Raw genomic sequence first — 56584 nt, 5'->3', positions numbered from 1 at the left:
GAACTCCAGGCATACCTCCGCCACTTCAGACAAGGTGGACAGCGACTTCGCGCCACTGTCCGCCGACGGTCCAAGGAGAGGCAAGTGCCGTCGACGGACGGCGCCGAGCGGAGGTTTCAGAGGGCCTTGTGCATGATGTGCAGGCCCACATAGCCCTCGGTCGGATGGTCGAACCCCTCGGGAAGCGTGCCGATCACCTCGAAGCCGATGGACTCGTACAGCTTGACCGCCCGCGTATTCGTCTCGACGACCGCGTTGAACTGCATCGCCCGGTAACCCGACGTCCTGGCCCACTCGACTGAGTACTCGCACAGGGCCCGCCCCACTCCCTTGCCCGAGTGGACGGGGTCGACCATGTACGTGGCGCTGGCCACGTGCGAACCGTTGCCCATGTGGTTCCGGTTCATCTTCGCCGTACCGAGGACCTCTCCCGCGTCGTCGACGGCGACGACCACCCGGCTCGGCGCGGCGACGAACCACCAGCCCTGTGCGTCCTCCTTCCCGAGGTCCAGCGGATAGGTGAGGGTCTCGCCCGCGGCGATGATCCCGTGGAAGAACGGCCAGATGGCGGGCCAGTCCTCGGTGATTGCTTCCCTGATCAACATCCGGTCATGATGCCGAACGCGAGTACCTGTCCGCCAATGGCTATCCGGCGGTCCACCGGCGCCATCCCAGCCTGGCCAGCAGCCGTTTTCCGCCAGGCTCCCGCACACCGGAGGACAAGTCCGAGGAGAGGGACGACGGGAGCGGCGCCGTCTCCGCGACGGGCTGAGCGCGTGGTGGTGCCGGGCGAGGGGTGGAGAACGGAACTGCGGCCGCCCTCCGCGCCTCCGGGTCGTCGCCCGGGTGTGGGGCCGGCCGGTCGTCACGGGCGCGGTCCAGACTGAGCGTCAGGCTGATCCGCCGCCACAGGAGCTCGTCCGGATCGTCCGCCAGCATCAGCTCCCCCATGGTCTCCTTGGCCGCCAGGGAACCCGGCCGCCCGAAGACGGGCTCGGGCCTGACCCGTACGAGATAGGCACGCTCGTAAGGGTCGTCGACCACCTCCGCCAGATGCGCGGCGTCCAGCGTGGACGCCTCGATCGCCGCCCTCGCCCAGGGGTCTTCCGTCCGTTTCAGCAGCCGCTCGATGCGCTGGGTCCGCCAGTTCCGTGCCCTCCGGTCGCCGCCCGCCTCCAGCATCGTGCGCAGCCCGGGCGGCGTGCGGCCGGCGAGCAGCTCGGGCTCGCGCACCGCGAACGAGGCCAGCTCGTCCGCGAGATAGAGCCAGACCACCGCGCGGTACCGGTTGAGATAGAACGTGACCGGCGAGAAGCACCCCGCCCGTGCCAGCCTGGTGAACCGCGCCGGAGCGATGCCGAGCAGAGCGGCGCCCTCCGCCGTGCCGACGGTGCGCACCCGCTCGGCCAACCCGTCGGGAAATCCCGGGTCTTCGCGCAGCCGTGCGATCTCCCGCTCACGCACCCGCGGCCTCCCGCCGCCGGGCCCGGCGGTGACCGCGATCAGCCCGAGGTGCACGGCGAGCTCGAACTCGCTGCGCCTGAGCCCCAGTTCCTGCACCGCCCGCCCGGCGGCCACCGTGGCCGCCGCAGCCGTCCCGGCCGCCGATGTGTCCGACAAGGCGTGCGCGACCTCGTCCCGGCTTCCCTCGCCACCCCGGTTTTCGTGCGCGACCTCGGCCCGCGCGCGGATCACTTCCTTGACCGTCATGACCGTCCTCCCCGTGAACGTCGAATTACTCTCCGTGATCACGGTAGCCGAGCGAGGTCACCTCCGCTCCGGCCTGTGGATAACTCTCCTCGGTCGAAGAAAGGTGCAGTTCAGACCGGCCTCAGAGGAATTTCAGAAGGGCTTCTCGTCCTCGGGGCCGCTCTGGCGGACCGATACGCCGAGGTGCTCGCCGACCCGGTTGACGAGCAAGGTCATCTCGTACGCCACCTGCCCGACGTCGGCCTCGGCGGCGGTCAGCACGCACAGGCAGCTGCCGTCGCCCGCCGCGGTCACGAAGAGCAATGCCTCGTCGAACTCGACCATGGTCTGGCGGGCCCGCCCGGCCCGGAAGTGCCGGCCCGAACCGCGTGCCAGGCTGTGCAGGCCGGAGGAGACCGCGGCCAGGTGTTCGGCGTCCTCGCGGGCCAGTCCGGTGCTGGCCCCGGTGACCAGACCGTCGTTGGACAGCACCAAGGCGTGCCGTATGTACTGCACCCTGCTGGTGAGATCGTCAAGGAGCCAGTCAAGTCCCCGGTCAAGCGCCATCTGCTCGTCCTCCCCGTGCCTTCGTTCCCCGTTCCCCGCTACGCGCGTAAGCCTCGCGTACCGCCTCCGTACGGGCAAGCGCCACCCGCCTCCCGGGGCGCCGCTTCGCGCCATGCGGCGAACGAGCCGAGGATGAGCGCATGGCACACCACATGACCGATGAAGAATGGCGGGCCTTCGTCTCCGAGGGCACCCGCACCGCGAAGGTGTCGACCGTGCGGGCCGACGGCAGTCCGCACATCGCACCCGTCTGGTTCCTGCTCGACGGCGACTCACTGGTCTTCAACACCGGCAAGAAGAGTGTGAAAGGCCGCAATCTGGAGCGCGACGGGCGGGTCTCCGTGTGCGTCGACGACGATCGGCCGCCGTACGCGTTCGCCGTGGTGCAGGGACACGCGGATCTGAGCGAGGACCCTGAGGAGCTGCTGCGGTGGGCGACGCGCATCGCCGGACGCTACGTCGGGCCGGAGGCCGCAGAGGAGTTCGGCCGGCGCAACGGGGTGGCCGGTGAGCTGGTGGTGCGGGTGCGGATCGACAAGGTGATCGCCTTGGCGGACATGGCCGACTGAACGGCCGTTCGCCGCCGTCGGCGGTCAGCTCACGGAGTCGAGGAGCCGGGCGGTGTGGACCCGCCCGGCGTACTCGACCGTACGGATCAGGACGTCCTTCCCGGAGTCCCGGACGCGTGCGTCGCAGAGCACGACGGGCGTGCCCCGGTCCAGGTCGAGGGCGTGCGAGACGTCGTGCTCGGCGTAGACGCGCGCTCCGGGGAAGCGGTTGACGGCGACGACGAACGGTATGCGGCGGCGCTCGAAGTAGTCGACGGCCGCGAAGCAGTTATCGAGGCGCCGGGTGTCGGCGAGGACGACCGCCGCCAGCGCGCCTTCGGACAGTTCGTCCCACAGGAACCAGAAGCGGTCCTGGCCCGGTGTGCCGAACAGGTACAGCGACAGACCGGCGTGGATCGTAATACGGCCGAAATCCATCGCTACGGTCGAGGCGCTCTTCCGCGCCACCCCTTCCGTATCGTCCACATCGCGCCCGGCCGCGCTCAGCGGTTCCTCGGTCCGCAGCGGCCGGATGTCGCTGACCGCGCCGACCAAGGTCGTCTTCCCGGCTCCGAAGCCACCGGCCACCAGGATCTTCAGCGCCATGGCGGAATCGTCGTGACCGTAGTCGCTGCGGGTGCTCCGGCTGCTGTGCGTGTTCTCGACGTATTCGTATTCGGAGGGCATCGACCACTTCTCCCGCGATTGAGCCGCACACGCCTGGCGAAGCTCTGTTCGACCGTTCGGACACCGCTGTCCGGACAGCATGGCAACCGGCTGGACGACCGGAGGCGGTTGATCGTTCTTGATCGATGCGGACCCCGCCCGCCCACTCCTGCCGTATCTCGTCCTTCTTCGGCATGGCCTCTACACTGGTTTCTTTCGGCCGCGGCGACGGATGCGGTGACAGGTCCGAGCGGGCGGCCCATGGACGGGAGAACAAGCGTGTCGACAGGTGCCGGCGGCGGTTTCCAGGATCCGCCCGCCGAGGTGCTGGCCGAGGCCGCGGCCGCCTTCGGGCTTCTGGCGACTCCCGCGAGGCTGCACATCGTCTGGGCGCTGGCTCAGGGCGAGAGCGATGTGACGGGCCTCGCCGAGCGGGTTGGCGGCACGCTCCCTTCCGTGAGCCAGCATCTGACCAAGCTCAAGCTGGCCGGTCTCGTCCGTTCGCGCCGTGAGGGCCGCCGGCAGGTCTATCTGGTCGACGACCCCGACGTGGTGACGGTCGTCCGGCTCATGGTCGGCCAGCTCGCCGAACGCGCCGGCCACCTGGCCCAGGACGAGCCCGTCCGCCTGCGTGAGCTCGGTGCCTGAGGGCAGCCCAGCCGCGGGATCCGGCCGGACCACCCCCGGCACACCGGCCACCGTGACACCGTTCCCGGCCGCCGACCCGTCCGCGTCGGAGCCCGTACCTCTCAGCACCGGCACGGAACCCGCTACCGCGGGTCCGCCGCCCCTCGGAGGACCGGGCCGGCCACGGGTGAAGACGTCCCTCCAGATACTGCGCTCGCTGGACAGCGGTCCGCGCGGCCTGGTGGAGACGCGGGCCGAGGAGCGGCTGACCAGATTCGGCGAGAACGTCCTGCCGGCCTCGCGGCCGGTCCCCTGGCCCCGGCGTTTCGTCCGCAGCCTCCGGGATCCCTTCACCTCCGTACTGCTCTGTCTGGGACTGGTCTCGGCCGTCGTCTCCGCGTGGGGCACGGCCTGTGTGATCCTCGCGCTGGTCGTGGTCAGCTGCCTGCTGCGCTCGGCCGAGGAGCACCGCGCCGACCGTTCGACGGCCGCGCTCAGGGAACTCGTGGCGACCACGGCGACCGTGGTGCGCCGGAGCTCGGCGGACGCCGCGCCCCTGGAGCGGGAAGTTCCGGTGGCCGATCTCGTGCCCGGTGATGTGATCCGGCTGGGGCCGGGCGATCTCGTACCGGCCGATGTGCAGGTGCTGCGCGCCGGCGGGCTCACGGTGCACCAGTCGGCCCTGACCGGCGAGTCGGCGCCGGTGGCGAAGCACCCTCTCGACGTACCGGATCCCGCGCTCGCCGGGGCCGGGCCCTTCGCGCAGCCACAGCTGTGCTTCCAGGGCAGCAGTGTCACCTCCGGCAGCGGTACGGCGGTGATCGTGGCCACCGGAGCGGCGACCAGATTCGCCGCCGCGTACGACGGCCGGGCCCGGCAGCGAGGCGCCAGCGCCTTCGACCGGTCGGTGCAAGGCATCTCCTGGACGCTGATCCGGTTCATGCTGCTGACCCCGCCGCTGGTGCTGATGGCCAACGCCGCGCTGCGGGGGCGGGGGCTGGAGACACTGCCGTTCGCCGTGGCCGTGGCGGTGGGGCTCACACCGGAGATGCTGCCCGTCATCGTCACGACGGCCCTGGCCCGGGGCGCGGCCCGGCTCGCCCGTACCAACGGAGTCATCGTCAAACGGCTGCCCGCCCTGCACGACCTGGGCGCCGTCGATGTGCTGTGCCTGGACACAGGCACGCTGACCGAGGACCGGCCTGTCGTCGCGGCGGCGGTCGACGGCTCGGACCGGCCCGATCCCGAGGTGCTGCGGTGGGCCGCGCTCAGCGCGTTGCGGACGCTCCAGCTGGCGGAGCTGCCCGCACCGGACGCCCTTGACGAGGCGGTGCTGGACGCGGCGGAGGAGGCGGAGCACCTGGAGGCTTCGGCGTACGAAGGGGTGGCCGCGCTGCCCTTCGATCCGGTGCGGCGGGTCGCGACCGCGGTGGTCCGGCGGCCTGGCCGGCTCAACGTCCACACGCTGGTGACCAAGGGGGCTGTGGAGGCGGTGCTGGAGCGGTGCGCGCTGGACGGGGACGAGCGGGAGCGGCTGCTCGCCCTCGCGGCCCGGAAGGCGGAGTCGGGGCTGCGCCTGCTGGCCGTGGCCCGCGCCGACCGGCCCGCCCGGCATGGCGCGTACACGCCGGCGGACGAGCGCGGTCTGACCTTCGTGGGCCTGGTCGCCCTGCGGGACGTCCCCGCGCCGAGCGCCGCCGAGGCCCTCGGCGTACTGGCCCGGCGCGGAGTGACCGTCAAGGTACTGACCGGCGACCACCCGGGCACGGCGGCCCGCGCATGCGAGGAGCTGGGGCTGCGCACGGACGCGACGGGCGGGCACGGGGACGTGGTGACGGCCGAGCTGGTGGACACGCTGTCGGACGCGGAGCTGGCGCGGGTCGCGGACCGGGCGACCGTGTTCGCGCGGTGCACCCCTGAGCACAAGGCGCGGATCGTCTCGGCGCTGCGCGCCGGCGGGCACACCATCGGGTTCCTCGGCGACGGCGTCAACGATCTGCCCGCTCTGCACGCGGCCGACGTCGGCATCTGCCCGCGCAACGCCGTCGATGTGGCGCGCGAGGCGGCCGACGTCGTGCTGGCGGAGAAGGACCTCACCGCGATCGACCGCGCGGTGCTGGCCGGGCGGCACAGCAGCGGGAACATCGCCACCTATCTGTGCATCACCCTCTCCTCCAACCTCGGCAACGTCATCGCCATGCTGACGGCCGGACTGATGCTGCCCTTCCTCCCGATGCTCCCGGCGCAGGTGCTGGTACAGAACCTCTGCTTCGACGCGGCACAGCTCGCCTTCGCGTTCGACCGCCCGGGCGCGTCCGTCCTCCGTCGGCCCACGATCCTGCGCTCCCGCGACTTCCTGCGCTTCATCACCGGCTTCGGACTGCTCAACACCGCCGCCGACCTCGCCACCTTCGGCGTGCTGGCCCTCGCTCTCCACAATGCGGCCGGTTCCGACGGCGAGGCGGCGTTCCATGCCGGGTGGTTCACCGAGAACCTGCTGACCCAGGCCTTGGTGATGGTCCTGCTCCGGACCGGTCGCAGCACCGCCGAGCGGCGGGCCGGAGGTCCGCTGCGGGCGGCGGCGGCCGGGCTCGCGGTGGTCGGCGTGCTGCTTCCCCTGACCCCGCTGGGTCTCTGGCTGGGGATGAGCGCTCTGCCGCCTCTCTACTACCTGCTGCTCGGCTCGGTGCTGAGCCTGTACGCGGTCGGTCTCACGGCCGCGCGGAGGCGCTACGAACGGCGTCGGGCAGCCGACGCCGAACCGGAGCCGGGCCTACGCCAGGCCGTCGCCGAGCGCTGAGGGGTGGCCGTCCGGCCTCAGAGCGAAAGTTGTACAGTTGCGCAATGCGGCAAGTGTTGTCGTACGCGGCAACTGCTGTCGCGTGGACGGAGAGAAGGGCGGGACCAGAATGTTGCGCAACGGCCTGGAGCCCTGGCACCTGTTGATCCTGGCCATCGTGGTGATCGTGCTCTTCGGTTCGAAGAAGCTGCCGGACACCGCCCGCGCCTTGGGGAGGTCGATGCGCATCCTCAAGAGCGAGGCGAAGGCCATGAAGGACGAGGAAGCCTGCTGAGTCCACCTCGGGACCCGGCGCCCCGGACCGGGCGCTCGGCCGCCGTTCATTTCATGGTTTGCGCAATCCGGGAACCTTGATGGCCGCGCGGGGCGTTCGTACCAGTAGCGGCACATGTAGTGACAGCGACACAGCACGGATCAGGATCTAGGGACCGACCGATCAGACGTGCGGACCGACGGAACACTGGAGGAAATACATGGGTGTGAGCCTGGCGAAGGGCGGCAACGTCTCCCTGTCGAAGGAGGCCCCCGGCCTGACGGCCGTGACGGTCGGCCTCGGCTGGGACGTACGGACCACGACCGGAGCCGATCACGACCTGGATGCCAGTGCGCTGCTGTGCTCCGAGACGGGCAAGGTACTCTCCGACGCCCACTTCGTCTTCTACAACAACCTCAACAGCCCCGACGGTTCCGTCCGCCACACCGGTGACAACCTGACGGGTGAGGGCGAGGGCGACGACGAGTCGGTCGAGGTCGACCTGGCCTCGGTCCCCGCCGAGATCGCGAAAATCGTGTTCCCGGTCTCCATCCATGACGCCCAGAGCCGTGGCCAGAGCTTCGGCCAGGTACGCAACGCGTTCATCCGCGTGGTGAACCGCGCGAACGGCGTGGAGCTGGCTCGGTACGACCTGAGCGAGGACGCTTCCACCGAGACGGCGATGGTCTTCGGTGAGCTGTACCGGCACGGCGTGGAGTGGAAGTTCCGGGCCGTCGGCCAGGGTTACGCCTCGGGGCTCGCCGGCATCGCCTCCGACTACGGCGTCAACGTCTGAGCAGTACGTACGTTTCCGGGTGCCCGGACAGAGACATGTCCGGGCACCCGGCGGTGTCGCCCGAGGCTGTGTGACGACTGCGCTCGGCCCGCCGCTCCGAGGCGTTCCGCGCCGGTGCCGACTGCGCGATCATCTCCGTATGACCGATGACCACACGCACGTCCTGGACTTCTTCACCCCGCGCGCGGTTGGCTGGGACAGCCGGTTTCCCGACGACGGCCCGGCGTACGCCGCCGCGGCCGGTCTGCTCGGCCTGCGGCCGGGGGACGCCGTGCTCGACGCGGGCTGCGGTACGGGGCGTGCGCTTCCGGCCCTCCGCGCGGTGGTCGGTCCGCGCGGCACCGTGCTGGGCGTCGACCTCACGCCCGCGATGCTGGAGGAAGCGGTACGGGCGGGGCGGACGGAGAGCGGGACGCTGATCCGGGCCGACGTCGCCCGGCTGCCGCTGCGGGACGGGGCTCTGGACGCGGTGTTCGGGGCCGGGCTGATCTCGCATCTGGCCCGCCCCGAGGCCGATACGGCGGAGCTCGCCCGGGTGGTGCGGCCGGGCGGAGTGCTGGCGCTGTTCCACCCGATCGGCCGGGCCGCCCTGGCCGCGCGCCACGGGCGCACGCTCACCGACGACGACCTGCGGGCGGAGCCCGGGCTGCGGGCCCTGCTGGCCGGTTCCGGCTGGCGGCTGGACTCGTACACCGACGAGGACGACCGCTTCCTCGCCCTCGCCGTACGTCAGCCCTGACGCACCACGAACCTGGTCCCGGGGTCGGCGCTCGTCCCGGTTCCGTCCGGTACACACACGCACTCGTGGCGCGGTGATGTCCTCAGCATCCGCCGGACGGTCGGGGCGGCGGACGCTCGGACCTCGGACCTCGGGCCACCCTGGAGTCACTCGGCGGATGCCTCCGACGGCCGCCGGTGGCCAGGAACCGGGCAGCCACGTACGCCCGGGGCGGGGAACGTGCCGAGGGCGGCGACCTCGTACCCGTTCGGATAGCCCTTGATCTCCGGGTTCTGGCGGGCGTAGTGCGGCGTGCGCCGGGGCGGCAGGAGGCGGACGGCGCGGGCGCGCAGGCGCAGAGCGCCCCGGGTCAGCCCACGGGCCACGGGCCCCGGGCGCTCGTAACGGAACGCCCGAAGCAGGGAATCGTCCAGGAGCGCGAGGCTGGCGCCCCGGACCAGCGGGGCGAGCGGCGCCGGGTACCAGGAGCCCATGAGCGCCAGGGTCGCGTCGGAGACCCGGCGGGCTCCTTCGTCCCAGCCGAAGTGCTCCCGCTCGTAGGCGTCGAGGGTGCGCTCGAAGTCTTCATAGCTCTGCGGGAGGTCCTTGATCCCCATGCGGGAGCCCAGGGTGCGGTAGTAGGCGGCGAAGGCCCTCAGCTCGTGGTCGGAGAGCCGGCGCCAGCCGTACTCGTCCAGCCAGCGCTTCGGTGTGACGACAAAGGTGCACAGGACGTACCGCATGTCGTCGTTGCTGATGTCGTAGCTGCGGTGCATCTGGTTGATCCGGCGGACGGCCGTGCGGCCCTCCTCCGTGTCGAATCCGTGCTCCACCACGGTATCGAGGAGCAGCGCGGTGTCGTCGTACCGCTTCTGTGAACGCTCGGTCAACTCCGCTGTCTCGTCAAGGAGTCGGCCGATGCTGGGCACGGCATAGGTGCGGTAGAGGGCGAGTTCGAGGGCACGCGTGATGTCCCAGGGGAACTCGTAGGTGACGGTGAGGCGGTAGATCTCCAGGAAGTCCCGCTCCGGGTCGAGTCGCTGAATCTCCTTCAGCCGGTCGTACCGCTGAACCATGCTCTTCCCCTCGCTCGTCCGGAGCCCCGATTCTATGGCGGCCTGTCCCCTGCGCCCCGGTCCTTCCCGGCCACAGCGACCCGGCCGAGAGACCGACGGATCCTGCTCCGTGCTGCCTGCCGGGGCCTCGACGGCGGGGTTACCGAGTAGTTAAGGTGCGCCGACAGATGATGTGCGGCGGGCCCGGACGGCGGGCGGCCGAGCGTTGACTGGACCAAGAGCCAAGGACCGGGCACCAGAGACCAGGGATCAGGGATCAGGGACGAGGAGGACACTGTGGCCGGTGCGGACGCCGACGACGACGCGCTGCTGGTGCTGACCGCGGTGCTGCTGACCCCTGCCCGGTTCCCGAGCGTCCTGGGCGACGACTACGTGGCCGCCTGCGGAGCGCTCGCCCTTGAACCGTACGAGGAGGGTTACGGTCTCGTCCTCGGGCAGGACGGCGGTGGCGCCCGCTGGACCGTGGTCGTCGAGGACGTCTCCCTGGTCGCCGTCGCCATCGCCGCCTGGGACTGCGGTATGGAGTACGACCTCTCCCCCGACGAGCGCTCCGTGGTGTGCGCGCTCCCCGGCTGGCCGCTGGCCTTGGCGGTCGCCGCACCCGGAGTGCCCGCACCGCACGACCCTCGTACGGACGGTGTGGGCCCCGCGCCGCTGACTCCTCCGGACACGGAATCCTGGGGCCCCGCGCAGCGGCGGCTGGGCGCCGACGAGATCGCGGAGCGGTGGGCGGTGTGGCGGGAGCAGATCGACGATGCGGAGTTCGTCCGGGTGGACGGAGAGTCGAGCGAAAGCGGGGAGTCCGGTGGAGCCGGCGAGGCCGGTGCGGACGGTGAAGCCGGTGCGGACCATGCACCCGCACCCGGTGGGCCCGGTGCGGCCGAGGCGCCCGCCGCGCCTGGAGACGGTGACTCGGCCACCGATGGGGACGCTGAGCCCGGTGCCGCTGCGTCCGGTCAGCATCCCGGCGTGCGACGAGCCCTGTCGGAAGCTCTCGCCTACACGAATACTCCGCCGCCACCGGGCCGGATCCGCTCCGTCTTCGCCTCGGCCGACGCCCGCATCCTGCGCGTCGACGGGCCCGGGTGGTCGATGGTGGCCAGGACCGACGACATAGCGCTGATCCTGCTGGACGAGGAGCCGAGCGAGGTACTGCCCGTCGGCCGCGGACCCGCACTGCCCGGCCTCCTGGAGGCCCTGGACGCACTGGCTCCGCATCCGGCGTGAGCGCAATCCGGTCGCAGGCCCCGACTGTGGTGGTGCCAGAAATCAGTTAGCGGCGAATCCAGACGTCAACTCCTGCTGATTCCGGGGATCAGCACCTCGGGAATTGAGGGGATCGGCGGCCCACCGCCGTCTCACGCGCCGGGCTCAGCGACCGATTTCCTTGCGGTTGATCCTGCGCAGTCTGCGTCGCTGGGACGGGTCCAGCAGCAGGTAGCCCGCGACGGGGACGCCGATCACCACCAGCAGCGCCCACCAGAATCCGATCAGGGGCCACAGGATGGCCGCGGCCACCACCCCCGCGACAGCGACCTTCGCACCGTTCGACATGGTTCACGCCTCCTTCGCGGCCGGCGCCGCTCCCGTTGTGTCAACGCGTCTGTCCGTTCTTACGTTCCCCTACTGTCTCCCGCGACCGCCCGTCCTGTTCCCCGTTCCCGTCCCGCGTCCTGTCGCTCGCCACACCCTCGCGAGCGCCCGCCTACCCCGCGCCCGGTCTGCCGTCAGCGCAGCGGCTCACCGACCTCGTGCATATGGGCCAGCGCCTGCCGGTAGGACTCGATCAGTCCGGTTTCCGTGTACGGCATGCCGATGCTCCTGCAGTGCTCCTTGACCAGGGGCTGGGCCAGCCGCAGGTGCGGCCGGGGCATGCTCGGGAACAGGTGGTGCTCGATCTGGTAGTTCAGGCCGCCGAGGAACCAGTCGGTGAGGATCGCGCCGCGCACATTGCGTGAGGTCAGGACCTGGCGCTGAAGATGGCCCCAGCGCTCCCCGTCCGGGTCGGGCATCTCCATGCCCTTGTGGTTCGGGGCGAAGGCCAGCCCCAGGTGGAGACCGAACAGCGCGTGCAACAGCAGAGCGAAGACGAGCGCCTTGCCCGGGGACAGGACGGTCAGCAGCAGCGTCGCGTACAGCGCGAGGTGCGCGGTCATCAGCAGCGCCGACACCACACGCTCCCGCGCCGGCTGGCGGCCCAGGAACTGGAACCCGTAAACCTTCAGGGCTATGCCTTCGAGCAGCAGCATCGGGAAGAACAGCCGGGCCTGGTTGCGAGTCAGCCAGCGGGCGAATCCCGCACGCTGCGCCGCCTGCTTCTGGGTCCAGACCAGGGCGCCGACGCCGACATCGGGATCCTTGTCGACGTGGTTGGGGTTGGCGTGGTGACGGACGTGCTTGTCGTTCCACCAGGCCTCGTTCATGCCGAGGAGCAGGTTGGCATGGACCAGGCCGATCAATCTGCTCGTCCTGCGGCCACCGGTTATCTGGGCGTGGCCCGCGTCATGGGCGACGAAAGCCGTGCGGGTCCACAGGACCGCCAGAGGAAGGGCGAGGAACAGGCTCCACCAGGTGTCGCCCAGCAGAACGAAAGCAGTGATCACTCCGCCCAAGGCCACCAGGTTGGCCGCGATGCCGCATGCGTACCGCCCGGTACGTCGTTCGAGAAGGCCCTGCCCCTTCACAACGCGGAGCAAAGGGGCGAAATCACTGCCGGCAGCAGGCGGGCCGGTCCGGTCCGAACTGCTGTCACCGGCGGGGTCCGCGACGGTGGCTGTTGCCTGGGACATGAGGTCTCCGGTATCTCGGACATGGGTGCTGACCTGGCTAAACGTACGGATCGGAGGCTTGTGGCAGCCATGGCGCCACCACCCGGTTCTCCCTGGGGCAGACCCCCGTAATCCGTGGTGGTGCCAGCTGCACCCTCACCACGCGCTCGACACAGCGGAGACAGGAGAGTGACCCAGGTCACAGCGGAGAGTGGCACGTCGCCCCTTCGAGCGGAGTACCCTCCGACCCCGACCCACTAGTCAAATTTGAGGAATCTGACATTCCTGTGCACCGGCACCCTGCGGCAACGCCCTCCGAGATTTCCGAGCTGTCCCGCTGCTCCGCGGTCTTCATCCCCGCGGATCCGTCCCGTACCGGACTGATCGCCTTCTGGAACCCGGACGGGAGCACCCCTCCCGACGCGCCCGGGGTCCTGTCGGAACTCACCGTGGCCGAGGCCGGCGCCCGGCGCCGTACCGTTCCTGCCCTGCGCCTTCCGCTACGGGAGGCCCTGCCGGTGCTGACCCGGGCGCGGGCCGACGCGCAGGCCTCCCCCGCGACCGCCTTCTGGGGCGCGGCCGCGCTGCTCGGGCTGCAGCTCGTCGCCCGCGGGCTCCTGCTGCCCGGGCTGAGCCCTACCGACCAGGACGCCTGGCGGGTCGGGCCGTTGGCCGCCGGAGACCTGGAGCGGATCCGGGATCTGGCCGCGTCGATGCCGCCCGCCGCCCACGCGACCCCACTGGAGACCGGCCAGGCGGCGGACGGGCCGCAGCTACTGCCCGAGCCGGAACGGCTGTTGCGGGCGTTCCTGGACGCGGTGGCGGACGGGCTGCCCCGGACGCCCGCAGCCGGATTCGCGGCGGCGGGCCCCGCGTTCGCCGCCCCGGAACCGCAGCACCTGCCCCAAGGACGGGCCTGGGCCGCCGACGTGGCGGCCGGTCACGATGCCGGGGTGCGGCTCTCGTTGCGTATCGAGGTCACCGGAACCACAGCCACCGTCACCACCGCGCACACCGACATCCACTCCCGCGCCGACGCAGACTCCCATACCGATAACCCCTCCTATGACGACGCGGCGCCTTCTTTCCGTGCCGTGCTGCAGATCCACAGCGTCAGCGACCCCTCCCTGGTCGCCGACGCGGCAGAGGTGTGGGCGGGCGGCACGCGGAGTGCGGCGGCGTTCGGGCCACGGGCCCGGATGGACGCCCTCCTCGCCCTGCGCCGGGCCGCCCGCGCCTGGCCCCCACTGGCCCCGCTGCTCTCCGCCGCCGTACCGGACGCCGTGGAGCCCGCCGACGAGGAGATCGCCGAGCTGCTGGGCCCCGCCTCGCGCGCCTTGGCCGCCACAGGCGTGCAGGTGCACTGGCCCAAGGAGCTGGCGCGGAAGCTGACCGCACGAGCCGTCATCGGCCCGGCCGGCCAGGACGGCGATACCGAGGAAGGAAAGGAGTACGGAGGAGAGGAAGCCGGACGGCGGGGACGGGCCGTCGCGGACACTCCTTCGTTCCTGTCCGCCGACGCCCTGCTCGCGTTCGACTGGCGGTTCACACTCGGCGACCGGCAGCTGAGCCGCGAGGAACTGGACCGGCTGGCCGAGTCCAGTCGACCGATCGTGCGGCTGCGTGACCAGTGGGTCCTCATCGACCCCGAGGAGGCCCACCGAGCCCGGCAGGCCCAGGACCGCAAGGTCATCCCGATCGATGCGCTGAGCGCGGCGCTGACCGGCTCCACGGAGGTGGACGGGCGCCGCGTGGAGGTGGCGGCGACAGGCTGGCTGGACCGGTTGCGCGAGCGGCTGGCCGATCCGGAGTCCGCTGCCGAGCAGTCGGTCGGACAGCCCGAGGCGCTCACCGCGACGCTGCGCGACTACCAGCTGCGCGGTCTGAACTGGCTGAACACCATGACCTCGCTCGGCCTCGGCGCCTGCCTCGCCGACGACATGGGCCTGGGCAAGACGATCACGCTCATCGCTCTGCATCTGCATCGCCAGAGCGACCGCGACGCGGCCGGACCGACGTTGGTGATCTGTCCGACGTCCCTGATGGGCAACTGGCAGCGCGAGATCGAGAAGTTCGCCCCGGGCACGCCTGTACGCCGCTTCCACGGGGCGTCACGGTCCCTGGAGGGGCTGGTGGACGGCGAGTTCGTGCTGACGACGTACGGCACGATGCGTCTGGACGCGGCCCGCCTGGCGGCCGCTTCCTGGGGCATGGTCGTCACGGACGAGGCGCAGCACGTGAAGAACCCGCACGCGGCAACGGCCAAACAGCTGCGCACCATCGGCGCCCGGGCCCGCGTCGCCCTCACCGGAACGCCCGTGGAGAACAACCTCTCCGAGCTGTGGGCGATCCTGGACTGGACGACGCCCGGGCTGCTGGGCCGGCTCTCCACCTTCCGTAACCGGTACGCCGCCGCTGTCGAGGGCGGGGCGGACCCGGCGGCAGCCGAGCGGTTCGCGGCCCTGGTGCGCCCGTTCCTGCTGCGCCGCCGCAAGAGCGATCCGGGGATCGCGCCGGAGCTGCCGCCGAAGACGGAGACCGACCGGGCGGTGTCGCTGACGGCCGAACAGACCGGGCTGTACGAGGCGGTGGTCCGCGAGACCCTGGCCGAGATCTCCGGTGCGGACGGATTCGAACGGCGAGGGCTCGTGATGAAGCTGCTGACGGCGCTGAAGCAGATCTGTAACCACCCGGCGCAGTACCTGAAGGAGGACCGGCCGCGGATCGCGGACCGGTCGGGGAAGGTCGAGCTGCTGGACGAACTCCTGGACACGATTCTGGCGGAACAGGGTTCCGTACTGGTGTTCACGCAGTACGTACAGATGGCGCGGTTGCTGGAGGAGCATCTGTCCGAGCGCGGGGTCCCTACGCAGTTCCTGCACGGCGGTACGCCGGTGGCGCGGCGCGAGGAGATGGTGAGCCGCTTCCAGGCGGGCGAGGCTCCGGTGTTCCTGCTCTCCCTGAAGGCGGCGGGGACGGGGCTCAACCTCACCCGGGCCGGTCATGTCGTGCACTTCGACCGCTGGTGGAACCCGGCGGTGGAGGCGCAGGCGACGGACCGTGCCTACCGGATCGGGCAGACGCAGCCGGTCCAGGTGCACCGGCTGATCGCCGAGGGCACGATCGAGGACCGGATCGCGGAGATGCTCGCGCGCAAACAGGGTCTCGCGGACGCTGTGCTCGGCTCCGGGGAGGCGGCACTGACCGAACTGACCGATGCGGAACTGGCCGACCTGGTCGAGCTGCGAGGGGGCGCGCGATGAGCGACGACGACGAGTACGGGACGGACGCGGCGGACGTCGGCGGTGGAGCGGAGCGTACGTTCGCGCCGCTGCCTCCGCCGCCGGGCAGGGGTTTCGCCACCTCCTGGTGGGGCCGGGCCTGGCTCAAGGCACTGGAGGACACCGCGCTGGACGGTCAACAGCTCAAGAAGGGGCGCCGGCTGGCCCGGGAGGGCGGTGTGGGCGCGGTCTCCGTACGTCCCGGCCGGATCACGGCCGTCGTACGGGACCGGGACGGCACGGGTCACCGGAGCGATGTGCTGCTCCAGGAGCTGAGCGGTGAGGAGTGGGACCGCTTCCTGGACATGGCGGTGGAGCGGGCCGGGCACATCGCGGCGCTGCTCGACCGGGAGATGGAGCCGCATCTGGTGGAGGACGCGGCGGGTGCCGGAGTGGAGCTGCTGCCCGGCATCGGTGACCTGGAGCCGGAGTGCACGTGCGGCACCTGGGACCACTGCGCCCATTCCGGGGCCCTGTGCTACCAGGTGGCGCGGCTGCTGGACGAGGATCCGTTCGTCCTGCTGCTGATGCGCGGGCGTGGTGAGCGGCGGCTGCTGGACGAGCTGCAGGTCCGCAGCGCCGCCCTTGCGGTGCGCGGTACGGAGGCAGGCGCGCCGGAGGAGGTGGACCGGGAGGCGTACGGGGTTCCGGCCGACGAGGCGTTCGCCGCGGGCTCCATACTGCCGCCGCTTCCCGGCCCGCCGCCGGTGCCCGAGGAACCGGGGCTGCCGCCGTCGCTGGACACGGAGGCGGGCCCGCCGTCCGGACTCGACCCGGCGGCGCTGGAGCTGCTGGCCGCCGACAGTGCCGTACGGGCCCGTCGGATGCTGCTGGAGGCACTGGCTGCTGGGCATGAACGGCAGCCGGTCGCGGCGGAGCTGACGCCGGAGCAGGACGCGGTGCGGATGGCCGCCGACACGCGCCCCGAGCCGTGGATCGCCCAGCGGCTGGCCGAGGGGTCCGGTCGGCCGCGCGCCGAGCTGGAGGCGGCCGTGAGCGCGTGGCGGTACGGAGGGGCGGCCTCGCTGGCGGTGCTGGACGAGGAGTGGGACCCGGACCCCGACGCCCTCGCCCGGGCTCGCGCGCGGCTGGCCGCGGCCTGGGAGGAGGCCGAGCGGCCGCGGTTGCGGGCGGTGGGCGCCCGCTGGACGGTGGCGGGCGCCGATGTCCAGCTCCGTTACGACCGCGACGGCCGGTGGTGGCCGTACCGCAAGGAGCGCGGCCGCTGGGTGCCGGCGGGTCCGGCGGACGACGACCCGGCGAGTGCGCTGGCGGGGGCCGTGGGCCAGGGCTGAGGTCCACCGACGGGTGTGAGGAACCGGAGCCCTCTTCCGTACGTCATCAGCGGGAGACGGCTTCGGCCTCCTCTTTTCCTCACCTGTCGCCCTGATAGGCGAACTCGGCCCCTGTAGGAGTGCGATGCACCGCAGAAGGCTCCTTCAAGGGGCCGCCGCCACCGCGGCGGTGGCGCTGGTGCCGGCATCGGCACGGGCCGTCACACCTTCGGCGGCCGTCGCGGACCACCCGACGGCTCTCTGGGCATCGGCCCACGCCGCGAACTACACCGTCCCCGCGCACCCTTCCGAGCGCCGGGTGGACCGCGTCATCATCCACGTCGCCCAGCAGTTGTTCACCCCGACGATCGGCATCTTCCGCGACCCGGCGAAACAGGTCTCCGCCCACTACGTGGTGCGCTCCGGTGACGGCCATGTCGCGCAGTGCGTCAGGGAGAAGGACATCGCCTGGCACGCGGGCAACTGGGACGTCAACACGCGCAGCATCGGCATCGAACACGAGGGATGGGTGGACCGGCCGGAGTTCTTCACCGACGTGATGTACCGGCGCTCGGCCCTCCTCACCGCGGCGATCTGCGCACGACACGGCATACCGAAGGACCGGGCGCACATCACCGGCCACCATGAGGTGCCCGGCAGCGACCACACCGACCCCGGCGTCCTGTGGGACTGGGACCGCTACCTCCGTCTGGTCAACCTCGCCTGAGCTTCCGTCGACCGGCCACCGCAGCCGGGTTGTCGCCGAGAGCGGTGACGAGGGTGAGGCGGGACGGAGGGCGAGTTGACGGACTCTGGGTGGCGCTGGCCGCTGATACGGACCCCGCGCGGCGGCCCCGCTCCACGACCCGCACACCGGCCGGGCGCTAGGCGCGGTGGACATCACGGGCGGCGACCGCTCGGCGCACCCGCACAGTCCGGGCTTCGTGCAGGCGGTGGCGCGGGCCGCCGGGTCGCACCTCGCGCTGTCGGCACCGGCCGCCGGGCGGGTGCGCCTGAGCGCGCTGGGTCCGGGATGAGGCGCTACCAGTAGCTGTGGACCGCAGGATCCGGCTCAGCAGGCGGCACAGATGCATCCTCGTGGCCCTGGCCCGCCGCCCGGAAGAACCGCGCGGGGACGAGCTGCTGATCGAGCTGGCCGAGAACGAGTCGGTGCCTCAGGTGACCCTGCGAGCCGAACTCTCCCGGCTCAGGCGGCTGTGCAGTGCAAGATGTCGGCGAGTGAGCGGAGGGCCGACCACGCCTCCCTGACGGCTACCTTGCGGTGTTCGTGCTGCGTCGCTTCGTTCCCGGAGCCGACGAGCGGTGGCTCCCGAGAGCGTCGCCCTGATCTGGGCAGCGAAGGTCAGCACGACCATCGAATGACGAAGTGCTTCCGGCGACATACTTCAAGGAAAGCTCGCCGTGCCTGCGCCTACGTGTAGGTCTTCCCTCCGGCTGGAGCAGGCACAGCGTCCAAGACAGGAAGCAACCATTCGCTCGCTCCGGGACCCCTTCGCAGGTGGACACGTGACGGCGCGTCGGCAGTGAACTCAGCACCGTTCCGGAGTGAACTGGGTCGAGTCGGAGGCCGACGGTCTCCAGCACGCCCTGCGCGCCTGTCAAGGTTGGGCTCACTTCTCGCCAGCTTCTCCCCTGCCTTCGAAGACACGGCGCGCCGCAGCACCTTCGTCGACGCTCAGGCCGCCGTCAGTCAGGGGAAACGCGGTTCTGCATCGTTCGCACAGCTTCGCCGTACCTGCCGGAGTACCACACACCTTGCAGAACCTCTGCTTGCCATTGTTTTCGGATATCGCGGTCATGATCTTCCTCCGATGAGTGGCTTCACCGTGTACCCCTGAATGATGGCCTGACTCGGAGCAGGGGAAGCGAGTCACGGCCGGACGCCACCGGGCGAATCGGGCTCACAGCCCCCCGTGTCCGAGTGTTGCGGCTAGTCGGACTTCGAGTTCGGTGATCCGGGTGTGGGTGGGAGCCAGGGCCGTATACCGCCAGCTCCGGCCGTCCAGGGGGCGGTCGGCGTAGAGAAGGACGCCCTCGGAGTCTCCGGGCTGGAAGTCCAGCCCGGCTTCGGACAGGTGTCCGACCGTCTCGTCGAAGGTCATGGGCGCGACGGTGGTGGCCGTGCCGGTGGACCAGGCGGAGCGGCCTGCGCCGGTCAGGCGGCTGACCATGGCGTGCGCGGTGGTGGTGGCGGTGCGTCGTACGTTGCACTCCAGTGCGTACAGCGTGCCGTCCTGTGTGCACACCAGATCGAGGCTGAACGGCCCCCGGTAGCCTTCGGCGGCCAGATGCCCGCCCAGCGCCAGGGTCCAGTCGGTCAGCTCCTCGTACGACCTCACGGGCAGGTCCTTCAGGGGCGAGCTGTATCCGGCGAAGGAGCCGCCGCTCATGCGCATTTCACCGTCGTATGCCACCTCCACGCCGGTAGCCGTGGCATGCCCCTGGGCGCTGATGGCGCGGGTGTGTTCCACGTACTCCTCCACCACCCAACGGCTTTCAGCGGGCGGGGGTGACGGTGGCGGTTGGTCGCCGCGGCTGACGAAGTGCAGGCCATGGCCGCCGGCGGAACGGTCCGTCTTGAGGACCACCCGTCGGTGGGAGGCCAGCAGCGCGGTGGTCACCTGGCCGAGTTCCGCGCTGGTACAGGCCCGGCCGTGCGGCAGGCGCAGCCCGAGGGACTGTGCGGTCGTACGGAACCCCGACTTCGTGTTCATGGCGGCGACTGCCCGCAAGGTGCCGGAGTTGGGGACGTCTGTTTCGTACGGGACGACGGGGATGCGCAGGTCTGCGGCCAGCGCGGCGGAGGCTTCGTCCAGCGCGGTCGGGAGCAGCCGAGCGGTCGGGCGCTCGGCGACGAGAGCGCGTAGAGGCTCCAGCAGGTGGTGTTCGGCCAGCGCCTGGGCCATCGGCAGGTGTGGTGTGTCGGGCACGGTGATGACGGTCACCGAGTTCTCCGGCACGCCGAGCCGGTGGAAGACGTAGCGTCGGAAGGGCGCGCTGAGAGGGACCGGGGTGATCAGCACGTCGCCGGGGCGGGTGAGCCACAGCTTGCGAGGCGCTTGCTCCGCCCACTGGCGCAGGACCGCTGCCTCGGTGAGGTCGACTGCCAGCGGGGACACGAAGTTGGCGAGGATGACGAGGGTGCCCGGGCCTTCGTGTTCGCTGATCATGGTGTATCGCCTTCCGCGTCGTCGTCACGGCGTGCGGCGCCGGTCGGCCCCCGGCAGTGTGCCGGGGGCCGACCGGGGCCGAGGTCAGACCGCCGGGGTGAAGCGGTCCCAGGCTCGGTGGTGGGCCAGCATCTCGGTCAGTCCCTCCAGGACGGTGGCCGGACCGTCGCCGGTCACCACGCCGGGAGCGTCGGGGGCGATGCCCGCGGTCTGCAAGGCGTCCAGGCCATCGGCCCAGGCCCCGATGGCCTTGCCGTGCCGGAACGCTTCGGTGATCAGCAGCAGGACCCGGGGGTCGATCCCCGCGGTCACGGCCACGCCGTCGTCAACCTTGGCGTCGCGGGCACCCAGCGCGTCGGGGCCGGGGGCCGGTGCGCCGGCGAGGAGGATGGCATCGAACTCGACGGACCGGGCCGTGGTGAAGGTGCGCTGTACGGTGACGGGCTCTCCGTCCTGGTCGAGCTTCCCGCCGGTCGGTGCGATGACCAGCGGCACCATTCCGGCGTCCAGCACCGCCTGGCGGACCGAGCGGACGCCGGACAGATCCTGGTCGCCTGCGGTGACGATGCCGATGATCCGGCCGTCCCCCGGCCACCTGCCGCCCAGTTGCGACAGAGCCGGGCTCGGCTCCGGCTCACCCAAGACCACGGTTGCCTGCGGAGCGGGCAGTCCGAGGCCGGCGGCGACCTGTGCGCACAGCTCGCTGTCGATGTTGGCCAGGACGAGCAGGGCACGTTCCTTGATGGCCTGTTCGTAGCATTTGCCGAGCTCGAAGGTGTACGCGGCGACGATGTGCTCGCGCTCGGTGGGCGTCATGCTGAGCCAGAACAGACGCGGCTGGCTGAAGTGGTCGGCGAAGGAGGCGGGGTTCTCGCGGACCTTGCGGGCCGAGGCGACCTCGGCGGGGACTTCGATGTAGGCGCCGGTGTCCTCGCCGGCGAGGAAGGGGCAGCCACCGTCGAGGGAGTTGGGCCGGTAGGGGGCGACACCGCGGTGGACGGCGGTCTGGTGCATGCCGTCGCGCAGCATGTCGTTGACCGGGGCGTGGGTGCGGTTGATCGGGAGCTGGCCGAAGTTGGGGCCGCCGAGCCGGGTGAGCTGGGTGTCGAGGTAGGAGAACAGACGGCCCTGGAGCAGCGGGTCGTCGGTGACGTCGATGCCGGGAACGAGGTGGCCGAGGTGGAAGGCGACCTGCTCGGTCTCGGCGAAGTAGTTCGACGGGTTCGCGTTCAGGGTGAGCAGTCCGATCGGCTGTACGGGGGCCAGTTCCTCGGGCACGATCTTCGTCGCGTCCAGGAGGTCGATGCCCTCGAACATCTGCTCCTCGGTGTCCGGGAAGGTCTGCACGCCCAGCTCCCACTGAGGGAACGCACCCGCCTCGATCGCGTCAGCGAGATCCCGGCGGTGGAAGTCCGGGTCCACGCCGGCCGCGATCTGCGCTTCCTCCCAGACCAGGGAGTGCACGCCGAGCTTCGGCTTCCAGTGGAACTTCACCAGCGTGGTGGCACCTTCCGCGTTCACAAGGCGGAAGGTGTGGACGCCGAAGCCCTCCATCATCCGGTAGGAGCGCGGGATGCCCCGGTCGGACATGTTCCACAGCGTGTGGTGCGTGGCCTCGGTGTGGAGGGTGACGAAGTCCCAGAACGTGTCGTGGGCACTCTGCGCCTGTGGGATCTCCCGGTCCGGGTGCGGCTTGCCGGCGTGGATGACGTCGGGGAACTTGATCGCGTCCTGGATGAAGAAGACCGGGATGTTGTTCCCGACCAGGTCGAAGATGCCTTCCTCGGTGTAGAACTTCGTCGCGAAGCCCCGGGTGTCGCGCACCGTGTCGGCCGAACCCCGCGAACCGAGGACGGTGGAGAAGCGGACGAACACCGGCGTCTCGACGTCCTTGGCCAGGAACGCGGCCTTGCTGATCCCCGCAGCGGTGCCGTAGCCCTGGAAGACTCCGTGTGCGGCCGCGCCACGGGCGTGCACGACGCGCTCGGGGATGCGCTCGTGGTCGAAGTGCGTGATCTTCTCCCGCAGATGGTGATCCTGCAGCAGCACCGGCCCGCGCGGGCCGGCCTTGAGCGAGTGGTCGGTGTCGTACAGCCGGGCCCCTTGCGCGGTCGTCAGCCGCTCCCCGCCCTGCGCCACCTTCTTCTGCGGGACTCCGGTCTCCTGTCCGGTCGGGCTGTACGTGTCCGGGCCGCGCTGGTCGGGCTTGGGCGGCAGCGGACCTGTCGGCTCCGTCGGCTCGTCCACCGGCGGCGGCACCGGACCCGGCGCACCGGGAATCTCGTTCCCGGTTCCGACGGCGTCCTGGACCTTCTCGACCACCTTCTCGGCGGCGGCCTTCACGGGGTTCTTCTTGTCGCTCATCAAGGTTCCTATCGTCGGGGACTTCGGCTGTCAGTAGGGCGGTGAGAAGGTCGTAGCGGCGAGCGGGCTGCTCTCCGTGCCCGCGGTGAGGTGGTGGCGCTCCGGGAGAGCGGGCTGAACACCGGGTTCCGGCGTCACAACCCTTTCGGTGCGGCTTTCACGGTCTGCCGGCGTGCGGTGCCGTTGTCGCCAGGGGTATGCGCAGAGCGGAGCGACCCTCTTGCCAGGCGGCCAGCGGGAACTCGGCCGGCCTGACTGCGAGCAGACTCGTGGTTTGAGTTTCCACGGCTCGAGAACTCACCCAGGACTCGTGACGATCGCGAAGCGCGGAGAGGACGGCCTCGGAAACGACACCTCTCGCGGCCGGTAGCACGGGGTCGGTGTCACGTGCCTCGTGGTAGGGGGCTTCGATCATGTCGTCCCACCCTCAGCCGCGTCAGTGCTCGCATCCATCGATGTGTCGGCGGGCAAAGCCGCGCGGCGGCGATGGCTGGTGTGGCGCCAAGGGTGAGCGCGACTGCGGCGGCACGTGCACACCGCCACCATGACTCGGCTCGACGTTGCGGTGGTGCCATCGTCTCCGGTGATGGTCACGGGACCTTCCACCAGTAGCGGACCGCTGCGTTCGAGACGCATGCGGCGAAAGTCAGCGTCGTCGCGCACGGAACACCACCAGTTCCTCTTTGTCCTGCTGCTCGTCGTCCATCAGTCCCTGATCACGTAGCCACAGCAGACGGGAACGCATCACTGGGCCGAGCGGCACGAGCTCGCGGTCGATGACCTGTGCGTCGAGACCCAAGCCGTGGAGGGCGTCGAGCGTGACATCGACGCCGCACATCGCCGAATGCACCATGAGCAACGTTCCGCCCGGCCCCAGAACGGTGGCGGCGGTCGCACAGACCCGGTCGACGACCACTCGGCCATCCAGGCCTCCGTCCCACGCACGGGCCTTGCCGCGCCGAGGCGGCAGAGCGGCCGGAGCCGGTACATAGGGCGGATTGCTGATCACCAGGTCATACCCGCCTCTGTCGACCGAGGACAGATCGCCGTAACGGACGGTGACACGCTGGCGATGGAGAGCGGCGTTCAGTCTGGCGCACAGCACCGCCCGGCGGGAGATGTCCACGGCCGTGACTCGAGCGCCCTCTCGGGCGGCGTGGACCGCCAGAGCCCCACTGCCCGTACCCAGTTCCAGCACGCGCCTGCCAGGACCGCAGAGCTCTCGTCCGACAGCGCGCATCAGGAGGTGCGTGTCGTGTTGCGGTGCGTAGACGCCGGGCACCGTCAGCATCCGTCGCCGCTCGTTGCGAAGGCTCTCGGCCATGTCTGCTTGTCGTCCTCTCGGTGGGACGGATGTCCGCCGCACGTCCAGAGTGTGTTGCTCATGGGAGGGCCGCCACTCAGACGGTTACGGAGTGTATGCGAAGCTCGCGCCCGCATGGGGGTGGACGGGGTGCGACAGCGGGCCACGTGCACGGGCTGCCGGGGAGGGGGAGACACCTGAGCCTCGCCGACAAGTCGGCGAGGCGATGGGCGGCCGACCGTCCGCACTCCGCACAGATCCTGGCCGGCAATACGGTAGGGAGATCATCCTTTTCAACCCGCCTTTCACGTGGATCGCCAAAGTAGACTTCCCGCACCTTGTGACCAGGTACCGACCAGTCTCAGGCCGGATCTAGGTGTGCTCTCGGACCCGGTCGGGCTATCTCCGTCTGTCCCAAAAGGCAGGGCCTATCCCTCTCAGTGGGCGGCAAGATCCAGCACGATTTCCATGGACGCGTGTCACCGGTTCGGACGGATAAAAGAGAGCGTTCGGACGTCAGCCGGACGAGGCCGGCGAAGAAGGGGCCCTTCGTCGCGGATCGGGCTGCCGGCCGGTTCCGGTCACCGAGGTCGTTGTCCCCAGCACGCTCCAGGTGCTGGGCGCGTACGGCTGTGCGAGATTGAAGCCTTGACCGTCCGTTACTCGTCCCCTCCGACTCAGCGACCGGCAGCATCGACCTCAAGGGGCCGGCATGCAGACGTTCCTGCCTTACCCCGACTTCGTCGCATCCGCCGCATCGCTCGACTCCCGACGCTTGGGCAAGCAGCGCGTCGAAGCACTTCAGGTGCTGCGCGGCTTGACGGTCCCTGGCTACGGGTGGCGGCACCACCCGGCCGTTCGTATGTGGACGGGCTACCAGGAGGCGCTGGTGCGGTACGGGCTCGAGGTCTGCCGGGTGTGGACGGCTACGGGGCGCGCGGATACGTGCGCCGCTTCGCTCGTGGCCGGCCTGTCGCCCTCCGGCACGGACCTCGGCGTGCGTTCGCAGGCCGAACTCGCCGCGGCTCACGAGTTGCCGCCGTGGCTGGGGGACCCCTCCTTTCACCGCAGTCACCGATCCGCTCTGCGGAGCAAGGACCCGGCCATTTACGCTCCTCTGTTTCCGGACGACCCTGACGGACTGCCCTACGTCTGGCCGGCCTCGGACCGCTCCGGATAGCGGAAGGAGCCGGCAGTTCCGAGGATCTCGATCGTCGGCACACCGTGGTCACCCACGCATGCGCTCCGGGTCACTCCCTTCCCTCGGGCCCGGCCGGCACTCGCTGCCGGGGCCGAGAGCCCATCGTCCGGTGGAAGGGTTCCAGTGGGCGAGTCCCCGGTCGGCGAAGGCGTGGAGCCAGTCGGTCATCGGCCACCAGCCCCACCGGCGGTGGAAGATCTCGGCGTTCCGCAGGATGTCGCGCAGGTGCGCCACCGGCGGGTCGGATACCGGGTGGTGCTGGTGGAAGGCCGGGGCGCCACCGACCCAGGTGAGCGGGACACCGGCCGCGCGGGCCCGTTGCCCGTAGTCGGTGTCCTCGCCGCCGTACCCTTCGTACTCCTCGCAGAAACCGCCGATGGTGTGCCAGGTCTCCGCCGTCACGGCGAAGGACAAGGACCAGAACAGTGCGTAGTCCTCGCTCCGGTGCAGCGCCCCTGCCTCGGGAGCCGGCCGGCCGCTGTGGGGTTCGGCGAGCGTGGGCAGTTCGGCCAGTCGGTAGCCGTACGGGCTCGGCGGTGGCAGGTAGGAGACGGTGCCGCAGAGCAGGGAGCGCCGGTGCTCGGCGTCCAAGGCAACCTGCCGGTAGCGTTCCAGCAGCTGTTCGCCCGGTACGCAGTCGACGTCGAGGAAGACCAGCAGTTCGGCGCCGCGCTCCAGAGCACGTGCGGCGCCGAGGTTTCGGGCGCGGGCCAGCGGCAGGTTCCCGTTCTGCACCGGGCAGTCGACGACTGTCGCGGTGGGCTCCCGGCCGGTCAGTACCGCGCCGAGGTCCGGATCGTCCATCGCGACGACCACGTACAGGTCCGGGGCCTGCGAACCGGCCGCGAGGCCGAGGTGTTGCAACGTCAGGTGCCGGTGCCGTCCTGCGGCCGGAGTGATCACCGCGGTACGCATCACCGAGCCCTCCCCTTGTACGCGGACGCGGACGCGGCATCGGCCAAGGCGCCGGCCGCGCGGGCGGCGCCGTCACCGGGCGCCCACCGCGACCAGCGTTCACCACCGTGCGTACGGGCCTGTTCGAGGAGGGCGGCCCAGTCATGGGCCTCCGGCCACCGGGCGGCGACGATCGCCAGCCGTCCGCGTGTGAGGGCGCGTCCGGTGGCCGCCTGCTCGCCGAACGGGCGGTCCTGCGGCACCACCACCGCCGGGCGGCGTGCCGCGGCGCATTCGGCGAGGGCGTTCTGGCCGGCGTGGGTGACCACGACGTCCGCCGCGCACAGTGCGGGCCAGGGGTCGGCCGACCACCGGCCGTCCGGGCCGCCCAGCGTCGTCCACTGCCAGCCGGGGCTGGCGGCCCGCGCCGCCGCGACCTCGGAGGTGGAGATGTCGCGGCCGCCCGAGCCCATGAGCAGCAGAACCCGCCGCAGGCGCGTGCCGTCCGCCGGCTCGTGCGCGGGCGCGAAGACGCGGCCGTCGAACCGCGAGAACGCGCCGGTGTACACCGTCTTCGCCTGCCAGTGCCGCGGCCAACCGGGCTCCGGCAACGTCGACGGCCACGGGGCGAGGAGCAGTTCGGCCAGGTCGTAGGCGGCCCGGTGTGGTGGGTCGGTGCGCTCGCCGCGCATGGCCACGACCGCCGTCGGCGTTCCCAGGAGCCTGGCGAGCAGCGCGACTTCCACGGAGACGTCGGAGACCAGAAGCGACGGTGACGTCGCCGCGATCCACTCGGCGATCCGTGCCATGCGTCCTCGCAGCCCGGCGTGCAGGACCGGTGCCCAGTGCAGCCGCCCGCCCGCCGTCACGTCTCCGAACGCGGTCGGGTCGCCGTCGTCATCCCTCGGCAGGTGGATCCAAGGGCCGGGCCAGTCGTCGGGCGCGGGCAGGGAGGAGAGTCCGGTCACCGGCAGCGGGCAATGGGCCGCGACGGACCGGGCACGATGGAGATGGCCGTTGCCCTGATGGTGTACGTAGTAGCCGATCACACCGACACCGACCGGTAGAAGCGTTCGTAGCTGCGCGTCATGGCGTCCATCGAGCAGAAGGTCTCCGCGTGCCGGCGGGCGTCGGCCCGGGAGAGGCCGATCGTGGGCTCGACGGCTTTCGCGAGCGCCGCACTGTCGCCGGGCCGTACGAGGCGGCCGCAGGCGGGCGTGATGATCTCCGGCAGCGCTCCCCGCGCGAACCCGCAGACCGGCGTACCGCAGGCCAGGGCCTCCGCCACCACGAGCCCGTACGGTTCGTCCCAGCAAGGCGTCACCACGGCAGCGGCCGAGGAGCCGACCAGCTTGCACAGGTCCGGTTGGTGGAGATGGCCTTCGTAGGTGATGGTGCGGCTGAGCCGGGGGCGGACCCACGCCTCGAAGTACTCGGTGTCTCCCACCGGTCCCGCGATCCGCAGCCCTCGGCCGGACTGCTCCGCGGCTTCGATCGCCAGGTGTGTGCCCTTCTCCGGAACGATCCGGCCCGACCAGACCAGGTCGTCCCCGCCGGGGCCGGGTTGCCAGCGCCGGGTGTCGATGCCGTTGTGGACGACGCTGGCCGCCGGGACGATGTGGCGCCAGGCGGCGGCCGTGTGGGCGCTGACCGCGCTGAAGTGCACCGGGCAGTGCGGTGCGACCTGGATGGCCGATTCGATCCAGGGCGTGGGCGGGGTGTGCAGCGTGGTGACGACCGGGACGGGGAGCGCGGGGGCCATCGCCACGGGCAGGTAGTTGAGGCTGTTGTTGTGCACGAGGTCGTACCGCGAAGGCGATCGCGCCAGTTCGAGCATCAACTGGAGGTAGGCGTGATGCTCCTCGAGCCACGGTCCCGCCACCATGCTCGTGTCCCGGCAGGCGCTCGCACTGATCCGAGCCGGACGCAACGGCATCTCGACCACGCCCAGCCCCGGATCGGACCCGGGCCCCGCGAAGACGGTGACCTCGTGGCCGCGGGACCGCAGGGCCGTGGAGAGCGTCCAGGTGTGCGCCTCCAGACCGCCGGCGAACGGCTCGGCGATCGGGTGCCGGGCCGAGGCGATCAGAGCGATGCGCAGCGGTGCCGTGGGCCGCCGGGCGCCGGTCACAGGAGACCCGCGTAGAGCGCCTCGTGGGCCCGGGCGACCCGGAAGCGTTCGGCGCCGCGCTCCACCGGGTCGGCACGCCGGAGGGGACGCTCCTCGTAGGCCGTACGCACGGCATCGCGCAGGGACGCCGCGTCCAGGCCCTGCCGGTCGTGTCCGTAGGTGAGGCACGGGCGCTGCTGCGCGTAGAACCCGCAGGAAGGCGCGAGGACCGTGGTGCCGAGGTCGTAACACGCCTCCAGCCAGCCGGAATGGGTGCCGAACCGGTAGGGCAGCACGGACACGTCCAGGCCGATCAGGTAGTCCCACAGCGCGTCGTCGTCGAAGTAGTCGTGCACGCTCAGCTCAAGCCGGCCCTCGCGGCTCATCCCGCGCAGTTCGTCTAGCACGCCGGGCGCGTACCAGTGGCTCGCCGGGTCGTCAATGTCCGGGTGACAGTCGACGCGGAGCACCGCGCCGGGCAGTTCCGGCAGGACGTCGGCGAGTACCCGGACCACCGGCACCGGGTCCATGTTGGGGCGGATGCTCTTGGCGTGGAGTCCGACCGTGAACGCGTCGTGCCGGGGCCGGGGGCGTACCAGTCCGTCAGGTTCGACGACGTGCGGATGCGGCAGGACGGTGGCGGTGCGACCCCATCGGGCGGCGATCTCCTGTGCGGCGCCCGGGGTGAGCGTGATGAGCCGGTCCGCTCCGGGGATGAGCACATCCAGCTGTGCCCGGTGCTCGCCTTCGTCGAGGTGATGCGGGTTGACCAGGTCATGGACGGTGTAGACCAGCGGCTTCCCGTTCCGGCGCAGGGCCGCGAGGAGCTCCTTCAGCGCTTCGGGAGTCTGTGCGTCGAAGCCGAAGTGCAGGTGGAACACGTCGAAGGTGTCCGCGTGTTCGTCCACCCAGCCCGGGTCGAGCATGACCGGCGGCCACCACTGCTGGGAACCGCTCGGAGCGCCGCAGGGGCGGGGGTCCTCCAGCCGTGTCACCCGGTCGCCTTCGGGCGGGGACAGATGGCGTACGTAGACGTGGTTGGCGGGGACCGACGCGATCCGGATGGTGCCGCTGGACCCGGGCACCTGCTTGGGCGCCTGGCTCCCCATCGCCTCCACAGCGCGGTGCGCGCCGGGCGTTCGGAACGGCGATGCGCCGGGACGGCGGTGGGCCACGGGGTCGGCCACGATGATCTCCTCGTTCGGTCACGCCTGAGCCACCCTGGCCCGCGAACAACAGCAGAAATACAAAGCCGTGCGCGCACCGTACGGTGAGGCCCGCGCTCCAGGCGATCTATGCTCCGCCACTCAGTGGTCGAAGGCGGGTCACCGGGGGCCGGTAGGGTGACGGCTCGGTCGGTGCTCCTGCTCGGTTCTCACAGGTGCCCTGAATCCGCCCGTTGAACACAGCTCGGCTGAAAGGTTGCAGAAGCACTGAGCCGTGGCGGGCGGAGGATGTATCGGCATTCCTCGATCCTTGTCATCCGTTCGGGTCAAGAGTCTGTTCTGCGGACAGGGCTGCTCAGGGGAAGAGCCACTCCTCGGCGTCTTCTTCGAGCTGTGAGGGGCACACGTGTCCCCATGACCTCACACGATGAACTACCGGGCACGGCCGAGTCGTACTGGATGGCGACGGCACCGGGCACCGAGAGGCCCAGGCCGGACTCCGACACGGCGGCAGACGTCGTGGTGATCGGAGCGGGAATGGCCGGCCTGAGCACCGCTTGGGAGCTGGCCAGGGCCGGCCGGAGCGTGATCGTGCTGGAGGCGGACCGTATCGCTGCCGGCGTATCGGGCTACACGACGGCGAAACTCACAGCAGCGCACTCCCTGATCTATGAACGGCTGAGCCGGACGCGCGGGGGTGAAGGCGCACGCCATTACGCCCAGTCCCAGCAAGCGGCGGTGGAACGCGTTGTATCGGTCGCGGAGGAACTCGGCATCGACTGCGACGTCGAGCGACCCTCGGCCCTGACGTTCACCACCGATCCGCAGCAGCGGGCCACCTTCGAAGCGGAGGCCCACGCGGCCGCCGAAGCGGGCCTCGACGCTCACTTCGTGACGGAGACGGACCTGCCGTTCCCTGTCTGCGCGGCCGTCAAGGTCGCCCACCAGGCACAGTTCCACCCGCGCAAGTATCTTCTGGCCCTTGCCGACGACATCATGGCGCGGGGCGGCGTCATCCACGAACAAACTCGCGTGACCGGTCTGAGCGAGGGCAGTCCGTGCAAGGTGACCACCGAGGGGGGCGTGACGATCACCGCGAAGGACGTCGTCGTCGCCACTCACTATCCCGTCTTCGACCGGGCACTTCACTTCGCCCGCTTGTCACCGCGCCGAGAACTGGTGGTGGCCGCGCCCATTCCTGCCGACCAGGCACCGAAGCATATGTACGTCACCGACGACATGGAGAAGCGCTCCGTCCGTACCGCTCCTCTGAATGCGAGCCGACGACTGCTCATTGTCACCGGTGATAGTTTCACCCCCGGCACCGGTGACAGCCACGAGCGGTTCCTGCGACTGGACCGGTGGATGCACGACCACTTCCCGGTCGGCGAGACGGCATACCGGTGGGCCGCTCAGGACAACGATGTGAGCGACAGTGTGCCTCTGGTCGGCCCCTTCCACCCGGGCGCCCGACATGTGTACGTGGCCACCGGATTCGGCGGCTGGGGCATGAGCGGAGGCGCCATGGCCGGACAGCTGCTGGCGTCGCTGGTCACCGGCGCGCAACCCGAGTGGGCCGGGCTGTACGACCCGCGCCGCCTGTGGAGCACCCTGCGGGAGGCGCCGGCCCTGCTCAAGCAGCAGGTCGAGGTGGCTCGGCACTTCGTGGGCGACAGGGCAAAGACCACCCATGTGGATTCGGTCGCCGAGATCGCCCCGGGGTCGGGCTCGGTCGTCCGGGTCGAGGGCCGCCGTTGTGCCGTCTATCGCGACGAGGACGGTACCGCCCACGCCGTGTCGGCGCGCTGTACCCATCTCGGTTGCCTGGTCTCCTTCAACGAGGCCGAGACGGCGTGGGAGTGCCCCTGCCATGGTTCGCGGTTCGGCATCGACGGCGAGGTCCTCCACGGACCCGCCCTGCGCCCGCTGTCCCGCCGGAAGATCTGACCACCTTCAAGGCAGGTCATGACAGAGCCCTGAGAGGCGACTGGCACGGCCACGGACTGCCAGGGCAGTTGCATCTCACGTGTCCGACGTGAAGCTGAGTCAGTCGGCGCCGACATCGCGCGTGGAGACACGAATGGTGGCCATGGTGGCATCGGGAACAGCCCTTTCCTCGAGTCGGATCCGGACAGCTGGCGACGCATGATCGAGATCAATCTGATCGGCAGCGCAGCCACCGCACGCTCATTCCTGCCGTACCTGCTCGATACCCGCGGCCACTACCTGCAGATCGCGTCGACCGCCTCCATCGGAGCGGTGCCGATGATGAGTGCCTACTGCGCGTCCAAAGCCGGCGTGGAATCCTTCACCCACTCTCTGCGTGCCGAAATAGCTCCCTGCGGTGTCAGTGTCGGAATCGCCTATCTGAACTGGATCGACACCGACATGATGCGAGACGCCGACCGTTACACGGTGATGAGGAAAGTCCGGAGCGTTATGCCGCGGCCCGCCCGCGCCACCAGTTCCGCCGAACACATGGCCCGCTACGAGCTCATAACACGATCTTGTAGACGTTGGTTGGTGGGGCGTAACCGGTGTGACGATTCGGCTGTTCGTGAGGGTGTGGGTACTCGGCCGTGGATCGTGGACGATGAGTTGTGGGCTCTGGTCGAGCCGTTGCTGCCGCCGTGGCCGGAGCGGTCTCCGGGGCCGAGGCCGGTGTCGGATCGGCTCTGCCTCCAGGGCATCCTGTTCGTCCTCTACAACGACATAACCTGGCAACTCCTGCCCCTGGAGCTCGGGTTCGGCTCGGGACAGACCTGCTGGCGCCGGCTGGACCGGTTGCAGGAGGCAGGAGTCTTCGACCAGTTGCATCGGGTCCTGCTCGCCGAGCTGAATGCGGCTGGCGAACTCGACTGGTCACGTGCGTGTGTGGACGGTTCCCACATCCGCGCGAAAAAGGGGGCGCCAACACCGGCCCGTCGCCGGTCGACCGGCGGAGGACGGGCAGCAAATACCACCTGATCTGCGACGGACACGGCACCCCGGTCAAGGTCATCACGACCGCGGCCAACGTCAACGACGTCACCCAGACCCTCGCCCTGGTCGACGGCATCCCACCCGTCGCAGGCCGCCCCGACCGGCCCCGCCGACGAATCCTGCCCGTCATCTCCCGCAAGGGATCGCCGAACATCAAAGGCATCGGCAAGCTGCGATACGTCGTCGAGCAGGCGTTCGCCCTGCTCCACCACTTCAAACGCCTCGCCGTCCGCTGGGAACGCCGCACCGAACTCCACGACGCCTTCGTCTCCCTCGCCTGCGGCCTCATTTGCTACCGACGGCTCAAGAAGACCCGACCATGATCGTGTTACGAGCTCTACGTGGTCACCTCGGTCGAGCGACGCGCGTCCTCCGTGTACCTACCGGGGTGGCTCCGAAGCAGCCAGTTGGTGCGCGGCGTTCTGCCGGGAGTCATCACTCAGGTATCCCGTAGGAAGCTGACGCACTCTCGGTATGCAGCGACGGGACTGCTGGGATCGGGTTGCCGAGCAGCACGGCGCGCGAGCGTCATGGATGTCGAGTGAACAGCGGATCCCCACTAAGGGCCCGAGGCGAAGGCATGTCAGCAGAGCAGACCGTCACTTGGCGGACTTTCCCGCCCGAGCGATCCAGGGGATCCCCGGCATGTGCAGGCGGTGTACGTTTCCGGCGCGCAGCGCGGCGCGGGCCGCGTTCGCGCCGGGGGCTCCGTGCACGCCGCCGCCGGGATGTGCGGAGGCGGAGGCGAGGTACAGGTTCTTCACCGGTGTCTCGGGCCGTCCCGTGCCCGGGGTCGGGCGGAACACCAGCTGCTGGTGCGCGGCGGTGGTGCCGCCGTTGATCGCGCCACCGAGCAGGTTGGCGTTCATGGCCTCGATGGTCGGTGGAGCGAGAATCCGGCGGGAGAGGACACGCGATCGGAATCCCGGCGCCCAGCGCTCGATCTCGTGCTCCATCCGGTCGGCCATGGCTTCCTGTTCGCGCCGGTCCCACTCTCCCGTGAGGCCGTCCTCGCCGGCATCGCCCTTGATGCGGTGCGGAACGTGGGTGTAGGCCCAGGCCGACTCCGTGCCCGCGGGTGAGCGTGTGGGATCCGACGTGGTCATCTGCCCGAAGAGGAGGAAGGGGCGGTCGGGCACCTGGCCGGTCGCGATCTGCGCGGCGAACCGGGTGAGACCGTCCACCCCGTCGGCCAGATGAACCGTCCCCGCCGTGGACGCCTCACCGGCGGCCCACGGCACCGGCCCGTTCAGCGCCCAGTCGACCTTGAAGGTCGCGAAGTCCCACTGGAAGCGACGCAGGTCGCTCAATAGCTGATCCGGGAGGAATCGGGCGTCGACCAGTCGGCCGTAGAGCGCCGGGGCGGAGACATCGGCGAGCACCGCACGGGAGGCCGGAACGGATTCACCGCTCGCGGTGCGTACGCCGACGGCGCGTCCGGCGCGTACGACGATCTCGTCCACGCGCTCCCCGCACCGGACGACACCGCCGTGCCGCTCCAGTCGGCGTACCAGAGCCGTTGTGAGCGCCCCGGCGCCTCCGACCGGCACGGGAAAGCCGTAGGTCTGACCGAGCATGGACATCAGCCAACCGAAACCGCCGCTGCCCGCGGCCTCGGGGCCGAGATCCGCGTGCAGCGCATTCCCCGCGAGGAGAAGCCGTGCCCCTTCACCGCGGAACTCCTCCTCGCCCAGGCGACGCACGGGCAGGACCATCGTCCGCGCCAGACGAAGTCCCCCGGCCGCCCTGAGCTTGGCGGCCAGCCGGACTGTGGCCCGTACGGGAGGGAAGGGGGTGAACAGCGCGCGCAGAATGTCGGGTCCCAGACGGGTCCAGGTGCCGTACAGTTCGAGCCAGGCGGCCCCGTCACCCGCCGCGAACGTGTCCAGCCCCGCCGCCGTCTCCCGCGCTCCCCGTTCGAGCACCGCACACCGGCCGTCCGACAACGGATGGGCCAGCACACGGGGGGCGCGACTCCATTCGAGCCCCTCTTCCTGCAGCTCCAGTCCGGCCAGGACCGGGGACGCGGCGGCCAGTGGGTAGAAGGCGCTGAAGAGGTCACTCACGTGGTCCGGATGGACTCCACGATCGCTGCGGACCGCACCGCCCGGTTCCGGCTGCGCCTCCAGCACCTCCACGCTCCACCCCTCGGCGGCAAGAAGATTCGCCGCGACGAGGCCGTTGGGCCCCGCGCCGATGACCACCGCATCCGGCATCGCTGCCTCCTCATGTTCGCGCCCAACCCCTACTGCGCAGCCGCTCCGTCGTCCCACCAGCGGCTGCGACGGTCATGCGACCTGATGTGCGCCCCTCGGGGTCCTCTCGACCACTTCCGCCAGACGGGCGAGCATACTGCGGTGACGCACCTGGACGAGAGCGTCGACGGCGGTGTTGTGGAGCTTCGCGGCGGGCCCTCGCAGGGGGTGCTCGTCGATGATCACCAGCGTGTTCTGTCCCCAGCGACGTACCTTCAGCGCGATCCGGCCGGTGCCCAGCCATCCGCTCTCGGCCTCCAGCTCCAGCACGTGCGGGGCTTCACAGCGTCGGACGACCGTGCGTCCCTGGGCGGACCACCAGCCGAGCTGGACCGTGTACGTGATGTCGGCCCCGACCTCGGGCCAGGTGCCTTCGCCGGGCGCCGAGTCAGATGTTCCGACCACCCAGTCGCCGTAGCGCGTGGGGTCCGCGAGGACCGCCCACACGTCCTCGACGGGACGTTCGATCAATCGGTGTCGTACAGCCATCGGTCTCTCCACCTCTCGTCGAGCCCTCCGGTACCCGGCATCGTCTGCCCTACGCGTCCACTTTCGCAGGCATACGAGGGGTTCGCCGTCTGCGGGGCAGCAGACCGGGTACGTGGTGCCACGTGAAACCACTTCATACGACTCCCCCGGCCACGGACTCTTCAACACCTCTCAAAAAAACTCTGACCACCTCGTTGCTCTACTTCTTCATTCTCGGAGACGTCCTCGGGGCAGGCGTGTACGTCCTGGTGGGCCAGGTCGCCGCTGAATCCGGCGGTGCTGTGTGGGCTCCCCTGCTCGTGGCTCTCTGTCTGGCTCTCCTTACAGCCGCCTCCTACGCGGAGCTGGTCACCAAGTACCCGCGGGCGGGCGGCGCTTCGCACTACGCCACCTTGGCCTACGGCCCGTTCCTCGGCTTCCTAGCCGGTTTCTGCATGCTGGCGGCCGGCATCGTGTCGGTGGCCGCCTTGACCCGGGGGTTCGGCGGGGACTACCTGTCCGAGTTCGTCACCCTCCCCGTGGTGCTGGTGACGATCGTCTTCCTCACCGCGTTGGCGCTGCTGAACGGGCGGGGCATCCGGGAGTCGACCCGGGCCAACGTCGTCGCCACGGTCATCGAAGTCGGCGGACTGCTCCTGGTGATCGGGCTCGGCGCCTGGATCGTGCTGCGCGGCGACGGAGACATGGGAAGGCTGACGGACCTGGGCACTGAGCATGAGGGCCCGGTGACGGCCTTGCTCAGTGGCGCGGTGCTCGCCTACTACTCGTTCGTCGGGTTCGAGACGTCCGTCAATGTGGCCGAAGAGACGCGCGACCCCCGTCGCTCGTATCCCCGAGCGCTTTTCGGCGCGCTGCTCACGGCAGGGGCGGTGTACGCCCTGGTCGGCGTGGCGGCAGCGGTGGCCGTGCCGACCGGTAAGCTGACGGAGTCCAGCGGGCCGCTCCTCGAAGTCGTCCGCACGGCCGGAGGAGTCCCCACAGAACTCTTCAGCGCCATCGCCCTGGTCGCCGTCGCGAACGGAGCGCTGCTGACGGGCATCATGTCCTCGCGCCTGGCCTACGGCATGGCGCGGGACGGCCTCCTGCCCCGCTTCCTGACGAAGGTCCTTCCCGGCCGGCGCACCCCCTGGGCCGCTATCGCCACGACCACCGCGCTCTCGCTGCTCCTCGCGCTGACCGGCGATGTATCCACGCTCGCCTCCACCCTGGTTCTGCTGCTTCTGGTGGTCTTCTTCCTCGTCAACACCTCGCTCCTCGTCCTGCGCCGCGACACGGTGTCCCAGGACCATTTCCGTGCACCGACCCTCATCCCGGTCCTCGGAGCTCTGTCCTGCGTCCTGCTCGCCACCCGGATCGAACAGGACGTGTGGTTGAGGGGGCTTATCGTGCTGGCTGTCGGCGCGGGGCTCGGCGTCATCGCCGCAGTACGGTCACGACGGTCGTCCTGACGGGATCTTCCCCATTCTTGCCGCGGCCGCACATCCTCTCCGGGTGCCCCACGCTGCGACCTCCCATGAATTCGGCCTTCGGTTCGGTCCGCCGCGACCACGAAGCAGCTGCTGCTTGCAGGGGCCGGGTCGTCATGCCCAAATGCGGTTGAAGCGTGAGCGCCAGTAGCTGGCTCCTGGCACCGAGGTGACCTGACCGCCTCGAGCGCGTCACGGCCGACCTGCCGTGTTCCGTACCGAGCCGGGACACCGCCCCCGCCGCGAGCCGGAACAGCTCACCGCTCGCGAGGGCCGGCCTCAGGTAGCGGACGGCGCTGCATCACCCGGCGGCTGCCGCCGATGAGCCGGACCGGACTGAGGACATCTTGCATCGCACTCCTGCGGAGGCGGATACGAGCCCCGAGAGCTAAGCGCCGCACACGAGCTTTGTGGAACAGGTCGCAGAAGCTGCCGGACCGCACGGCGGAGATTCTCGGCAGCTATATCGCCGCCTGCGGTTGACGGCGGCGACGCAGCTCCAGGCTGCCCTGGGTATCACTCGTGCCTGGTCAGGAGTGCGGAGCGGCGGAGGTCTTCTACGCCGAGTGCGTGGCCCGGCTGCCTCGGTCAACGCAAGCCTGCCGCCGAGGTGGCCGGTGCGGAGGCGGGTGGGCCGGGGGGGGAGGTGCTTGGAGGTTGCCGGCGAAAGTCCTGTCCATCGCGGAAGTCTGGCCCTGCGAGCCGGCGTCGCCGAGCACTCGGCACTGGTGCTCGGCTCACCTCGTAGGCGAAAAGCTGCCTCCAGGTCCTACCATCGCATCTCATTCGAGGGTAACGACATGTTCCATCTCACTCTTGGTCAAGCCGCCTACGGAACGCGCGTCGAATCCCTCCACGAGCTGGTCGACGCGGCCGGGCTCGTCATCACAGTGCACGGCTCCGGCTACTCGCACGAGACGGGAAGCGCCATTTTCGAGGCAGACCCACGTCTGTCCAAGGATCATGGAGTCCGAACCAATGGCATGATCCTGAGCAGCATCGGTATGTACAGCGCCTTCTGGGAAAACGTCGGATATCCCGGTGGCAGCTTGGCGCTCCTCGCCCCTCGGTCACTGTACGAGAAGCAGAACATGCGCGACTGGATCGGCCATTTCCGACGCGAGGTGCTCGATCGGCTCGACGGCCTCTCCTGCCGAGGATTCCGCGTAGGAGGCGGCGGTGACCCACCGGTGAGCGACTCCGACTTCGCGCAGGCCTTCGCACGCGCTCACGTGTGAAAACTCGGATGCGGGCGCTCCACGGCTGCCTTAGGCTGCGCGTCGCGTGGCCAGGGGCCGGACCGGCCGGCGGTGGATCGGAGATGCACAAGGTATGACCAGTCAGCTGTTCGCCATCTGTTTCCGGGCCACCCGGCCGTCGGAGCTGGCCCGGTTCTGGTCCGGGGTCCTGGGCTGGGAGGTGGCCGGAGGCGCGGACGAGAGCGCCGCGATCCTGTCCCCGGACGGCACCGGCTACCGCATCCGCTTTCTGCCCGGCCAGGAGCCGAAGACCGGCCAGAACCGGGCGCACTTCGACCTGACCAGCGCCTCACCGGAGGATCAGCGGCAGACGGTCGCCAGGGCGCTGGAGTTCGGCGGACGGCATATCGACGTAGGTCAGCTCCCGGAAGAGGGGCACGTGGTGCTGGCCGATCCGGACGGCAACGAGTTCTGCGTGATCGAGCCGGGCAACAAGTTCCTCGCCGACACCGGCTTCATCGGGGCGCTGGCCTGCGACGGTACGCAGGCGGTCGGGTACTTCTGGAGCGCGGCGCTGCGGTGGCCTCTGGTCTGGGACCAGGACGAGGAGACCGCGATCCAGTCGCCGGACGGCGGTACGAAGATCACCTGGGGCGGTCCGCCGGTGGCGCCGAAGACGGGCCCGAACAGGCTCTCCTTCGAGCTGGCGCTCCTCTCCGGCACCGGCCAAGAGGTGGAGATCGACCGCCTCGTCTCACTCGGCGCGACGCGCCCCGAGAGCAGCAGGGCCGACGACAGCGACGAGGGCCGCGTGCTGATGTTCGACCCCGACGGCAACGAGTTCTTCGTGCAGGGGCCTCGGCTGTAGTGCGACGCCGGGCCCCAGCCTACGACCCTGCGGCAGCAGGCCCGGCCGGTACCCTTCCGACGTGACGCAGCACCCCACCGCGCAGGAGCGACGGCCCGCGAACGACGGGCCGAAGGCCGCCGCGCGTAATCGGGCGGCCCTCATCGCCGCCGCGCGCGAGGTCTATGCGGAGTACGGCCTGGACGCCCCGCTCTCCGGGATCGCTCGTCGGGCCGGGGTCGGGCAGGGCGTGCTGTACCGGCATTTCCCGGACCGGGCCGCCTTGGCGGACGCCGTACTGGAGGAGAACGTACGGGAGGTCGAGCAGGCGGGCGCTGCCGCGGGCGCGAACCTGGCCGGTGTGCTCGGTGTGCTGACGTGGCATCTGACGGAGTCGGCGGCCTTCATCGGCCTCCTGCACGCCGACCGGACAGGCGATGGGACGGACGACCTTCACACGCACGCCTCGGCCCTGTCCGAGCGGGTCGCGCGCAGCCTGCGCGGACATCTGACGGGCGGCCATCGGCTGGCGGGATCGGACGATCTCATGCTCGCGGTCGCGATGGTCTCAGGTGCCGTGACCGGCCCGACCCGTGAGGAGCGGGAGCGCCGTGCGCTGGCGGCGTGGCGGCTGCTCGGAGTCGAGGTGGGACCGGTACGGCCTGTCGGCGGGTGATCGCGGGCGTGCTGTGCTGTCCGCCCTCGAAATGAGGCCGGTCCGGCCTGTCGGCGGGTGATCGCAGGCGTGCGCCGTCAGCCGCCGTTCGACTGGCGGGTGCCCTTCCCCAAGGCGTCGAAGACGTAGAGGTATCCGCCGCCGGGTCCACTGACGGTCATGTACGCCTTGGTGCCGCCAGGCGTGATCGCCACGTTGGTCGCCGAGTCGAGCCCTTCCGCGCGGGCGGGAACCTCGACCGTCGCCAGGTGCTCGCCGTGCCGGTCGTACACGAGGAGGGCCGGCCTGCCGTGGAGGCCCTGGTAGAGGTTGCCGTCCGCGTCCACGGCGATCGAGTCGGTCTGGGCGATGCCGCCGTCGACGCGGATCGCGGTGTGCCGGGAAGAGGTGTCGCCGTCTGCGCCGAGGCGGAGGTACGAGATCCGGTTCTGCGTCAGCTCGCTGATCCAGAGACCGCGGTAGGCCGCGTCGAACGAGATGCCGTTCGTCGCGGCCAGGTCGTCGGCCAGGACGCTTGCCTTCTCGCCGTCGCGGTCGATACGTACCACCCGCCCGCGCTCCGCCCCTTCGGACAGGCCGCGTGAGTCACTGACGTACAGGTGGCCCGCCTGGTCGAAGGCGATGTCGTCCGGATTCGTCCGTGCTCCGTCGACCTCGCCGGAGAAGAAGGTCCGCGGATCGCCGCCGTCCGGTGCGAGGCTCACGATCTCGCCGTGCGCGTAGTCGGTGAGGTAGAGCCGTCCGTCGTACGGGCTGAACTGGGCCGAGGTGTAGGCGCCTCGGCCGTCGGTGTGGACGGTCCGTACCGTCTTCCTCCGCACGTCGACGCGCATGACCTTGGGCCTGCCTTCGGGCGCGGTGACGTCGACGAGGAACAGGCCGCCGTCCGGGTGGAAGACCGGGCCCTCCAGCAGCGTCATCCCGGTCTCCTCGTGGGTCCGGGTCAGTTGCATGACCTTCTGGGCCCGGATGGTCCTGGCGGCATCACCGGCCGCCGCCGGGCCACCGGGGTCACCTGTCTCCGTACCGCATCCGGCGAGGGCCAGCATGCCGGCTGTGGCGACGGCGGCAAAGGTACGGGGCGGGAGTCGACGCATGGAGGAACCACTCTTCCTGTCCGCTGTGTGCGGGTGCCGCCGGCCGGGCAGCTCACCTTCACGCACTGTGGCCGGATGCCGTGCCGTACCCGCGTTCCAACCGGACACCTCTGTCCGGTTGTTGCTACCGTAGCCGATGACCGTTCATCCCGGACGGTCCGACCGGCAGGATCGAGGCCTTATATGACGGATCGTCACATACCGGTTCCCGAGGACCTGGAGGCGCTCCGGCGGCGCTACCACCTTGAACGCGAGCGGCGCGTACGTCCTGACGGCGTCCGCCAGTACCGCGCCACCGAAGCCGAGTTCGGGTTCTACGCCGCCGATCCGTACACGGAACCGACCGAGCGCGAGCCGGTACGCGACACGGTCGACGTCGCCGTGGTCGGCGGCGGGTTCGGCGGCATCCTGGCGGGAGCCCGGTTACGGCAGCGGGGTGTGGAGCGCATCCGGATCGTGGAGCAGGGCGGCGACTTCGGCGGCACCTGGTACTGGAACCGGTATCCGGGCGTCCACTGCGACATCGAGTCGCACGTCTACCTGCCGATGCTCGACGAGACCGGCTATGTACCGGAGTGGAAGTACTCCCCGGGTAAGGAGATACGCCGACACGCGGTGCGGATCGCGGAGAGGTTCGGCCTCCGCCCGGACGCCCTCTTCTCCACCACGGTCACCTCCCTGACCTGGGACGAGGCGGCGGAGGCGTGGCTCGTGACCACCGACCGCGGGGACGCGTTCCGGGCCACGTACGTCATCACCGCCACCGGCACGCTCTCCGAGCCGAAACTCCCCGGGATACCTGGCATCGAGGACTTCACCGGCCATACGTTCCACACCTCGCGGTGGGACTACGCCTACACCGGCGGCACCCCGGAAGGCGGCATGACCGGCCTCGCGGGCAAGCGCGTGGGCGTCGTCGGCACCGGAGCCACCGGCATCCAGGTCATTCCGCTGCTGGCCGAGGACGCCGGCCACGTCACCGTCTTCCAGCGCACCCCCTCCACCGTGGACGTGAGGGCCAACCGCCGCACCACGGCACAGGACGTCGGCGCGGACCGTGACGGATGGGCGCGCGAGCGGCGCGAGAACTACCTGCGGATCGTCTCCGGTGAGGGCGCGGATCGGGATCTCGTGGCGGACCGCTGGACCCGGTCGGCGGTCCTCCTGGAGAAACTCCTGCCGAGCTTCCGCCGGCAGGGCGACCGTAAGGCCTTCGAGACCGCGTACGAGGTGGCCGACGCCGCCAAGATGAACGAGCTGCGCGCCCGGGTCGAGGAGTCCGTGACCGACCCCGACACGGCGGAGCGGCTCAAACCCTGGTACCGGTACGCCTGCAAGCGACCCGCCTTCTCGGACGCGTACTACCCGGCCTTCAACCGCTCCGACGTCACTCTGGTCGACACGGCCGACACCCACGGCATCGAACGCGTCACCGACCACGGTGTCGTCGTCGGCGACACGACGTACGAACTGGACTGCCTGATCTTCGCCACGGGCTTCTCCGTCGGCACCTCCGGCATCCTCTCCGGGAAGCTCCCGGTCCACGGCCGGAGCGGTCAGCAACTGCTGCACCGATGGGCGCAGGAGGGCCCGCGTACGCTCCACGGCTTCACCAGCAACGGGTTCCCGAACCTGGTCCAGATGGGTACCCTCCACAACGCCAGCAGCGTCAACTTCACCCACATCCTCGACGAGCAGGCGGTCCACGCCGCCGCCCTGGTCGCGGCGGCCGAGGCCGGCGGTTCCGTCATCGAACCGTCCCGCGCGGATGAGGATGCGTGGATCGCCGCGCTCGCCGAGGACGCCCCGGACCACGAGTGGTTCCACGCCGAGTGCACCCCTGGGTACTACAACCGCGAAGGACGCGGCCGGCCGAACGGGCCCTTCACCTACCCGCACGGCGCGGTCACCTTCCATGAGCTTCTGGGACGGTGGCGCGAGGAGTCCATGGAGGCGATCCTTCAGCCGAGAGCGACCCGTAGCCCTCAGCCCCACTGCTGACGACTCGTGCCGGTGCACGGCAACGCTCGAAGGCCCGAGGCGACGCTGTCGTCCAGGCATGCCCCGGTGGCCACGCTCCTGACCTCGACCGAGTCGTCGGGCCAGGTGGTGAGCGACCACTTCCGCGTGGCGGAAGCGGAGCAGCCCACGGACCGCAGCTCCTTCTCCCCGTGGCTCAGACAGGCCCCGGTGGCGTGGTTGCGCAGCTGGTGGGCGCCGTCCGGCAGCTTGTGGACGGTCCATCGCTGGTAGCTCAGCCCGTTGCACGCGTACGTACGCAGCTTCTGGTCGAGGCTGTGGTCCAGGCAGGCGCCGGTGGCGCGGCTGACGAAGATCCGGGCCGACCTGGACTGCGCCGGGCCACCCGCCACTGCTGTTCCGTCGCTCGCCGTCGCCTCCGTGCTCCCGGCGGGACCGGCCGGGGCGTCGGACGGAAGCAGTACGGACCAGGTGAGCAAGGAGCCCAGCACCGCTCCGGCCACGCCGCCGACCGCGGCAAAGGTCCAGCGGTTGCGGGTTTCCGCGCCGGTGATGTGGCGCCATGGCCAGCGTCGATGCGGCGGGCCGGGCTGGTCACCGGTGTCGGCGAGTGGTCGCGGCTGAGGCTCGGGCTGGTGGTTCAGCTCCACCACGGGCTCCGCCACCTGCACCGGGGCCGGCTGGCTCCGCTCGGCGGCTTCCCACAGCGATCGGTACACCGTCGGATCGGCGCCCAGCGCACGACACAGGTCCCGAACCGTGGCCCACGGCGGGACGGTGGTGCCGCGAAAGTACCGCGACAGCGACGAGTCACTGATCCGTACCCGGGTCTCCAGGTCGCGCAGGGTGCATCCGGAGCGCTGCTGGAGCGTCCGCAGCTCGGCGCCCAGTCTGCGGGCGGCCTCGGCATCAGGCGCTGCGCCTGCACCCATGGCGGCTTCCTTTCGTCCCGGTCGTGGCTCCTGCCCCAGCCGGTCGTCCCTCGTCCCGGGACAGGCGTGTCCCAGCAGGTCAGCACCCTAGGGATCCCGACATCTCGCTAACAACCGGGACAAGCTTGCGAAGGATGACGCATCGCCACAAACTCTCCATCACCGGCCCGCCGGCGCCCCGCAACGGCGCCCGTCCTGCGGCCGGGACCCTCGCCGCTCGCCCACTCGATGGGATGACGAGCACACCCGTACGTGGACGTCCGGGCCCCCGACATGGCCACCGGCCGCCACCGAACCAAGGATCCGGAGAGAAAACATGAAGAAGCCGACGCACCGCATCGCATGGGCCTGCGCCATCGTGGCGCAGGCACTGGCGCTGACGCTGAGCGCACCCGTACCGGCCGGAGCGGAGCCCCCCTCCGACAGGGCCGCTCAGGCCACCACCCAGGCCGCCGGCCGCGTCACGGTCAAGGCAGGCTGGGAACTGGCGCGTATCAGGGAGTACGCACGGGGCGACTCGGAGATCAAGGGCGAGATCAAGCCCGGCGAGTCGTGGCCCTGCTCCGGTGGGTGCGGCACCGTGGCGGGAGGCCATGTCCACGCCTGCGGCTCCTCCAGCAACCAGTGGTACGCCATCAGTTACTACGGATACGTCCGGTACGTCTCCGCCACCTGCGGCACCTCCATCTGACCGGACGTCCGTACGTCACGGGGTCCCGTGACCCTGTGACGTACGGACGGAGGCACCCTGCGGGGATCAGACGCCCGGGGTGTGGCGGAAGGCCGGTCCGTCCTGGCCCGGGACGGCGCGGCCGGCGGCGGGCACCGGAACGGCAAGGCGCGGGTTCCGCTCGTCGGTGCCGAGGATGACGTCGCCGTCGAACATGACGATGACGGCGGACATGAGGAGAGCGGCCAGCGGACCGGCCACCATGACCAGCAGGAACGACAGCATGCTCGCGGACGACTGGGTGCCGGCTCCATGGTGGTCGACCGGAACGTCGACCGCGGCCATACCGGTGTAGTGCATGCCAGTGACGGCCACACCCATGATCAGGCTGGCCCCGAGGCTCGCTCCGAGGCCGTGCACGGACACCGCGGCCCAGAGCGCGGCGGTCGCGGCGACGACCGCGATGAGGATCGACAAGGCCACGGTCAGAGAGGAGTACCGCAGTTCGCCAGGAGCGTGCATGGCGGCCATGCCGAGGTAGTGCATGGCCGCGACGCCCAGCCCCGTGAACACGCCGGCCGTGGTGAGCACCACGGTTCCCGGCCCACGGAATCCGACCAGGAACACGCCGACGACGACCACGGCTATCGCAACCAGCAGACTGAGCACGGTGGTGCCGGAGTCGTACTTCATGGACATGCCGTCAATGGTGAATCCGGCCATGGCGATGAAGTGCATGGTCCAGATACCGCAGCCGATCGACACCGCGCCGAGAGCGAGCCAGCCGGCCCGCTTCGTTCCGCGCCGGATCGCGCGGGTGGTGCACCGCAGCCCCAGAGCTGCGCCGAGGCATGCCATCAGGAAGGCGGCGACGGGGGTCACTGCCCCGTAGTGGAAATTGGAGACGGTGGCTTCCAAGACGGGAATCCTTTTTCGAGCGGTCGGAGGTGGCCGCGGAACCGCCACCTCGAACGGCAGCGCGGAGGACGTTCCACCGTGCCCGTCCCGGCACCAGCACGCCGGCCTTGGGCAAGCCACCGCTCCGTGTGCTCGGTTGGCCGCTGCCGGCCCAGGGCCGGCCATGCTGATGCACCGATCGTTTTCGGCCAACTGATATTGAGGATTCAACCACATGTCCGCGCCACACTCTTCGCCCTTGCTCAAGGGCAGCGCTCACCCCACCCCCGGACCCGCGCGCACGACCCTCAAACCCGACGCCCGGTCGCGGAGGCGAAGCCCAGCCAGGTGTGCCGGTTGCCCGCCCAGCACCAGCCGACCTTCGGGGCGTTCCGCCGCTCGCTGCCGTCCCGTCCGGTGCCGTTGCTGATCCAGATCGCGGGAGTACGGGCGTCCAGAGCGCCGTTGGCCTTGCGGAGCCGGGAGCCGATGGTCATGAAGCAGTGGTTGCGCTCCAGGACGGGCGGCTGCTGGAACACCCAGTGGATGCCCTCGGTCAGCACCAGCGGAGTGCGACCCTGTTCGCCGAGGACGGGCAGCACCTCGTTCGGGCTCCAGTTGGCCATCTGGTCGCCGCGGTCGATGCCGGTGACGAGGTAGAGCGGCACATCCGGCAGCGCGAGGTCTTCCAGCGGCCTGAAGAGATCGACATCGGGCATGTCGGTGACGACGAAGCCCGGCTTGTCCTCGCGGCGGAGCAGTGGTGCCAGAGCGGAGGCCGGGACGCGGTCGGGATGGACGGCGAGCAAGGTGTCGGCGCCGCCGTCGGGGACCTCGGCGGCCGCCGCGAAGGCGCGCACCTCCGCCGCCGTCACTCCGGCGAGCTCATGGACCCCCAGCTCGATCAGCCGCTCCGCCTGCGCGGGCGGGGCCGGGAGATCCGGACGGACGGTGGAGGTGACGGGCACGGTCTCGGGCACGATGCTCCCTGGGGCGGTGGCGTGGCGGGGACTCTGCTGGACGAATCGGCTCGAACGACGCCGCTCGAACGACACAGGTTGAACGAATCAGCGTCGACGAATCGGCTTGGACAAGATCGACCAGCGAATTATTCCCGCCCCCGCCCCCTTCGCACCCGCCCTTTCGGGACCGCGAGGTGCGAACGTCACCCGCGGGCCACCGCGATGGCGCCCGACAGCCGCTCCCCCGCCTCGTAGATCATGTACGGCACACCGCCGTCGGTGCCGAACGACGGTGCGGCCGCGCGGCCGTTCTCCGGGGCCGCGGTGCCGGAGTTGTAGAACACGCCGAGATGGTTGCGGCGCGAGAAGTCCATGCCCACCTCGGTGATCTTGATGTCCCCACCGCTCCCCTTGTCCGTGTGGTAGACGACGTACGCGCTGCCGCCCCGGGTCAGCAGATGCGGCCCGCTGACGTTCACCGCGCCGACCGCCGCGTGGTCGATCAGCGGCTGCTGGGAGAAGGTCCAGTTCCGGCCGTCCGCCGACCAGCCCCAGCCGACGTCACGGTGGTTGTCCGCCTGGTTCCACATGAAGAGCATCACGTACTTCGCGCCCCGCGACGGCAGGTCGTGGCGGAAGACCCGGGCGTAGGAGGCCTCGCGGGAGCCCGCCGGCAGCATCGCCGTGGTGAGGACCGTCTTGTCGTACGTGAAGGTGATGCCGTCCTTGGAACGGGCGAGGCGGGTGGTGGTGTTCTCGCCGTGGAAGTACAGCCACAGCTCACGAGCATCGGCGTTCCACCAGGACGTGCGGTGAGGAGACGTGGCTGACGTTGTAGTGCGGCGAGTAGTCGTTGCGGACGATCGGATTGCCCTTGTACTCGGTGAAGGGGCCCTCCAGCGAGTTGCCGTAGGCCAGGCAGATGCCGCCGGGCGCGTCGTGCGGCGCGTAGTAGAGGTAGTAGCGGCCGAGCGGGTTGCTCAGCTTGTCGTAGACGCCGCGGATGCACGGGAAGATGATCTCACCGGTGGGGTTGTACGCGAGCTGGCCCGGCTTCAGCAGCGTGCGGACATAGCGGTAGTTCGGGAAGCCGCCGGGTGCGGCGGCGGCCGGTGCGGTGCCCTGGGCTCCGACGGCGAGCAGGGCGCCGCCGGCGGTGGCGGTGCGCAGGAAGAGGCGGCGGTCGAGCGTCATGGCGTTACGGCTCCTCTGTGCGGATGGACGGGAAGGTGTTCTCGTACGGTCAGAGCTGGGTGGTGGCGGTGAGGATCAGGCCGCCGAGCGCGACGCACCACACGTACGGCAGGGTCCGCACCATGACCTGGTGCGGGCTGACGCCGGAGTACTGCGCCGACCACACCGTCCGAGTCGCGCAGCGAGCGGTAGGTGTCGGTGACGCCGAACTGCTCGACCCACGGGTGCTCGTCCGGCGGGACCGCCTGCGAGGTGAGCTGGCCGCCGATCCAGTCGGTCTCCTCGGTGAGGACGACGGTCCGCCCGGCCCGGCAGGCGGCGAGCGCGGCGGCCACGCCGCCCGTACCACCGCCCGCGATGAGGACGTCGGTCTCGGTGGGGGCGCCGATGGGGGTGGGCATGCGGTGGTGACTCCTTGCGGTGGGGTGGGCGTACGGGTGGTGTGGTGGTACGGGGGTGGGGCACGCGACCTTGTCGGTGCGGCGCGGGGCCTCCGTGCTCAGGCGGTCCGGCCCGGCGGCGGGCCCGCCGTGCTGCCGGCGCGGAAGCCGCACGCCACCAGAGGCTCGGCGTGCTCCTGGCCCGCGAGCTGCGCGGTGAGCATGCGGACCGCGGCGGCGCCCAGGTCGGCGCGCGGGATGTCGAAGCCGGTCGGCGTGCGGACGGTGGCCAGGTCGGCGGGTGGTGAGCCGAGGAGCGCCAGCGACAGATCGCCCGGTGCATCGAGACCGGCGGCGGCGACGGCCGTGTGCAGGACCCGCCAGGCGGCGCCGGTGTCGGTCTCCTCGGCGACGAAGGCGGTGACGCCCTCGGCCAGCCGGTCGCGCACCCACTCCGGCGTGATGTCGTCCGCCGGCCGCGCGGTGCGCACGACGGCTGCCGGGTCGTCGGCGGCATACGCGGCGAGCGCGGTACGGAAGCCGTGCTCGCGGTCGGTGGAGGCCGGGGCGTCGTCGTCCTCGCGGACCAGGACGATCCGCCGGTGGCCGAGGCCGGCGAGGTGGCGGACGACCTCGGCGCTGGCGGCCACGTAGTCGGCGCCGACCCAGGCGAGGCCTTCCAGCTCGTCGCGGCGGCCGATGTGCACGGCCGGGTAGCCGTCCGCGACGAGCTGCCGCAGCTGGTCGTCCGGGACATGGCGGCCGAGGAAGAGGCAGCCGTCCGCGAGCCGCACCCGGTTCAGCGCGCCGGGATCCTTCGCCTGCGCGCCGCCGGGGCTGGATCCGGTGAAGAGCATCAGGTCGTAGCCCTGCGCGGCGGCCTCCTGCTCCACGCCGACGAGGATCGGGTAGTACGAGTGCTCGACGGCGGTCGGGAAGGTGGCGGTGAAGCTGAAGACGCCGAGGAGGTTGTTGCGGGCGGCTGCTAGGCGGCGGGCCGCCGGATCGGGGACGTAACCGAGCTCGCGGGCCGCGTCCAGCACCCGGGCCCGGGTCTCCTCGTGCAGCGCGATGCCCTGCTTGTTGCCGCCGAGCACCAGCGACACCGTCGTCTGCGACACCCCGGCGAGCCGGGCCACCTCGGCCTGGCGCGGCCGGCCACGCCGCTGCCTGGAGGGTCCCTTTTCCGCCATGCTCAACTCCCTCGACTAATGCGCATCAGTCACGGGCTGCGGAGAATCCCAGCGGCGCTGATGCGGATTAGCCAGCACTTTGCCGCTGGGCGACCGAGAGGGTCAAGAGGGGTCGAACGACTAATAATCGACTAATATTCGGCGCCTTCTACAGCTCCTCGCCGAACGCCTCGGCCAGCTCCCGCCACTGTGCGCGAGGCAGTCCGGAGCCGCCTTCGTCGGCGGTGAGCACCTGGAGCGCCACATGGTCGGCGCCCGCGTCCAGGTACTCCCGAGTTCGCGACGTCACGTGCTCGGCGTCGCCCAAGGCGAAGAGGGCGTCGAGCAGACGGACGCTGCCGCCGTCCGCGAAGTCGCTCTCCGCGAACCCGAGTCGCAGCAGGTTGGCGGTGTAGTTCGGCAGTTGGAGGTACATGTCCAGCATGTTCCGCGCGGTGGTGCGGGCCCGGTCGCGGTCGGTGTCGAGCACGACGGTCAGCTCCGGGGCGAGCAGGGCGTCGGGGCCGAGCGTCACGCGGGCCTCGGCCGTGTGCTCGGTGGTGACGAGGTACGGGTGGGCTCCGAGCGCCCGGTCGGCGGCGAGCTTCAGCATCTTCGGGCCGAGCGCCGCCAGGACCCGCTCGCCGGGCTCCACGGGCGGGGTCGCCGCGTCGAGAGCGTCGAGGTAGCCGACCATCGCGCTGTACGGCTTCGCGTACTGCGGCACCAGCGGGCCGTGGCTGACGCCCAGGCCGAGGACGAAGCGCCCGCGCGCGGCCTCGTCGACGGCGGCGATCCGCGCGGCCACCTCCTCGGCGGTGTGGCTCCAGATGTTGAGGATGCCGGTGGCCACCGTCACCGTACGCGTGGCGGCGACGACGGCGGCCGCGTCGTCCGGCGAGGGGCTGCCGCCGATCCAGATGGTGCCGTATCCCAGCTCTTCGAGCTCGGCGACCGCCTCCGCGATCGCCTTCCTGCCCGCGTCGTCCGTCCGCGACCCGTGCAGCGCGCTGCTCCAGATGCCGACCCGTCCGAATGCCTGATGCGTCGAGGAAGTCATGGTGTGATCAACCGTCACCCGGGGCCGGTATTCCCGGCGGTGCGACCCGCTCACCCGTACGGCGCACGGAAGCGGTGAGCGGGTCGCGGGCGGCGGGGTCAGGCGGTCGTCGCGGTCCCGGGGCGCTCCACGCCGATCACCTTGCGGTAGACGCGGGCGCCGTCGCCGTAGTCGTCCACGGCGTAGTGCCAGGTCGCCCGGTTGTCCCAGAGCACGAAGTCGCCGGGGTTCCAGCCGAAGCGGATGGTGTAGTCCGGCGACGAGGCGTGGCGGAGGAGGTGGTCGAGGAGCACCTTGCTCTCCGCCGGGGTGACGCCGGTGAGGTGGAGCGCCGAGGCGCTGATGAACAGCCCTTTCCGCCCGGTGAGCGGGTGTTCGAGGACGACCGGGTGTTCGACGGTCTCCGCGACGGCGGTCCGCTTCGTGCCTTGGGCGTAGTTCTGCGGGTCGGCGTCGTAGGCCGCGCTCACCGAGGCGAGCAGCGCCTTGAAGGGCTCGGAGAGATCGTCGTACGCGGCCTGGAGATCGGCCCACAAGGTGTGCCCGCCGAGTTCGGGGACCTCCTCGTAGGTGAGCGACTCGACGGCGAAGACCGGGCTGCGCCACAGCCCGCCGATGTGCCACGTGCTCGCCTTGCCCGTCCGGCGGACGTTGTACGGGTAGACCAGCGGGTTCGCGGTGTCCTTGACGGCGGTCGGGTGGTAGAACGGCTCCGCGAAGATGCGTACCGCCTCGACGTGCTGATCAGGTGTCAGGTGTTGGTTCCGGAACACCAGCACCTTGTGCTCCTCGAAGGCCTGGCGCAGTTCGTCGGCGGTCTTCTCCTCGACGGGCTCCGTGAGGTCGACGCCGATCACCTCGGCACCGATCCTCGGTCCGACGCGGCGTATCTCGTGCGGGGTGGTGACGGTGGTCATGGCCATCTGTCCCTGTGCTCGTGGCTGTTGTCGTACGGGGACCGGAGGCGGGTTCGTCAACAGAGGGACGCGCACGTGCGCGCCAGGGCCACGTGCAGGCGGCGGTGGAGCACGGGAAGGGTCACCCGTCCACGGTAGGCGCGCTCCGCCGGTCGGGACAGGCGCACGGCTTTGCGGTCGCGTGAACAGAACCGGTTGCCCCTCCCCCACCGTGCGGCGGGAGAGGGGCAGTTGCTCGCGGTTGCCGGTCAGGGAGCGGTGCCCCAGGTGAGGGCGGAGCCTACGTAGACGCCGATCCTCGGAGCGTCGGCGAAGGCGGTGTTGGTGGCGCGGCTGTAGTCGTCGGCCTCCTGGAAGGACGACCAGTCGCTCTTGTTGATCCGCAGCTGGATCTCTCCGGTCGAGGCGCCCGCCGCCAGGGTGCCGCTGCCGAAGCCGGCTTCCAGGTAGTGGCTGGCGCCGGCGGCCGGTGCGCTTGCCGTACGTACGCCGTGTGTCACGGTGCCGCAGCCCAGGACCGCCCAGTCGCAGGAGGTGGCGAAGGTGCTCGCTCCGGCGTCAGGAGTGAACCAGTAGCGGGCGGTCACCGTGGACAGGTCCACAGCGGTCGTGCCGGTGTTGACCAGCTGGAGGGACATCCGGATCTGGTTGTCTGTCGCGGAGGAATCGGTGTTGCGGTACTGGACCTTGAGGGCGCCGGTGCCGGTACCTCCGCCCGCCTCGGTGGTGACCGGCAGAGCCGTCGACGCGGCCGATACGTTGCCCGCCGCGTCCTTGGCCCGGACCGTGTAGCTGTAGGCGGTCGACGCGCTCAGGCCGGTGTCGGTGAAGGCCGTCGAGGCGGTGGAGCCCACGACCGCGCCGCCGCGGAGCACGTCGTACCCGGTGACCGCCCGGTTGTCCGTGGACGCCGTCCAGGCCAGGGTGACGCTGGTGCTGGACTTCGCCGTCGTCCGCAGGACCGTGGGTGCGGTCGGGGGCTCGGTGTCCTGCTCGCCGCCGTTGCCGCCGTCGAGCGGCGGGTTGGCGTTGCGGAGGAGCTCCTGGAACTGGCCGGAGAACCAGTGGCCGGCGACCGGGGAGTTGGGCAGGGCCCCGGTGAGGTTGAAGCCGTTGCGGCCGTTGCCGGTGTACGTGGGGTCGCACATCCGGTCGAAGCCCTTGCCCTCGTCGTTGTCGACGGGCCGGCTGCTGCCGTCGGACTCGCCCGGCGGCTTGGCCCAGACGTAGGCGTCGATCCCGGGCTCCGGGGCGGTCGTGGGGCGTTCGCCGACGCCCGCGCCGCTCTGGTTGCACCAGTTTCCGGCGTGGATACGACGGTCGGTGCGGCTGCCGTCGACGTAGGCGTTCACGCTGGTCAGCGGGCCGGGACCGGAGGGCCGGTTCGGGCCGCCCCAGCCGTTGCGGGCGGTGTCGATGAGCATGCCGATGTCGGAGGCGAAGCCTTGGCGGACCAGCTCGGTGCGGAGCGCCTGGGCGAACGAGAGCTCGTCCACGTAGTAGTTCCAGTCGACCCAGGAGGACTGGCGCACGGTGGTGCCGTTCACCGAGTCCGTGACCTTGAAGTGCGGTTCCTTGAGGGCCGAGTAGTTGGCCGTGTTCACGATGAAGCCGTGCACGTCGGAGACGGAGGCGCCTTCGACCGTGGCGGCCTTCTTGAACTGCTCGGCGGCGGGCACGAAGTTGGAGTCCCAGCCGAGCCAGCCGTGGTGGGCCGCGTCGACGTAGTTGTAGACGTTGGGAAGAGCGCCGAGCGTGTGGAGGGCGTACCCGATGCCCTTCTCGTAGTTGCCGTTCGCCTTCATCGTGGCGCACTCCGGCGTCGAGCCCGCCGAGCCGCCCGCGTTGGTGACCAGGTTGGGCAGCGAGTCGGGTTCGATGAGGGTGACGATGCGCAGGCTCGCGTAGGCGGGATCGCCGAGGATGGCGGCGATCGGGTCGATGTAGTCGCTCTTGTAGCGGCCGAGCTCGGTGGGGCCGAGCTCGCCGTTGGAGGCCAGCGCGGCGCAGTCCCGGCCGGGCAGGTTGTAGATGACGACCTGGAAGAGTTCGGCGCCCTGGCTGACGGCTGTGTCGAGGTGGGCGCGCAGGCCGCGCGCGCCGGGCGTGCCGCCGATCGCGGCGATGCGGTCCATCCAGACGAACGACGGCTCGTCCGCGATGACACCGCCGCCCGGTTCGGCGGCGGCCTTGGCGGACCAGTCGGGGTTCACGTACGCGGTGGCGCCGACGTACGGGTTGTCGACGCGCGCGGCGGCCGACGCCTGGCCCGGTAAGGCGATCGCCAGGGATGCGCCCATGACCAGCGCGGACAGTGCGGCGAGCGCTCGTCTGCGTGGTGCGTGCGGGGTGGTGGTGCCTCGGGTTCTCATTGCGGCTCCGTGCTCCTCTCGTACGTCCGCCACGGCCTGACACGGCGGACGGGCTCGGGGGTACCTCGTGCTCAGGAGGTGAGGCGTGCAAGGTGGTACGGAAACGTTCTGTGGGAGCGCTCCCAAAGTGGCGTGACCGCCGGTACATGTCAAGGCGTCCGACTCAATCACCTTGCATCTGGAGTACGTTGACCAGATGGAAGCGCTCCCATATTCCGCATCGGCCTTCGGGAAACCGGGCGGTGGGCCGGGCCGCTCGGCCCACCGCCCGGCCTCGCTCACCGGAGCCGTCGGATGTCACCCCGGACCCGGTAGAAGCCGCCGGCGGCCGGGTGCAGGGCGTCCACGACGTACCGCGCGCCGGGCTGCCGTATCGCACGCGGGAACTGGACGTTCCAGGAGGTGTCGTAGCCGCCGGACACCACATGGACCCGGAGGCGGCCGCCGGCGTCCTGGACGCATTCCACGACGACCGACCCGGCGGGCGCGTGGGTCACGGTGGTGACCGCTGCGGCGGCCGTGGCGGGCGCGTACGTCGGCAGCGCGGCGGCCAGCTTCACATCACGGGGTGCCGGCACCGAGCCTTGCTGGGCGGCGGAGATGGCGGCCTCGCTCGCGTCCACGCAGACCAGCGAACCGTCGGTCGTCACCAGATACAGCCGCCCCTCGCGGTACTGCATGGACAGCGCCGAACCACCGCCCGTACCGAGCTTCCACAGGCGCGTGCCGTCCTGGTCGAAGCAGTACACGGAGGACGAGGCGTCGCCCGCGAAGACGAACCGCCCGCCGGGCGAGGTGGCGCACGAGTAGACCGCGCTGTCGCAGGCGTACGTGGCCTCGATCGCGCCGGTCGCCTTCGCCAGCCGCTGGACCGCCCGGTGCGCCGTCCCGGCGTAGACCGCGTCGTCCTCCTGCCAGCCGAAGAGCACACCGCCACGGGTGGCCGTGTGCCACAACTCGCCGCCGCCGTCCGGAGCGTAGGCGGTGACGCCGCGGTGGTGGCCGTGGTAGACGGCGCGGTCGTCGGCGCGGACCATCCAGGCGTGCTCGCCCTGGCTGCGGCGGGCCCACTGGTGCTCGTCCTCGTGGTCGATGACGGTCAGCCGGCCGTCGCGGTCGGAGACGTTCAGCAGGCCCTCGTGGATGTCGAGCCAGAAGATGTCGACGTCGGCCGCGATGTCGTACGCCGCGAACGGCAGCTTGGAGGAGAGGTCGTAGACCCGGCCGTCGTCGCAGCCCGCGTAGATCCAGAAGTCGTCCGCGACCAGGCACTTCACGCCGTCCGGGAGGCTGAAGCGGGCCAGGACGCCGCCGTCGTGGTCCAGCGTGTAGACATCACCGGCCTGGTTGCCGACCCAGCACTGCTCGTCGTCGACGTGGACGCCGAACGCCGAGGAGCCCGTACGGAAGCGCCAGAGCACCGGGGCCACGGCGCGCGCGGTGGAGGGGGCCGAGGTCACCTGGCGGCGGGTCACGGCCCGCGGCGCGCGCTGCCCCTGGACGGCCGGCGCATAACCCTTGCGGACCTTCTCCCCGACCTTCTTCGCCGCGGCGGTCCGCGCTTTGGCGACCGTGGAGAACGTCGACGTCTGGGTCTGGCCGCCCGCGCCGATCCGCCCGTAGCGCACCGTCACCACCAGGCCGTCGACGGTCACCTCGTAGAACTTGTGCGCGCCGGCGCCCTCCTGTGACAGCTCCAGATACGTCGTCGTCGGCACGGTGGACGCGGCAGACATGGCAGACCCCTCCCCAGGGCGGACCCGCGGCCGTTCCGGCGGGTCTCACTGCTCACACCGTAGGAGGCGCCACTGACAACGCGTCGCCGCCGCCCTCCGTGACAGAGCGGCGGCGACGGTCATGCGGTGGTTCGAGCTCCTCCCCGGCGGGCTACCAGTAGTGACGCCTTCCGCCCACCGCGCGGCCCGTCGCGCCCAGGACCCAGAGCACCAGACCGATGGCCACGAGAATGATGCCGATGGTCCAGAGGATGGAAATTCCGGCGATCAGGCCGATCACCAGCAGAATGACACCGAGGACAATCATGGAGCCCTCCAAACAATGCCGACTACCTTCGAGTATGCGCCTCATAAAGGTTTTCCGTCGGTCGGCTTCGCGTGGACCCGCAGGATGCGGGTAACAGACAGCGACAAGCCGCATCCGAGGGAAAGCAAGGTGGTCGCGCATGTCCTCCTCCATCGTCGAGACCGTCGACATCAAGGCTCCGGTCGCCGTCACCTGGGCGCTGTGGAGCGATGTCACCCAATGGCCGAAATTCCTGAGCCATGTGCAGCGGGTCGACCCGCTGGACGAGCGGCGTTTCGCCTGGCAGCTGTCGCTGCCCGGCGCGGAGAAGGGGTTCGTCGCGGAGCTGACGGAGGTCGTGACGGAGGACCGCATCGCCTGGAAGACCACCGAAGGCGTCCACCACGCCGGAGTGGTCACGTTCCACCGGCTCGACGACCACTCCAGCCGGGTCGCGCTCCAGATCGAATACGACCCCCAGGGATTCGTGGAACACGTGGGCGCTCTCACCAATCTCGATTCGGCACTCGCCAACTACGACCTCGGTGAATTCCAGAAGCTGGCGGAGCTGACGGCGTCCGGCGGGAGTCCCGAAGGCCGCTGACCGCCGTCGCGGCGCCGCCACCGGGCGCCGGACCCCTGTGCCGGACCTCTGTGCCGGACCCCTGTGCCGCACCCCTGTGCCGCACCCCACGCACAATTCCAGGTGCAATCCGGCGCTGAGCGGGTACGAGACCCTCCGACCCGAGTTCATGCAGGCGCTCCCCTCCTGCCTGCACGAATCGCCGAGGCCCCACCGGTTCACCGGTGGGGCCTCGGCTCTGTCCGGAGGCCGGTCAGGTGCGCGTCTTCCAGCGGCGGCGCCCCTTCGCCGCCGCGACCAGCGCGGGGACCGTGCCGAGCTTGACGCGCGGGCGGCCGTGCTCGCGGCCCCGCGCCGTCTCCGCCCGGTCGATGGCGGCCAGGCCACGGGCGTCCACGACGTCCCGGCCACGGCTGCGGGCGAGGCGGCGGAAGGCCGTGGCCGGATGGGCCGGTGAAGGCAGCGAGCCGGCCACGGCATCGGCAAGGAGCGTGCCGACGGTCTCCGCCGCACAGGTGCGGTTGGCGCCGATGCCGCCCGAAGGGCCGCGCTTGATCCAGCCGACGACGTACGTCCCGGCCATACCGCTCACCCGGCCGCCTTCGTGCGGTACGGTCCCGGACGCCTCGTCGAAGGGCAGTCCCGGCACGGCCACGCCGCGGTAGCCGACCGCCCTCAGCAGGAGTCCCGCCGGGATGTCCTGCTCTCCCGGGCCCGCCGTCACGCGGACGGCGGTGACCGCATCCTCTCCGAGCGCCGCCATCGGAGCGGAGTGGAAGCGGAAGACGATGCGCCGGCCCGGCTCCGGCGGCCGCGACCAGTCCACCGCCCGGCGCTCCACGTCCCGCAGCAGAGCCGCCTTGCCACCCGGCGCCGCTCCGTCGATCACTGCGCCGATCCGGGCGTCGTGGTCGTCGACGACCAGGTCGACGCCCGGCAGATGCTTGAGAGCCAGCAGCTCGGAGGCGGTGCACGCGGCGTCCTCGGGTCCGCGCCGCCCGAGCAGGACCACCTCACGGACCTTCGATCCGCGCAGCGCCGCGAGCGCGTGGTCGGCGATGTCGGTGGCGGCCAGCGCCTCCGGGTCCGTGACGAGGATGCGCGCCACGTCGAGGGCCACGTTGCCGTTGCCGACGACGA

General features: G+C 70.5%; 48 protein-coding genes and 5 pseudogenes (1 of these 53 running past the window's edge). 22 read left to right on the top strand and 31 right to left on the bottom strand.

The window, feature by feature from the left end; all coding sequences use genetic code 11:
* Window positions 1-116: 116 nt before the first annotated feature.
* The 3 genes from ABZ267_RS11840 to ABZ267_RS11830 form a co-directional block, all read right to left on the bottom strand.
* Window positions 117-605, bottom strand: a complete 489-nt coding sequence (locus ABZ267_RS11840; RefSeq protein WP_356756562.1) for a GNAT family N-acetyltransferase — start codon at window positions 603-605, stop codon at window positions 117-119.
* A gap of 40 nt (window positions 606-645) precedes the next feature.
* Window positions 646-1710 (bottom strand): DUF6397 family protein, encoded by a 1065-nt coding sequence (locus ABZ267_RS11835; protein WP_356756560.1) that lies wholly within the window; start codon window positions 1708-1710, stop codon window positions 646-648.
* Between the two features lie 132 nt (window positions 1711-1842).
* A complete protein-coding gene (locus ABZ267_RS11830; RefSeq protein ID WP_161267362.1) occupies window positions 1843-2256 on the bottom strand; it encodes a roadblock/LC7 domain-containing protein in 414 nt (137 codons plus the stop codon).
* A 140-nt stretch (window positions 2257-2396) separates the two neighbouring features.
* Here ABZ267_RS11830 and ABZ267_RS11825 point away from each other — a divergent pair, with 140 nt between their 5' ends.
* Window positions 2397-2825 carry a PPOX class F420-dependent oxidoreductase gene (locus ABZ267_RS11825; RefSeq protein ID WP_356756558.1) on the top strand — a complete coding sequence of 143 codons (429 nt, stop codon included), beginning with the start codon at window positions 2397-2399 and terminating at the stop codon, window positions 2823-2825.
* A gap of 24 nt (window positions 2826-2849) precedes the next feature.
* On the opposite strand, the gene ABZ267_RS11820 is transcribed toward ABZ267_RS11825, so the two are convergent.
* The gene (locus tag ABZ267_RS11820) at window positions 2850-3491 is read right to left on the bottom strand and encodes an ATP/GTP-binding protein (RefSeq protein WP_356756556.1); all 642 of its coding nucleotides are present in this window, start codon (window positions 3489-3491) and stop codon (window positions 2850-2852) included.
* A gap of 258 nt (window positions 3492-3749) precedes the next feature.
* Here ABZ267_RS11820 and ABZ267_RS11815 point away from each other — a divergent pair, with 258 nt between their 5' ends.
* From ABZ267_RS11815 to ABZ267_RS11795, 5 genes are all read left to right on the top strand, one after another.
* Complete coding sequence (locus ABZ267_RS11815) at window positions 3750-4118, top strand: metalloregulator ArsR/SmtB family transcription factor (protein WP_356363365.1); 369 nt, start codon at window positions 3750-3752, stop codon at window positions 4116-4118.
* Window positions 4102-6897: a magnesium-translocating P-type ATPase gene (gene mgtA / locus ABZ267_RS11810; RefSeq protein ID WP_356756554.1), complete on the top strand. Its 2796-nt coding sequence runs from the start codon at window positions 4102-4104 to the stop codon at window positions 6895-6897. Before ABZ267_RS11815 ends, mgtA begins: the two co-directional genes overlap by 17 nt.
* Before the next feature lie 109 nt (window positions 6898-7006).
* Window positions 7007-7171 carry a Sec-independent protein translocase subunit TatA gene (gene tatA, locus ABZ267_RS11805; protein WP_356756552.1) on the top strand — a complete coding sequence of 55 codons (165 nt, stop codon included), beginning with the start codon at window positions 7007-7009 and terminating at the stop codon, window positions 7169-7171.
* A gap of 199 nt (window positions 7172-7370) precedes the next feature.
* Window positions 7371-7946, top strand: a complete 576-nt coding sequence (locus ABZ267_RS11800; RefSeq protein WP_356756550.1) for a TerD family protein — start codon at window positions 7371-7373, stop codon at window positions 7944-7946.
* A 139-nt stretch (window positions 7947-8085) separates the two neighbouring features.
* On the top strand, window positions 8086-8685 hold the full coding sequence (locus ABZ267_RS11795; RefSeq protein ID WP_356756548.1) for a class I SAM-dependent methyltransferase: 600 nt from the start codon (window positions 8086-8088) through the stop codon (window positions 8683-8685).
* A gap of 146 nt (window positions 8686-8831) precedes the next feature.
* On the opposite strand, the gene ABZ267_RS11790 is transcribed toward ABZ267_RS11795, so the two are convergent.
* Window positions 8832-9740: an oxygenase MpaB family protein gene (locus ABZ267_RS11790; RefSeq protein WP_356756546.1), complete on the bottom strand. Its 909-nt coding sequence runs from the start codon at window positions 9738-9740 to the stop codon at window positions 8832-8834.
* A 276-nt stretch (window positions 9741-10016) separates the two neighbouring features.
* Here ABZ267_RS11790 and ABZ267_RS11785 point away from each other — a divergent pair, with 276 nt between their 5' ends.
* On the top strand, window positions 10017-10967 hold the full coding sequence (locus tag ABZ267_RS11785) for a hypothetical protein (RefSeq protein ID WP_356756544.1): 951 nt from the start codon (window positions 10017-10019) through the stop codon (window positions 10965-10967).
* Between the two features lie 144 nt (window positions 10968-11111).
* On the opposite strand, the gene ABZ267_RS11780 is transcribed toward ABZ267_RS11785, so the two are convergent.
* Together ABZ267_RS11780 and ABZ267_RS11775 are read right to left on the bottom strand one after the other, a co-directional pair.
* On the bottom strand, window positions 11112-11294 hold the full coding sequence (locus ABZ267_RS11780) for a hypothetical protein (protein ID WP_093688018.1): 183 nt from the start codon (window positions 11292-11294) through the stop codon (window positions 11112-11114).
* 173 nt (window positions 11295-11467) lie between these two features.
* Window positions 11468-12529, bottom strand: coding sequence for an acyl-CoA desaturase (locus tag ABZ267_RS11775; RefSeq protein ID WP_356756542.1), 1062 nt, complete (start codon window positions 12527-12529; stop codon window positions 11468-11470).
* A 266-nt stretch (window positions 12530-12795) separates the two neighbouring features.
* Between ABZ267_RS11775 and ABZ267_RS11770 the strand changes: the two genes are divergently transcribed.
* The 4 genes and pseudogenes from ABZ267_RS11770 to ABZ267_RS11755 all read left to right on the top strand — a co-directional run.
* The gene (locus tag ABZ267_RS11770; protein ID WP_356756540.1) at window positions 12796-15771 is read left to right on the top strand and encodes a DEAD/DEAH box helicase; all 2976 of its coding nucleotides are present in this window, start codon (window positions 12796-12798) and stop codon (window positions 15769-15771) included.
* Window positions 15768-17084 (top strand): SWF or SNF family helicase, encoded by a 1317-nt coding sequence (locus ABZ267_RS11765; protein WP_356756538.1) that lies wholly within the window; start codon window positions 15768-15770, stop codon window positions 17082-17084. The genes ABZ267_RS11770 and ABZ267_RS11765 overlap by 4 nt, the downstream gene beginning before the upstream one ends.
* Before the next feature lie 124 nt (window positions 17085-17208).
* Window positions 17209-17790, top strand: a complete 582-nt coding sequence (locus ABZ267_RS11760; RefSeq protein WP_356756536.1) for an N-acetylmuramoyl-L-alanine amidase — start codon at window positions 17209-17211, stop codon at window positions 17788-17790.
* 118 nt (window positions 17791-17908) lie between these two features.
* Window positions 17909-18278: pseudogene (locus ABZ267_RS11755) on the top strand (transcriptional regulator); the annotation flags it as partial.
* A 416-nt stretch (window positions 18279-18694) separates the two neighbouring features.
* Here the strand turns inward: ABZ267_RS11755 and ABZ267_RS11750 are convergent.
* The 5 genes from ABZ267_RS11750 to ABZ267_RS11730 form a co-directional block, all read right to left on the bottom strand.
* A complete protein-coding gene (locus ABZ267_RS11750; RefSeq protein WP_356756534.1) occupies window positions 18695-18883 on the bottom strand; it encodes a hypothetical protein in 189 nt (62 codons plus the stop codon).
* A gap of 102 nt (window positions 18884-18985) precedes the next feature.
* The gene (locus ABZ267_RS11745; protein ID WP_356756532.1) at window positions 18986-20254 is read right to left on the bottom strand and encodes a peptide ligase PGM1-related protein; all 1269 of its coding nucleotides are present in this window, start codon (window positions 20252-20254) and stop codon (window positions 18986-18988) included.
* An 84-nt stretch (window positions 20255-20338) separates the two neighbouring features.
* Window positions 20339-22618: a catalase gene (locus ABZ267_RS11740; RefSeq protein WP_356753433.1), complete on the bottom strand. Its 2280-nt coding sequence runs from the start codon at window positions 22616-22618 to the stop codon at window positions 20339-20341.
* 411 nt (window positions 22619-23029) lie between these two features.
* Window positions 23030-23254 (bottom strand): CDGSH iron-sulfur domain-containing protein, encoded by a 225-nt coding sequence (locus ABZ267_RS11735; protein WP_356753443.1) that lies wholly within the window; start codon window positions 23252-23254, stop codon window positions 23030-23032.
* Window positions 23255-23264: 10 nt separating this feature from the next.
* Window positions 23265-23942, bottom strand: coding sequence for a HemK2/MTQ2 family protein methyltransferase (locus ABZ267_RS11730; RefSeq protein WP_356753431.1), 678 nt, complete (start codon window positions 23940-23942; stop codon window positions 23265-23267).
* Between the two features lie 691 nt (window positions 23943-24633).
* Here ABZ267_RS11730 and ABZ267_RS11725 point away from each other — a divergent pair.
* The gene (locus tag ABZ267_RS11725; RefSeq protein ID WP_356753429.1) at window positions 24634-25101 is read left to right on the top strand and encodes an MSMEG_6728 family protein; all 468 of its coding nucleotides are present in this window, start codon (window positions 24634-24636) and stop codon (window positions 25099-25101) included.
* A 48-nt stretch (window positions 25102-25149) separates the two neighbouring features.
* Here ABZ267_RS11725 and ABZ267_RS11720 read toward each other — a convergent pair whose 3' ends face one another.
* From ABZ267_RS11720 to ABZ267_RS11705, 4 genes are all read right to left on the bottom strand, one after another.
* The gene (locus ABZ267_RS11720; RefSeq protein ID WP_356753427.1) at window positions 25150-26037 is read right to left on the bottom strand and encodes a galactosyltransferase-related protein; all 888 of its coding nucleotides are present in this window, start codon (window positions 26035-26037) and stop codon (window positions 25150-25152) included.
* Window positions 26037-26984, bottom strand: a complete 948-nt coding sequence (locus tag ABZ267_RS11715) for a glycosyltransferase (protein WP_356753425.1) — start codon at window positions 26982-26984, stop codon at window positions 26037-26039. Before ABZ267_RS11715 ends, ABZ267_RS11720 begins: the two co-directional genes overlap by 1 nt.
* A gap of 77 nt (window positions 26985-27061) precedes the next feature.
* Window positions 27062-28147 carry a glycosyltransferase family 4 protein gene (locus tag ABZ267_RS11710; protein ID WP_356753423.1) on the bottom strand — a complete coding sequence of 362 codons (1086 nt, stop codon included), beginning with the start codon at window positions 28145-28147 and terminating at the stop codon, window positions 27062-27064.
* Window positions 28144-29313 (bottom strand): glycosyltransferase, encoded by a 1170-nt coding sequence (locus ABZ267_RS11705; RefSeq protein ID WP_356753421.1) that lies wholly within the window; start codon window positions 29311-29313, stop codon window positions 28144-28146. The genes ABZ267_RS11710 and ABZ267_RS11705 overlap by 4 nt, the downstream gene beginning before the upstream one ends.
* 393 nt (window positions 29314-29706) lie before the next feature.
* On the opposite strand from ABZ267_RS11705, the gene ABZ267_RS11700 reads away from it, so the two are divergent.
* The 3 genes and pseudogenes from ABZ267_RS11700 to ABZ267_RS11690 all read left to right on the top strand — a co-directional run bounded on the left by ABZ267_RS11700 (window position 29707) and on the right by ABZ267_RS11690 (window position 32597).
* Window positions 29707-31239 carry an FAD-dependent oxidoreductase gene (locus ABZ267_RS11700; RefSeq protein ID WP_356753419.1) on the top strand — a complete coding sequence of 511 codons (1533 nt, stop codon included), beginning with the start codon at window positions 29707-29709 and terminating at the stop codon, window positions 31237-31239.
* Between the two features lie 114 nt (window positions 31240-31353).
* Window positions 31354-31776, top strand: a pseudogene (locus tag ABZ267_RS11695) (SDR family NAD(P)-dependent oxidoreductase); the annotation flags it as partial.
* Window positions 31777-31857: 81 nt separating this feature from the next.
* Window positions 31858-32597: pseudogene (locus ABZ267_RS11690) on the top strand (IS5 family transposase).
* 276 nt (window positions 32598-32873) lie between these two features.
* Here ABZ267_RS11690 and ABZ267_RS11685 read toward each other — a convergent pair.
* Window positions 32874-34490, bottom strand: coding sequence for an NAD(P)/FAD-dependent oxidoreductase (locus tag ABZ267_RS11685; RefSeq protein ID WP_356753418.1), 1617 nt, complete (start codon window positions 34488-34490; stop codon window positions 32874-32876).
* A 72-nt stretch (window positions 34491-34562) separates the two neighbouring features.
* Window positions 34563-35018: an SRPBCC family protein gene (locus ABZ267_RS11680; protein ID WP_356753416.1), complete on the bottom strand. Its 456-nt coding sequence runs from the start codon at window positions 35016-35018 to the stop codon at window positions 34563-34565.
* A gap of 122 nt (window positions 35019-35140) precedes the next feature.
* Between ABZ267_RS11680 and ABZ267_RS11675 the strand changes: the two genes are divergently transcribed.
* From ABZ267_RS11675 to ABZ267_RS11660, 4 genes are all read left to right on the top strand, one after another.
* A complete protein-coding gene (locus ABZ267_RS11675) occupies window positions 35141-36466 on the top strand; it encodes an APC family permease (protein ID WP_356753414.1) in 1326 nt (441 codons plus the stop codon).
* An 818-nt stretch (window positions 36467-37284) separates the two neighbouring features.
* The gene (locus ABZ267_RS11670; RefSeq protein ID WP_356753412.1) at window positions 37285-37722 is read left to right on the top strand and encodes a hypothetical protein; all 438 of its coding nucleotides are present in this window, start codon (window positions 37285-37287) and stop codon (window positions 37720-37722) included.
* A 94-nt stretch (window positions 37723-37816) separates the two neighbouring features.
* The gene (locus tag ABZ267_RS11665) at window positions 37817-38551 is read left to right on the top strand and encodes a VOC family protein (RefSeq protein WP_356753410.1); all 735 of its coding nucleotides are present in this window, start codon (window positions 37817-37819) and stop codon (window positions 38549-38551) included.
* Window positions 38552-38612: 61 nt separating this feature from the next.
* Complete coding sequence (locus ABZ267_RS11660; protein ID WP_356753408.1) at window positions 38613-39206, top strand: helix-turn-helix domain-containing protein; 594 nt, start codon at window positions 38613-38615, stop codon at window positions 39204-39206.
* A gap of 77 nt (window positions 39207-39283) precedes the next feature.
* Here the strand turns inward: ABZ267_RS11660 and ABZ267_RS11655 are convergent, their stop codons facing one another.
* Complete coding sequence (locus tag ABZ267_RS11655) at window positions 39284-40303, bottom strand: SMP-30/gluconolactonase/LRE family protein (RefSeq protein ID WP_356753406.1); 1020 nt, start codon at window positions 40301-40303, stop codon at window positions 39284-39286.
* Between the two features lie 183 nt (window positions 40304-40486).
* Between ABZ267_RS11655 and ABZ267_RS11650 the strand changes: the two genes are divergently transcribed.
* The gene (locus ABZ267_RS11650) at window positions 40487-42304 is read left to right on the top strand and encodes an NAD(P)/FAD-dependent oxidoreductase (protein ID WP_356753405.1); all 1818 of its coding nucleotides are present in this window, start codon (window positions 40487-40489) and stop codon (window positions 42302-42304) included.
* Here ABZ267_RS11650 and ABZ267_RS11645 read toward each other — a convergent pair.
* Entirely contained in the window at window positions 42289-43215 is a 927-nt protein-coding gene (locus tag ABZ267_RS11645; RefSeq protein WP_356753403.1) for a helix-turn-helix domain-containing protein, read from the bottom strand. The genes ABZ267_RS11650 and ABZ267_RS11645 overlap by 16 nt on opposite strands.
* 316 nt (window positions 43216-43531) lie before the next feature.
* On the opposite strand from ABZ267_RS11645, the gene ABZ267_RS11640 reads away from it, so the two are divergent.
* On the top strand, window positions 43532-43906 hold the full coding sequence (locus ABZ267_RS11640; protein WP_356753401.1) for a hypothetical protein: 375 nt from the start codon (window positions 43532-43534) through the stop codon (window positions 43904-43906).
* A 66-nt stretch (window positions 43907-43972) separates the two neighbouring features.
* Here ABZ267_RS11640 and ABZ267_RS11635 read toward each other — a convergent pair whose 3' ends face one another.
* From ABZ267_RS11635 to ABZ267_RS11590, 10 genes and pseudogenes are all read right to left on the bottom strand, one after another.
* The gene (locus ABZ267_RS11635; protein WP_356753399.1) at window positions 43973-44803 is read right to left on the bottom strand and encodes an MHYT domain-containing protein; all 831 of its coding nucleotides are present in this window, start codon (window positions 44801-44803) and stop codon (window positions 43973-43975) included.
* 287 nt (window positions 44804-45090) lie between these two features.
* On the bottom strand, window positions 45091-45762 hold the full coding sequence (locus tag ABZ267_RS11630; protein ID WP_356753397.1) for a DUF5701 family protein: 672 nt from the start codon (window positions 45760-45762) through the stop codon (window positions 45091-45093).
* A 185-nt stretch (window positions 45763-45947) separates the two neighbouring features.
* Window positions 45948-46938 (bottom strand): annotated as a pseudogene (locus ABZ267_RS11625) (hypothetical protein).
* Window positions 46939-47108: 170 nt separating this feature from the next.
* Window positions 47109-47339, bottom strand: a pseudogene (locus tag ABZ267_RS11620) (FAD-dependent oxidoreductase); the annotation flags it as partial.
* A gap of 98 nt (window positions 47340-47437) precedes the next feature.
* Entirely contained in the window at window positions 47438-48511 is a 1074-nt protein-coding gene (locus tag ABZ267_RS11615; protein WP_356753395.1) for a LacI family DNA-binding transcriptional regulator, read from the bottom strand.
* 148 nt (window positions 48512-48659) lie between these two features.
* Entirely contained in the window at window positions 48660-49550 is an 891-nt protein-coding gene (locus ABZ267_RS11610) for an LLM class F420-dependent oxidoreductase (protein ID WP_356753393.1), read from the bottom strand.
* Window positions 49551-49648: 98 nt separating this feature from the next.
* On the bottom strand, window positions 49649-50467 hold the full coding sequence (locus ABZ267_RS11605) for a TauD/TfdA family dioxygenase (protein WP_356753391.1): 819 nt from the start codon (window positions 50465-50467) through the stop codon (window positions 49649-49651).
* A 248-nt stretch (window positions 50468-50715) separates the two neighbouring features.
* Complete coding sequence (locus tag ABZ267_RS11600; protein WP_356753389.1) at window positions 50716-52839, bottom strand: glycoside hydrolase family 6 protein; 2124 nt, start codon at window positions 52837-52839, stop codon at window positions 50716-50718.
* Window positions 52840-53117: 278 nt separating this feature from the next.
* Window positions 53118-54575 carry a WGR domain-containing protein gene (locus ABZ267_RS11595; RefSeq protein ID WP_356753387.1) on the bottom strand — a complete coding sequence of 486 codons (1458 nt, stop codon included), beginning with the start codon at window positions 54573-54575 and terminating at the stop codon, window positions 53118-53120.
* Window positions 54576-54726: 151 nt separating this feature from the next.
* The gene (locus tag ABZ267_RS11590; protein WP_015613097.1) at window positions 54727-54882 is read right to left on the bottom strand and encodes a DUF6131 family protein; all 156 of its coding nucleotides are present in this window, start codon (window positions 54880-54882) and stop codon (window positions 54727-54729) included.
* Between the two features lie 139 nt (window positions 54883-55021).
* Here ABZ267_RS11590 and ABZ267_RS11585 point away from each other — a divergent pair, with 139 nt between their 5' ends.
* Entirely contained in the window at window positions 55022-55465 is a 444-nt protein-coding gene (locus ABZ267_RS11585) for an SRPBCC family protein (protein ID WP_356753385.1), read from the top strand.
* 232 nt (window positions 55466-55697) lie between these two features.
* Here the strand turns inward: ABZ267_RS11585 and ABZ267_RS11580 are convergent, their stop codons facing one another.
* Window positions 55698-56584, bottom strand: the 3' portion of a protein-coding gene (locus ABZ267_RS11580) for an FAD-dependent oxidoreductase (protein ID WP_356753383.1). The gene runs 766 nt beyond the window's last position; only the last 887 of its 1653 coding nucleotides appear in the window; its start codon lies beyond the right edge, outside the window; the stop codon is at window positions 55698-55700.

The organism is Streptomyces sp. NPDC006174, from assembly GCF_040614075.1.
In the GTDB taxonomy this organism is placed as follows: domain Bacteria; phylum Actinomycetota; class Actinomycetes; order Streptomycetales; family Streptomycetaceae; genus Streptomyces.
Note: the sequence above shows the minus strand (reverse complement) of the source record. Positions and strands in the feature narration are given on the sequence as shown.

What these genes read in the sequence shown, in the direction of transcription:
- ABZ267_RS11840 (WP_356756562.1), bottom strand. Translation starts at nt 605, where the DNA reads ATGTTGATCAGGGAAGCAATCACCGAGGACTGGCCCGCCATCTGGCCG.
- ABZ267_RS11835 (WP_356756560.1), bottom strand. Translation starts at nt 1,710, where the DNA reads ATGACGGTCAAGGAAGTGATCCGCGCGCGGGCCGAGGTCGCGCACGAA.
- ABZ267_RS11830 (WP_161267362.1), bottom strand. Translation starts at nt 2,256, where the DNA reads ATGGCGCTTGACCGGGGACTTGACTGGCTCCTTGACGATCTCACCAGC.
- ABZ267_RS11825 (WP_356756558.1), top strand. Translation starts at nt 2,397, where the DNA reads ATGGCACACCACATGACCGATGAAGAATGGCGGGCCTTCGTCTCCGAG.
- ABZ267_RS11820 (WP_356756556.1), bottom strand. Translation starts at nt 3,491, where the DNA reads ATGCCCTCCGAATACGAATACGTCGAGAACACGCACAGCAGCCGGAGC.
- tatA (WP_356756552.1), top strand. Translation starts at nt 7,007, where the DNA reads ATGTTGCGCAACGGCCTGGAGCCCTGGCACCTGTTGATCCTGGCCATC.
- ABZ267_RS11800 (WP_356756550.1), top strand. Translation starts at nt 7,371, where the DNA reads ATGGGTGTGAGCCTGGCGAAGGGCGGCAACGTCTCCCTGTCGAAGGAG.
- ABZ267_RS11795 (WP_356756548.1), top strand. Translation starts at nt 8,086, where the DNA reads ATGACCGATGACCACACGCACGTCCTGGACTTCTTCACCCCGCGCGCG.
- ABZ267_RS11790 (WP_356756546.1), bottom strand. Translation starts at nt 9,740, where the DNA reads ATGGTTCAGCGGTACGACCGGCTGAAGGAGATTCAGCGACTCGACCCG.
- ABZ267_RS11780 (WP_093688018.1), bottom strand. Translation starts at nt 11,294, where the DNA reads ATGTCGAACGGTGCGAAGGTCGCTGTCGCGGGGGTGGTGGCCGCGGCC.
- ABZ267_RS11775 (WP_356756542.1), bottom strand. Translation starts at nt 12,529, where the DNA reads ATGTCCCAGGCAACAGCCACCGTCGCGGACCCCGCCGGTGACAGCAGT.
- ABZ267_RS11765 (WP_356756538.1), top strand. Translation starts at nt 15,768, where the DNA reads ATGAGCGACGACGACGAGTACGGGACGGACGCGGCGGACGTCGGCGGT.
- ABZ267_RS11760 (WP_356756536.1), top strand. Translation starts at nt 17,209, where the DNA reads ATGCACCGCAGAAGGCTCCTTCAAGGGGCCGCCGCCACCGCGGCGGTG.
- ABZ267_RS11750 (WP_356756534.1), bottom strand. Translation starts at nt 18,883, where the DNA reads ATGACCGCGATATCCGAAAACAATGGCAAGCAGAGGTTCTGCAAGGTG.
- ABZ267_RS11745 (WP_356756532.1), bottom strand. Translation starts at nt 20,254, where the DNA reads ATGATCAGCGAACACGAAGGCCCGGGCACCCTCGTCATCCTCGCCAAC.
- ABZ267_RS11740 (WP_356753433.1), bottom strand. Translation starts at nt 22,618, where the DNA reads ATGAGCGACAAGAAGAACCCCGTGAAGGCCGCCGCCGAGAAGGTGGTC.
- ABZ267_RS11735 (WP_356753443.1), bottom strand. Translation starts at nt 23,254, where the DNA reads ATGCGTCTCGAACGCAGCGGTCCGCTACTGGTGGAAGGTCCCGTGACC.
- ABZ267_RS11730 (WP_356753431.1), bottom strand. Translation starts at nt 23,942, where the DNA reads ATGGCCGAGAGCCTTCGCAACGAGCGGCGACGGATGCTGACGGTGCCC.
- ABZ267_RS11725 (WP_356753429.1), top strand. Translation starts at nt 24,634, where the DNA reads ATGCAGACGTTCCTGCCTTACCCCGACTTCGTCGCATCCGCCGCATCG.
- ABZ267_RS11720 (WP_356753427.1), bottom strand. Translation starts at nt 26,037, where the DNA reads ATGCGTACCGCGGTGATCACTCCGGCCGCAGGACGGCACCGGCACCTG.
- ABZ267_RS11700 (WP_356753419.1), top strand. Translation starts at nt 29,707, where the DNA reads ATGACCTCACACGATGAACTACCGGGCACGGCCGAGTCGTACTGGATG.
- ABZ267_RS11685 (WP_356753418.1), bottom strand. Translation starts at nt 34,490, where the DNA reads ATGCCGGATGCGGTGGTCATCGGCGCGGGGCCCAACGGCCTCGTCGCG.
- ABZ267_RS11680 (WP_356753416.1), bottom strand. Translation starts at nt 35,018, where the DNA reads ATGGCTGTACGACACCGATTGATCGAACGTCCCGTCGAGGACGTGTGG.
- ABZ267_RS11670 (WP_356753412.1), top strand. Translation starts at nt 37,285, where the DNA reads ATGTTCCATCTCACTCTTGGTCAAGCCGCCTACGGAACGCGCGTCGAA.
- ABZ267_RS11665 (WP_356753410.1), top strand. Translation starts at nt 37,817, where the DNA reads ATGACCAGTCAGCTGTTCGCCATCTGTTTCCGGGCCACCCGGCCGTCG.
- ABZ267_RS11655 (WP_356753406.1), bottom strand. Translation starts at nt 40,303, where the DNA reads ATGCGTCGACTCCCGCCCCGTACCTTTGCCGCCGTCGCCACAGCCGGC.
- ABZ267_RS11650 (WP_356753405.1), top strand. Translation starts at nt 40,487, where the DNA reads ATGACGGATCGTCACATACCGGTTCCCGAGGACCTGGAGGCGCTCCGG.
- ABZ267_RS11645 (WP_356753403.1), bottom strand. Translation starts at nt 43,215, where the DNA reads ATGGGTGCAGGCGCAGCGCCTGATGCCGAGGCCGCCCGCAGACTGGGC.
- ABZ267_RS11640 (WP_356753401.1), top strand. Translation starts at nt 43,532, where the DNA reads ATGAAGAAGCCGACGCACCGCATCGCATGGGCCTGCGCCATCGTGGCG.
- ABZ267_RS11615 (WP_356753395.1), bottom strand. Translation starts at nt 48,511, where the DNA reads ATGGCGGAAAAGGGACCCTCCAGGCAGCGGCGTGGCCGGCCGCGCCAG.
- ABZ267_RS11610 (WP_356753393.1), bottom strand. Translation starts at nt 49,550, where the DNA reads ATGACTTCCTCGACGCATCAGGCATTCGGACGGGTCGGCATCTGGAGC.
- ABZ267_RS11605 (WP_356753391.1), bottom strand. Translation starts at nt 50,467, where the DNA reads ATGACCACCGTCACCACCCCGCACGAGATACGCCGCGTCGGACCGAGG.
- ABZ267_RS11600 (WP_356753389.1), bottom strand. Translation starts at nt 52,839, where the DNA reads ATGAGAACCCGAGGCACCACCACCCCGCACGCACCACGCAGACGAGCG.
- ABZ267_RS11595 (WP_356753387.1), bottom strand. Translation starts at nt 54,575, where the DNA reads ATGTCTGCCGCGTCCACCGTGCCGACGACGACGTATCTGGAGCTGTCA.
- ABZ267_RS11590 (WP_015613097.1), bottom strand. Translation starts at nt 54,882, where the DNA reads ATGATTGTCCTCGGTGTCATTCTGCTGGTGATCGGCCTGATCGCCGGA.
- ABZ267_RS11585 (WP_356753385.1), top strand. Translation starts at nt 55,022, where the DNA reads ATGTCCTCCTCCATCGTCGAGACCGTCGACATCAAGGCTCCGGTCGCC.